This window comes from Ralstonia sp. UBA689 (genome assembly GCF_002298975.1).
Lineage (GTDB): Bacteria > Pseudomonadota > Gammaproteobacteria > Burkholderiales > Burkholderiaceae > Ralstonia.
This window is the reverse complement of sequence record NZ_DBMV01000019.1, coordinates 54,726-103,346: the sequence shown is the minus strand read 5'-3', so window position 1 is coordinate 103,346 and position 48,621 is coordinate 54,726. Positions and strand designations below refer to the sequence as shown.

Here is a 48,621-nt window from a genome sequence, read left to right as displayed (position 1 = left end):
TTAACTGAACGGCATTACCGCGCAAGGCGGGCTCTTCTGCAATTGGAAGTAACGACTTACTTGGCGGCGGCGGCCATGTAGTCGACGGCGGCTTTCACGTCGTCGTCGGAGCCGGCGTAAGTGCCCTTGGGCGGCATCGCAGCCTTGCCGTGCAAGGCATTGTCATACAGCTTGGCCTTGCCCTGGGCAAGGCGCGGTGCCCAGGCCGCCTTGTCGCCAAACTTCGGTGCACCGGCTATGCCGGCGGCGTGACACATCTGGCAGGTCGAGTCGTAGACCTTCTTGCCGACGTCACCCTTGGAGGCTTGCGGCGCAGCGGCAGCAGCCGGGGCAGCAGCGGCCGGGGCGGGGGCCGGGGCTGCGGCGGCAGCAGGCGCAGCCGCCTCAGTCGAAGGAGCGGCAGCCGGCGCGGCGGCGGCACCGGCCGGTGCAGGCGGCTCCTGCAGCTTGCCGCCGCCGGAGTTGGCCATGTAGACGATGGCGCGCTGGATCTCGTAGTCGCTCACGTCGTCCGGCGACGTGCCGCCACGCGCAGGCATACCGCCCTTGCCGGCCAGCGCGACCTTGGTCAGGCCGTCCAGCCCCGGCGCCAAGCGCGGCCCCCAGCTTGCCGCATCGCCAAACTTGGGCGCGCCGGCCACACCGGCTGCGTGACAAGTCGCGCAGACTTCCTTGTAGAGTTGCTCGCCGGTCTTGAAGACGTGCGGGGCGTTCGGGTCTTTCAGTTCGAGCTGCGCAACGGGCCTGATGCGGTCGTTCACCGCCTCTTCCGACATGCCCGAGCTGCCAGCGCCCTCCTTGACGCCAAGGCCGACGTAGTTGGCCAGCAGGATGATGATGAGGATGGGAACGGCAAACGCGGCGATCACCGCGATGATCAGCTGCTTCGGGGTCTTGATCAGAGGCTCGTGTTCGTCGTGTTGCGCGTCGCTCATGCTCAACTCTCAGGATGGTGGAACCGCTCTCGGAGCCTCAGGGCGCCACCGGCATGAATATGAGCATCGCCGACAGTGCATGGGGCCGCGTGGGGTCGCGATGAGGGCAGGAAGGCTTAGCGGCGTTGCCGCATCGGCCCGAACAGAACTGTCCCCGCATCTCTTCTGGCAAATATCGGGCGATTATATCCACAATGCCCGGCCGTTTGACACGCGGGAGAGCCCTAGGCAGCGCTTTTCGACCTGCGTCAAAAACCGCTGGAAACGGCGTTGCATCGCGAGCCGTCACCTGGGCGCGATGGACGCCCGGGCGCAAATACGCTATTCTGCGGGGCTTCTCTTTCGGCATGTTCTGTGCCGACGTGCGCCCGTAGCTCAATGGATAGAGTACTGCCCTCCGAAGGCAGGGGTTGCTGGTTCGATCCCAGCCGGGCGCGCCAAAAATCAAGCATTGGGGCATTTTTTGGGCGTTTTCCTGCCCGAACCTCCCGCCCGCGCCGCATTTTTGCTGCAATGTACGGCTCAGCCGCCAGATGCGGCGCAAGGCAGCACCAAACCCGTCTCCAGCCATTCCTCCCGCGCGCCGCGATCCCGCCGCCCGCAAGTCAGGCAATCTGGGACATTCACCAGTCAGGAGTCGAGCAGTGAGCCGTTACTGGAGCGAAATCGTTCAGCAACTTGTGCCCTATGTGCCGGGCGAGCAGCCGGCGCTGGCGCACCCGGTCAAGCTGAACACCAACGAGAACCCCTACCCGCCGTCACCGCACGTCGTTGAGGCGATCGCCCGCGAGCTGGGCGAAGGCGAAAAAAGGGGTGACACCCTGCGCCGCTATCCGGACCCGCTTTCGCGCCGGCTGCGCGAGGCGGTGGCCGCCCATCACGGCTTGCAGCCCGAGCAGGTCTTTGCCGGCAACGGATCGGACGAAGTGCTCGCACATGTGTTCCAAGCGCTGCTCAAGCATGACAAGCCGCTGCGCTTTCCCGACATCTCGTACAGCTTCTACCCCACCTACGCGCGGCTGTATGGCGTGCGCTGCGAGGTCGTTCCGCTTGCCGATGACTTTTCCATCCGGGCCGACGACTACCTGGGCGATGCCGGCGGCGTGCTGTTCCCGAACCCGAACGCCCCCACCGGCCACGCCCTGCCGCTGACGGAGATTGAACGGATCGTGGCGGCCAACCCGTCGTCCGTGGTCGTGATCGACGAGGCGTATGTGGATTTCGGCGCCGATTCGGCGGTCGCGCTCATTGACCGCTACCCGAACCTGCTTGTCGTCCACACGACGTCCAAGTCCCGCTCGCTCGCCGGCATGCGGGTCGGCTTCGCGTTCGGCCACGCGGCGCTCATCGAAGCGCTCAATCGCGTGAAGGACAGCTTCAACTCATACCCGCTGGACCGCCTCGCGCAGGTGGCCGCCCAGGCGGCTTACGAAGACGACGCGTACTTCCGCACAACCTGCGCGCGCGTAATCGCCAGCCGTGAACGGCTGACGGCGGCCCTGCGATCCTTGGGATTCGACGTTGTGCCGTCGGCGGCGAACTTCGTCTTCGCACGGCATCCGGCATACGACGCCGCCACGCTCGCGGCACGCCTGAAGGAGCAGGAAATCTTCGTGCGCCATTTCAAGCTGCCGCGCATCGACCAGCATCTGCGCATCACCGTCGGCACCGACGACGAATGCGACGCACTCATCGGAGCGCTGCGTGACCTGATGGCGTGATCACGTGCGGCAAATTGTCATCCTTGGCGCACACGCTGCCCTCGAGCGGACAAACAGGATCAGCTGGATGGCCGATGGCGAGTGAATTTGCCGCGCCATCCCTGAGCCACGCGCCGCGCTGCGGCCCGTTCCCGATCGGGCTGCGGGCCACGGAAGTGAGCGATTGCTGCGCCTGGGTATGGGGAACATTGACCACACGCAGATGCCACCGGCCGATTGCTGTGCCAGAATGCACGGGCGGGAAAATGGCGCGCCGACGCCGTCCGCTGTCCCCTAGGGCGAGCCGGTGCTTGGGCACCAGCGATGCATGGGACGCCAAACAACACACTCCCACAAAAGGAATCAGCATGTCCAACCGTCGTCAATTCCTGAAGAGCATCCCCATCGTGGCCGCCGCTGGCGCCGTCGGCATGTCGGGCCTGGCTCGCGCAGCCAACCCGATGGTGTCGGAGAAGGACCCGCAAGCTATCGCCCTGGGCTACGTGAGCGACACCGCCAAGGCCGACAAGGCCAAGTACCCCAAGCACACTCCGGATCAGCACTGCGGCAACTGCGCGCTGTATCAGGGCGGCACGGCGGCACAAGGCGGCTGCCCGCTGTTTGCCGGCAAGGATGTCGCCAACAAGGGCTGGTGCAGCGCCTGGGCAAAGAAGGCGTAAGCAGCATCCACGCCAATATGAACGGACCCTGCGGGGTCCGTTTTTTTATGGCCGGCGCTCTACAATGCGCGTCATGCCGTTCACATTTACGCCCACCGTCCTCGTCATCGACGACGAGCCGCATATCCGCCGCTTCGTCCGCGCCGCGCTGGAGGAGGAAGGCTGCGAAGTCCATGAAGCCGATCGTGTGGAGCGCGGCCTGATCGAGGCCGGCACGCGCCAGCCGGATGCGGTCATCCTCGACCTTGGACTGCCCGACGGCGACGGCATGCAACTGATTCGCGAGCTGCGTACCTGGACGGAGGTGCCTGTGCTGGTGCTCTCGGCCCGAGTGGACGAGCGTGACAAGATCGACGCGCTCGATGCCGGCGCCGACGACTACCTCACCAAACCCTTCGGCGTGGGGGAACTGATCGCCCGTCTGCGTGTGCTGCTGCGCCGCCATGCCAAGCGCGGCGAGGACGGCGGCAGCGTCGTCCGCTTCGGCGAGGTGGAAGTCGACCTCGCGCGTCGCCTGGTCACGCGCAGCGGCGAAGCGGTGCACCTCACGCCCATCGAGTACCGGCTGCTGGCCGTACTGCTCGGCCGGCGCGGCACGGTGATGACGCACCGCGAACTGCTGCGCGAGGTCTGGGGCCCCGCTCATTCGGACAGCAGCCACTATCTGCGCATCTACATGGGCCACCTGCGCCACAAGCTCGAGCGCGATCCGACGCGGCCGGAGCACCTGCTGACCGAGGTCGGCGTCGGCTACCGCTTTACCGCCTGACCCAGCCTGAGTCTCACTGCTCCTTGATGCCGGCGGCGCGCACGATGCGGCCGTTGCTGTCGTATTCCGCGCGAATGGTGGCGGCAAACTGCTCGGCCGTGCCGCCGGCCGGCACTACCGCGGCTTGCATGAGACGCTCGCGCAGGTCGGGGGCCGCCAGCGCCTTGTTGATCTCGGTGTTCAGCCGTGCAATGACCGGCGCGGGTGTCCTGGCCGGTGCAAACACGCCGAAGGTCGATGCCATGTTGGCCTTGGCGTAGCCCAGCTCGACGAAAGTCGGCACGTTCGGCAGGGAATCGAGCCGGTGCGGCGCACCCACCGCCAGCGGGCGCAGCTTGCCGCTAGTGATGTGCTGCATCAGCGTCGGGCCAACGTTGGTCGACATCACCTCCACCTGCCCGCCCAGCGCATCCGTCAATTGCTGGCCGCCGCCCTTGTAGGGAATGAGCGTGATGTCCACACGCGCCTGCGACTTGATCTGCTCCAGCGCCAGATGCCCCACGGTGCCGTTACCCGAGGTCGACCAGCGGATCGAACCCGGCTTGGTACGCGACTGGCTCAGCATGTCGGCAAAGCTCTTGCCCGTGAACGACGGCGTGCCCAGCAAAATCATCGGCGCGTACATGACATTGGCCACGGGCACGATGTCCTTGAGCGGGTCGTACGGCAGCCTGCCGAAATACGGGTTGAGCGTGAGCGGGCTCACCGACGAGAAGCCCAGCGTGTAGCCATCCGGCGCCGCCTTGGCCACCGCGTCCATGCCGATGCTGCCGCCCGCGCCCGCGCGGTTTTCCACCACCGCCGGCTGACCGAGCTGGGCAGACAGCCTCTCGCCCAGCGCGCGCGCCACGTTGTCGGAAATGCCACCGGTCGGGTACGCCACGATGATGCGGATCGGCTTGGCCGGATAATCCTGCGCCAGCGCGGGCATGGCCGCAAACAGCGGCACACCGGCACACAACAGCGCGGCAGAAACAATCAGACGACGACGGGCGGAACGTTCAGCAGGCATGGCACGCGAGAGAGAGGAATCGGAAAGTGCCATTGTAGGCAGATGCCCAGGCAGACTTGCTGGACGATGGGCAAAAGAAAAGGCGCCCGAAGGCGCCTTTTCCGTTCCCAATCGAGCGACTGCGTCGATTAGAAGATGTGGCGGATACCCACGCTAGCGCCAACTTGGTTGGTCTTGGCGCCTGCGCCGGTGCTCGTGCCGCCCGGGACTTCCGGAACTGCAGCGTCCTTCACCTTATCGTACGCAACGGTGCCATACACTTGGGTACGCTTGGACAGCGAGTACTCAGCCAGCAGCACGCCCGTGTAGCGCTTGCCGTCATTGCCCGAGTCCAGCGCAGCATTCTTGATGCTGTCGTAGTAGAACGCGCCCGTCAGAGCCAATGCCGGGGTGACTTGATACGTCACACCACCCAGACCGATACGGTCGCGGCGCTTCGTTGCGCCAGGCACCGTGCCAGGGCCGGAAGCAATGTTATACAGGTTCAGGCCGAACGTGCTGTGGTCGCCCGCGCAACCCGTGGCACCGTTACCCACATTCACGCACCCAGTGTTATCGCTGCTGTCGATATAGCCCAGGAACAGCTTGGCCGGACCAACGGTGTAGTTACCACCGACACCCCAGACTTTCTGCTTGTTGCCAGCGGCGGTGGAGTCTTGCTGTTGCTGGTAGAACGCGCCGATCAAGGCCGGGCCGAATTCATACGACACGGCACCACCCATGTAGCGGTTGTCTGCTGCGCTGCCGGCCTTCTCGCCGAAACCATAGCCCGCGCCAACGTACAGGCCGTTCCACTTGCCTTCGTACTTGAGCATGTTCGACTCACGCAGACCGGTCACGCCGTAGTACACCCAGGAGTTTTCCAGGTAGTTACCCACGCCCAGCGGATCGAAGTTGCCGCCCATCGTGAAGCCGAAGTTGTATTGACGGCCCAGCGTGACGGTGCCCATGCTGCTGTTGGACAGGCCCACGAACGATTGACGATTGAACAGTGCACCGCCGTTGCCACGGCCGGTATCCGGATCAAAGCCGCTTTCCAGCACAAACAGCGCCTTGTTGCCGCCACCCAGGTCTTCCGAGCCCTTCAGGCCCCAACGGCTGTTGGACACCGCGCCGTTGTCCAATTGCAGCAGGCTGTGGCCCGCGGCATCGTTGTTGGTCGTGTAGTGAATGCTAGCGTCGACAATACCGTACAGCGTCACGCTCGATTGGGCGTAAGCAGCACCTGCGAACAGGGTGCCAACTGCAACCAGAATGGCAGACTTTTTCATGTGGGCTCGTAAATAAAAGAGTTGTCTCAAACCGCCCGCCCCCGTGTGCATGAGGTTGGGCTCCTCCGATTTCATTTGTTTCCTTGTCGGAAACGCCGCGCAAATTTAACAAAAGCCCTTAAGCCCGGCAAAGCAATTCACAGAATCGCCCCACGAAGTGTGGTAAGCGCGCATCGCTCTTAATGCGGCGCACCAAAACGGCCTCTGGCAAGGCTTATCAGCTCGTCGCGCCCTGCTGTGGTGCACCAAGACTGGCCGCCCCGTTTCAAACATTCCGCTGATTAGGCAAAAAGGCTGAATCAATGCCCAGACAATCAAGCGGGTTGGCGCGTCTTTCGTCCTCTTTTCACGCTGACTTGCATCATTTCGGCGCCGACAACAAACCGTTCGTCGCACCACCGTGGATAGGGCCTGCCCCCTGACCTAACCTTCAGGCCGTGGCAGGACGTACACAAGACCACGCCTGAAAAACAGCATCGAAAATCAGTTGAAGAAGGAGTTCGCCATGCGACTCAAGCAAATTGGTATGGCCGCGCTGTTGGCGGCCGGTGCCCTGGCGGCAGGTAGCGCTTGGGCGCAGGCCAGCCGTGTTGAAGTGTTTGGCCAAGCTGCCCGGGCGGATCGTTTTGACGTGTATAGCGACGGCGCCCGCAGTGGGCGTTTCGATCCCTATTCAGAAGGCATGCGCAGCGGGCGCGGGCGCTTCGACCCGTACACCGAAGGCACGCGCAGCGATCCGGCCGGCCGCTCGCGCGATGGTGGCGGCACGGTCTACGGCTATCCGGTACCGAATTGATGCCTTGATCGGCAAACTGTCGCTGTTCCGATTAAGGGCCGCTCTCCAAGCATCCTCCACTTCCCGCCTTTGGCCCACTCAAGCCCCGCTGGTGATGCGCCAGCGGGGCTTCTTCATTGCGGCGCGCCCAATAGAAAACGGGGCGGCGCCAATTGGCAACCGCCCCGTGTCCGTAGAGCAACCCGTTACCGCCCCATCCGGACCTATCGCTTTACTTGGTCACGCCCACTCGGTCGCGCGACACGTCCATGACCATGCGCGTCAGCAGATACAGGCGCGGCACGATGGAGTTCAGGTCGACGTACTCGGCGTCGTTCGAATGCGCGCCGAAGCTCGCCAGGCCAAAGCGCTCGATGACCGGCGCTTTCGTCTTGGAGGCGGCAAACGCAGCATCGGTGCCGCCGCCTTCGGCCTTATCGTCGATCTCCAGCGTCTTGCCGAGTTCGCCGTAGATCTTCTGGGCGTGCTCGGCCAGCACGCGCGCGGCCGGCGTGGCTTCCAGCGGCGGGCGGCGGCGCTCGAACCTGGCCGTGACCTGCGCATCCGGGATCAGCTTGTTCTTGATGCGCTCGTTGACGGCTTCTTCCAGCTTGTCGGCGTCGGCCCCGCGCAGCAGGCGCACGTCGGCCTGGGCGCTGGCCACGGCGGGAATCACGTTGCGGTTGGTGCCAGCCTGGGCAACCGTCCAGTTGACCTTCAGGCCTGTCGGCGGGTTGGAGAGGTCGCGCATCTGCAGCACCTGGTGCGACAGTTCATACAGCGCGTTGCGGCCCTGCTCCGGCGCACCACCGGCGTGCGAGGCCTTGCCCTTCACATCGAGCAGGATCGCGCCGATGCCGCTGGTGGCCAGCGACAGCTTGTCGGCGTTCACGCGGGTGCCTTCGCACGAGAACACGGCATCCTGCTCGGCGCCCAGCTTGGCCTGCATGGCGCGCGCGCCGGGTGAGCTGATCTCTTCATCGCCGTTGATCAGCACCGTGAGCGTGCCATATTGCTTGAAGCCCACCGACTGCAGGATCGAGATCGTGTGCAGAATGACCGCCACGCCGTTCTTGTCATCGGCGATGCCCAGGCCGTAGGCGCGGTCGCCGTCGATGCGGAACGGCTGCTGCGTGAGCATGCCCTTCAGGTACACCGTATCCATGTGCGCGATCAGCATGATGTTGCGCTTGCCCTCGCCCTTGAAGCGCGCCAGCACCATCTTGCCGATCTTCTCTGGCGTGTCGGCCATGCGGTAGGCGTGGTCGCTCGGGTCGATCAGCTTGACGTCACCGCCCAGCCCGCGCAGGCGATCGGCAATCACGCCAGCGATCTTGTCCAGGCCCTCGATGTCCTTGCTGCCCGATTCGATCGACACCAGCGTCTTCATGGTGTCGATCAGCGCGGGCTTTTCCTGCTGGGCGCGCTTGTAAACCTCGGCGGGCGGCACAGCGGCGGCTTGGCCTGCTGCCAGCGAGCCGGCAGCCACCAGCAACGACAACATGGCCGGACGCATTCGCTGCGCAACCGATTGAGCTTTCATGGATATCCCTCACCTGCTTCTTAGTTATGGTCTGCAACAAAAGTGCCATCTTCGCACGTCCGCCTGACGGTTGCCCGTGGTGCCATCCCACCTTCGGATAGAGGCCATGACGCCGCTCAATGGAATATCGGCAGAGCTGCGCAAAACGAAAGCGCACCGCTGACACTGTCGCTACAATTGCCGCCATGCAATACATCCATGTCGTCAACGGCGATGTTGCCGGCGCCACGCTCAAGCAGGCGCTCGCACAGGCTGGCCGCCCCGATTCCGTAGTGGTTCTGCGCGACGATCTCGCCGTCGGGCCGCTGGCCGACGTCGACAGCGTGGCGATGGCGCGCTCGGGCTTCTGGCAGCGGGTGGCCCCCAACAGCAACATCGACTTTGCTGCGGAGATGCGCGATGCGTTGGCCTCCCTGGCCGACCTGCGCGAAGACGCCACCGAAGTGGCGCTCTGGCACGGCCAGAGCGCGTCGGATCAGCTCATGCTGCGCCGGGTGGCATTTCACCTGCACCAGTCGCCGCAGCGGATCAACGAGATCGGCATGGACGCGCGCGAACTGGAGACGCCCAACGGCCAAGGGCCGCTGACGGCCATCGGCATGTATTCGGGCGCGCGGCTGGCGCGGCGGTTTTCGACCATCGCGCCGGTGTCGGTGCTGCGCATCGGGCGCCTGGCCTACGAGTGGCAGCAGACCGTGCGCGAGAACGCCGACGTGCGGCTGTGGAAGGGCAACACGCTGGTGCCCGTGTCGTATGGCACGGTCGACGAGGTGATTCTCGAACATGTACCGACCGACTGGGCCAGCGCGCGCGAGGTGGTCGGCAGCATCATGGGCGCCATCGAAGGCCTGCTCGCCAGCGACTGGTTCGTGTTCTGGCGCTGCCGCGAACTGGTCGGCAGCGGCCAGTTGCTGCTGCGTGGCGAGGCCGATTCGCTCTCCACCTGCGAGCTGCGCCGCAATGTGAGCGTGGCGGTTTAGCGCTGCGCACGCCCCCTAAGAAAAGGAGCGCCCGTGAGCGCTCCTTTTTTATGTTCGTCAACCGGCGTCAGCCCTCGCGGCCGATGCCGGCACGCGCCGGGCAGTCAATCGGCATGCCGGCCGCATCGGCGCCAGCCGCCTCGTTGGCGACGTCGGTGTCGGCCGGGGCTTCGGCTTCGCCGCCGTGCGCATCGCCTTCGCCCCAGGGCAGGCCCGATTCGCGCAGGCGCTTGCGCTGCGCGCGGTCGCGCTGGAACATCTCGGCCAGCTCGTCGCGACCCTGTTGCGCGAGCGAAACCAACTGCTTCTGGTCGCGGTAGACCGGGTAGACCTGGTCCATCGAATTGAGCGTGTGGCGACGGAACGTCTGCGCGATGCGGTGGGCCTCATAAGGCTCCTTGCCCAAGCCCTCCAGCACGCGGCGGCCGAGCATGAGCGAGCCCTCGAACATCTCGCGCTCGATCACCTCCACACCGCGGTCGCGCAACTGGTACACGTGCGACACGTTGCGCGCCCTCACATACAGCGTCAGGTGCGGGAAGCGCTCGCGCACGCGGTCGACCACCTCCAGGCTCGTCTCCATGTCGTCGATGGCGACGACCATCATGCGGGCCTTGTCGGCGCCGGCGGTTTCGAGCAGGTCCATGCGCGTGGCGTCACCATAGAAAACCTTGAAGCCGAAGCGGCGCAGCATGTCGATCTGGTCTGGGTCGTGGTCGAGCACGGTGGCGCTGTAGCCCTGGCTGTAGAGCAGGCGGCCGACGATCTGCCCAAAGCGCCCGAAGCCGGCGATGATGACCTGGTTGTCCTGCGGCTCGATGGCGTCGGGCGCGCGCTTCTTGCCATCCATCAGGCGCGGCACCAGGATCCTGTCGTGGAAAAGCAGCAGCAGCGGCGTGGCGGCCATCGACAGGGCCACCACCAGATTCAGTGTGGCGGCTGTCTCGGCGCCAAGCACCTCGCCCGCCACGCTGGGGCCGAACACCACAAAAGCGAATTCACCGCCCTGCGAGAGCAGCAAGGCAAACAGCCACGTCTGCCCGCGCGCGATGCCGAAGCGCGTTGCCAGCACACGCAGCGCGCCGATCTTCACCACCAGAAACACCACCACCAGCAGAACGACCGCCAGCGGCTGTCGCATCAGCACGCCAAAGTCGATCGACATGCCGACGGCCAGGAAAAACAGCCCGAGCAGCAGCCCCTTGAACGGCTCGATGTCGGTTTCCAGCGCGTGGCGATATTCGGAATCGGCAAGCAGCACGCCGGCAATGAAGGCGCCCAGCGCCATCGACAGGCCAACGCTGTGCATCAGCAACGCAATACCCACCACCAGCAGCAGCGAGAACGAGGTAAACATCTCGCGCATGTTGGTACGGGCAATCGCACGCAGCACCGGGCGCAGCAGCGTGCGCCCGCCAAAGATGACCGCCGCCACCACGCCCACCGCCTTGGCCGCCGCCAGCCAGTGATGGCCGCCCGAGGCGTCGCTGGGCTCAGGCGCCAGAAGCGGCAGCAGCGCAATCATCGGGATGGCCGCGATGTCCTGGAACAGCAGGATGCCGAAGCTGGCCGAGCCCGCCGGCGTGCGCATCAGGTTGCGCTCGGTGAGCGTGGCCAACGCAATCGCCGTGGATGACAGCGCCAGCCCCAGCCCGGCCACCACCGCCGCGCGCCACGGGTGGCCGACCGCCATCACCGCCAGGCCGACGGCCAGCGCACATACCGCAAGCTGCAACCCGCCATAACCGAAGATGCTGCGCCGGAGCGACCACAGCCGCGCCGGCTCCAGTTCCAGCCCAATCACGAACATCATCAGCACGACGCCGAACTCCGAGAAATCCAGGATCGACTGCACGCTGGTGATCAGCCGCAGGCCCCACGGGCCGACGATCACGCCAGCCAGCAGATAGCCAAGCACGGAGCCCAGGCCCAGCCGGCGCGCCAGCGGCACCGCTGCCACGGCCGCAGCCAGGTAGATGACGAAATTGACAAGCAGGTCGTGCGATTGCATGGGCGAGGAAGGAGCGGAGAATCGCGAACGTCAGGCCGGCACTGGTGCCAGCCAAGGCTGCAACGCAGCGCGCACCTGGGCGATATGGGCGTCGATCACCTCGGGTGACGCATCGTCTGCATCGTGCAACACGTGCGGCGGCTGCCACTGCATGCCGCACAGCGCAGCGGTCTGCTGCAGCGGCAGCAGGAACATATCGAAGGTGTGCCCGTGGATGCCGGCTTCGCTGTAAGCATGGGCGCGGCCGCCGGTGGTGGCCAGCACCATCAGGTGCTTGCCGCGCAGCGCGGTCCCGCCGGGCCCGTACGCCCAGCCCATTTCAAGCACCACATCCAGCCATTCCTTGAGCAGCGACGGCGTGGCGTACCACTGCACCGGAAACTGCAAAACAATCAGCTCTGCCGCCTCCATCGCCTCCTGCTCGGCACGCACGTCGATATCGAAATCGGGGTAATGCCAATACAGGTCGTGCATGGCCACGCCGGGCAGGCTGGCCAACGTACGCGCAAGCGGCTTGTTGGCGCGTGAACGGCGCGGCGCAAGATGCGCGTAGATCACAAGAATGCGCGAGGGCGTCATGGAAAATCAGGAGGCGGGGCGTCTTGAACGCGCATCTTCGCACGGCTATCGTGGAGCGGCGTCACGAAGAGGCCGCGGGATTTTCGAGTGAACAAATCGGCACACCCGCTTTGCAAAGCGCCCCATCTCTCGCTTTTTGCGCAACGCAGCATCACACGTTGTTGACGTACCACAACCCTGGAAGCCGCACTCGACTGCGATAAATCAATGGTTTGTCGGGAAATCCTGGCAGAAGACTGACACCAGCCTTACGGGAAATCCCTGATTGCACTACAATAATATGGTGCATTGCACAACACACGATTGCATCCGATTGCGTGTGCCGGAGAGGCCACCCGCCTCTTCGATTCATCACCTCGCCGCCCCCACGAAAGGGGCGCCCACAGAATAGGAAACGTTGCCGTGAACCCGCTCGAACTGAGCAAGGCCATCGGCGTCGTCACTCAGGACGACATCGACAAGACGGAAGCGGCGCAAGGCGCGCCGCGCTCCACCGTGCTGGTGCGCGAGCTTGCTGTGCACCATCGGTCGCGCCTGCTCAAACACCTGCTCGCTCTGGGCCAGGAAGACCGCCTGCTGCGTTTCGGCCAGGTGGTGGGCGATCACGTCATCGAAGCGTACGTCGACAGCATCGACTTTGACCACGACAAGGTCTTCGGCGTGTATGACGAGCGCCTGACGCTGATCGGCGTTGGTCACCTCGCCTACCTGCGCGACAACCCGCAGGGCCGCGTGGCGGAGTTCGGCGTGTCGGTGTCGGAATCGGCGCGCGGCAAGGGCGTGGGCAGTGCGCTGTTCCAGCGTGCCGCCATCCACGGCCGCAACACCAAGGTGCGCACGCTGTACATGCACTGCCTGTCGCGCAACGCGGCCATGATGCACATCGCCAAGAAGGCCGGCATGCGCGTGCAATATGCATATGGTGAAGCCGATGCCTACCTGGAGCTGCCACCCGCCGATACGGTGAGCCTGCTGACGGAAGCCATCGACGAACAGGTGGCCGACCTCGACTACCTGCTCAAGCGCAACCTGCGCGATGTGCGTCGCTTCGGCCAGCGCTTCTGGCGCTCGCTGGTGCCGCTCAAACGCACGGTCTGATTGCGCAGCACCCCAGATAAAAAACGCCCGGCTTTGACCGGGCGTTTTTGTTTGCGCAAAACGCTTATGTTTCGCGCAATTCAATACAAGTCATTTCACAAGATTCATATCTGCTGAAAATAAAATATTTATCCAGCGCGCCATTTTGTGATCTCCATTCGACGCGCGGATATTGATATTCGGGAATTCGATTTAGACCACTCAAGCTCCCGCCGGACCGTTCGTTACAGCAATCGTTATGGACCGCGACGGGGATGATCATGCGTTTTTCGCGAATGAAAGTGGCCGCCCAACTGACGTTGGGATTCGGCCTGACGATGGGCCTGCTTGTGCTTCTCACGATATTCAGCTTGCACCGCTTGTCCGATTTTCGACGGCTGTTAGAGGGAACCACGGAAATCAACGCCGTGGAAGCCAAGCTGGCGGCCAAAATGCACAACAGCGTGACCGAACGCGCCCTGGCCTTTCGCAATATCGTGCTGCTGGAGCAGCGCGATGAAATACAGATCGAACTGAACCGCATCGAGAATCAGGAACGCCTATACGCAGAGACTGAAAGCCGGCTCGGCCGCATGTTCGAGACGCTGCCGGATACCACGGCGGACGAAAAAACGCTCTTCACGCAAATCAAGCACCAAGCCGAACTGGCCGCCCCATTTATCGCACGCACCAAGGCGCTGATCGCGGCCGGACACAAGGATGATGCCTACAGGTTGCTGCGCTTCGAGTTCCGCCCGGTGCAACGCGACTGGTGGGATCTGCTGGCCAAGCTGCAGGCTTTTGAAGACAGGCTCAACGATGAGAACACCGTCAAAGCCAAGGCCAGCTATATCGAAAGCCGCAACTGGCTGCTGGTGCTCAGTGGCCTGGCGCTGCTGGCCAGCCTGGTGGCCAGCGCGCTCATCACCCGCGGGCTGATCCGCAAGCTCGGTGGCGAGCCCAGCACCGTGGCCGAGATTGCCGGGCAAATTGCCGGTGGCAACCTGGCTGTCGCCATCCATACGCGCAACGACAACCAGGCGAGCCTGATGCACGCCATGAAGCGCATGCGCGACAGCCTGGCCGCGATTGCCGAGCAGGTGCACACCAGCACCGACACGCTGGCCACCGCGTCCGAGCAGATCGCCAGCGGCAACTTCGATCTGTCCACGCGCACGCAGGAACAGGCTTCCGCGCTGGAAGAGTGCGCCGCCTCGATGGAAGAACTCAACGCCACCGTCAAGCAGAACGCCGAACACGCGCGGCACGCCAACCAGCTCGCCACCACGGCGGCCGATGTGGCCACGCAGGGCGGCGCGGTGGTGGCACGGGTGGTCGACACCATGGGCGCGATCAGCGCATCGGCACGCAAGGTGAGCGAGATCATCAGCGTGATCGACAGCATTGCCTTCCAGACCAACATCCTTGCGCTCAACGCGGCAGTGGAAGCCGCGCGCGCCGGCGAACAGGGCGCCGGCTTTGCCGTGGTGGCCAGCGAGGTGCGTGGGCTGGCGCAGCGCTCGGCGTCGGCGGCCAAGGAGATCAAGCAGTTGATCGGCGACTCGGTCAGCCAGGTGAATTCGGGCAACCTGCTGGTCGAGCAGGCCGGCGCCACCATGCACGACGTCGTGACCAGCATCCAGCGCGTGACGGCCATCATGACGGAGATCATGGGCGCCACCGATGAGCAGGCCGGCGGTATCGACCAGATCCACCGCGCCATCACGCAGATGGACGAAGTCACGCAGCAGAACGCCGCGCTGGTCGAAGAGGCCGCAGCCGCAGCCGAGTCGATGCGCGAGCAGACCGGCCGGCTCGTGCGCGTGGTGAGCGTGTTCAAGGTGGCCGACCAGCCGCAGATCGCCGCGTCGGAACCGCGCATCGGCTATCGCCGGCCCGCCCAGCTGCCGGCCTGACACGGAGGCCGCCATGAAACCCGCCGCCGCAGTTTCCAGCGCCGCCCGCAATGTCTACTGGCATGCCGGCACCTTGGCCGACGACGCACGCGCCCACCAGTTCGGCCACGCACCGCTCACGTTGTGGCTGACCGGCCTGAGCGGCGCGGGCAAATCCACCCTCGCCTACGCGCTGGAGAAGCGTCTGTACGAAGCGCGCCAGCCCTGCGCCGTGCTCGATGGCGACAATCTGCGCCACCACCTGAACCACGACCTCGGCTTTACCGAGGCCGACCGCACCGAGAACCTGCGCCGCGCCGCCGAGGTGGCGCGCCTGATGAACGACGTAGGGCTGATCGTGATCACCGCGTTCATCTCGCCACTGCGCGCAGACCGGGCGATGGCGCGCGCGATCATCGGCGCAGACCGTTTTATGGAAGTCCACGTCTGCACCGCGCTCAGCGTGTGCGAGGCGCGTGACCCGAAAGGGCTGTATGCCCGTGCACGCGGCGGGTTGATTCCGCAGTTCACCGGCGTTTCTTCGCCGTACGAGATGCCGATGGCGCCATCGCTGCAGATCGACACCGGCGCCCTGCCGCTGGCGGCCGGCACCGCCGCGCTGCATGCCCACCTGAGCCAATGGCTGAACGCTAGCCAACCGGAGCCCACACGATGACCGCCCGCCCACTCCCCGTCCTGATGATCCCGCTGCGCCGCTGCGGCAGCCACGCGCTGCGCCTGCGCCTGAACTTCAACCCGGCGTTCTACGCGCCCTATCCGCTGCACATTGTCGACTTCATGCCGCTGGTGCCGCTGTACGGCAATCTGCAGGACGACCGCGCCTATTTCCGCCTCGTCACCGACGTGATCGGTCTACAGGCGGCCAGCATGGTCAAGTGGCCGGGCGTGGTGTTCGACCCGGTGGAGATTTTCGAAGCCCTGCGCGACGAGCCGCACAGCGTGCACCGCGTGGTGTGGGAACTGCTGCTGCGCGCCGGCACGCAACACGGTGCGCGCGTGGTGATGGACAAATCGCTCGACAGCGTGCATTACGCCGATGAGCTGATGGCGCTGCTCCCAGACATGCGTTTCCTGAACGTGGTGCGCGACCCGCGTGCGCAAGTGGCATCGATGAACCGCGCCATCATCCACGACTTCGACACGCTGCTGAACACGCAAACCTGGGTGGCCGCGCACCGCGCTGCCAACGCGCTCATCGCCAAGCACCCCGAGCGCACGCTCACCCTCCGCTATGAAGATTTCCTGACCGACCAGGAAACCACGCTGCGCCGCGTATGCGCCTTTCTCGGGATCGACTTCCTGCCGCAGATGCTCGATGTCTCGCGCTCGCCCGAGGCGCGGCAGATTTCGCAGCTCTCCGCGCTGTGGACGTCCAACTGCTTTGCGCCCATCGCCGCCAACATCGACAAGTTCCGTCAGCAGCTTTCGATGGAGGAAATTGTGCTCATCGAAACGCTGACGAAAGACGAGATGGCGCGCTACGGTTACGAGCGGATGACTGACGCCAGCGCACTGCCCGATACCATCGCGCTGGAGGCGGCGCGCGCACGCTCGGATGCGGCGCGTCAGGAAGCCTGGCGGGCACTCGAGCAGAGCAACTTTCGCGATTACGTCCTGCGCAAGCACCGCGCCAACTATCTGGCGGACCTGCGCGCGCAGTTGACGGCCCGTGCCGCCCAGGCACCCGGCCACCCGAGTGGCATCCCCTACAAGCTGGACGCGCTGAAAGCGGCGTTCGACACGATGGACTGAGCGGCCAGCCGCTGCGCTAGGCCACGTCCGACCGCAGCACGTGCTTCATCAGCTTGCCGGTAGGTGTGCGCGGCAGCGCGTCGCGCATCACGAAGTCGCGCGGCACCTTGTAGCGCGCCAAGCGCTCAGCGACGAAGACCTTGATGGCTTCCGGGTCCGGTTGCGTGCCGGGCTTGGCCACCAGCACGGCCACCACGGTCTCTCCCCATTGATCGTGCGGGCGTCCGATCACGGCGGCGTCCTGGATGTCGGGGTGCGCTGCCAGCACGTCCTCCACCTCCTTGGAATAGACGTTCTCGCCACCGGTAACGATCATGTCCTTGGTGCGATCGACCACGAACAGAAAGCCGTCGGCGTCGCGTCGGGCCAGATCGCCGCTGCGGTACCAACCATCGCGCAGGACTTCGCGCGTGGCCGCGTCGTTGTCCAGATAGCCCTGCATGGTGGAATCGGCCTTGAGCCAGATCTCGCCGATCTCGCCGGGGCCGGCATCGGCACCGTCCGCGCAGACCACACGCATATCCACGCCGGGCGTGGCCACGCGACCGATCGATCCGGCCTTGGCGATCTGCTCTTCCGGATACAGCACGGTGCCGGAGGGGCCGGTTTCGGTCATGCCGAAAACTTGGTAGAAGCGGTCGCTGCGGTAGAGCGCGGCGAGCTGCCGTGCGGTACCGGCGCCGATGGGGCCGCCGCCGTAGATCCACGCACGGACCGAGCTCAGGTCGAACGCCGCCACGTCGATCTTCATCTGCAGCGGCAGCAGATACGACACCGGCGCACCGAAGTACAGCGTAGCGCGTTCGTCCTGCGCGGCCTGCAGGAAATGCAGCGGGTGGTATTCGCGCAGCAGAATGACCGTGCCGCCCACATACAGCGTGCCGAGCATCCAGTTGTTGAGCGGCGACGAATGCCACAGAGGCATCGCCATCAGGGTGCGCTCGTCACGGTGCATGGACAGCGCCAGTGCCGAGGTCATGGCGGCAACGCACACACTGCGGTGGCTCAGCAGGCAACCCTTGGGGCGGCCGGTGGTGCCGGAGGTGTAGAGAATCTCGGCCAGTGCGTCGTCGGCCGGAGGCGGTGCGTCATGCGGCGCGGCCGATGCCAGCAGCGCATCAAACGAGGCAAACCCGTCCGGTGCAGTCTCCGTGCTCAGCAATGCGACAGGCGTTTGGAGGCGCGAGACAACCGGCGCCAATGCGCCATCGAACAGACACAGCTTTACACCGGCATGCGCGAGGATGTAGTCCACCTCCGGTGCCTGCATCTTGTGGTTGATAGGCACCACGACTGCGCCCAGGCGCCAAGCACCCAGCATCGCCGCCACGAAACCCGGCGTATTGAAACACATGGCCGCGACCCGGTCGCCCGCCTGCACGCCGTGCAAGGCGAACACCGTGGCGGCGCGACGCGACTGCGCGTCCATATCGGCATAGGTGATTGACTGGCCGGCGTAGCGGAGGAACGGTTTGTCCGGATTTTTGCGAACGTTGCTGTCCAGCAGCGCAACGATGTTCATGGCGGGGCGTCTCCAGCAAATCAACCAGTCTTGTTGTCACGCGCGGCGGCGGGGGGGCACTGGGGCCGCCGCGCGGTGTGGCTCACATCGGCCAGGCGCGTTCCAGGATGGCAGCATGGTCGATGCCGTCCGGCAGCAGGCCGAACACGCGGCCCCATTGGCCGTCGAAGCGGCTGGCGATGAAGGCGTCGGCCATCGCTGCGGGCGCGTGCTCGCGCAGCAGGCGCGCCTGCACCAGCAAGACCAGTTGCTGCGCGTGGCGGCGTGCCAGCCATTCCGACGCGTCACCCTGCGTGCGCAGCCCTGCCGTCAGCGCGGCAGCCGGCTCGCGCAGGCGCGCGTCGCTCTGGCAGAACGGCGCCAGGTCGTCCAGCAATGCCTGCATGGCCTGGGGCTCGCGGCTGATGGCGCGCATCATGTCGAGCGCCATAACGTTGCCCGAGCCCTCCCAGATCGAGATGACCGGCGCCTCACGGTACAGACGGCCCATCGGGCCTTCGTCCATGTAGCCGTTGCCGCCGAACACCTCCATCGCCTCGCCGGACAGCTCGATGCTGCGCTTGGCCAGCCAGAACTTGGCGGCCGGCGTGACGATGCGCTTGTAGGCGCGCTGCAGCGGGTCTTCATCGGCGCGTGCGAACGCCTCGGTCAGGCACATCATCATTTGGGTCGCAGCTTCAGACTCCAGCGCCATATCAGCCAGCACGTTGCGCATCAGCGGCTGTTCAATCAGGCGCTTGCCGAAGGCGTGGCGCTTGCTGGTGTGGTGCATCGCCTGCACCAGGCACTGGCGGATCAGCCCCGTGCTGCCCATCACGCAGTTCAGCCGGGTGAAGGTCGCCATTTCGATGATGGTCGGAATACCGCGCCCTTCTTCGCCGATCATGCGGCCCCACGCGCCCTGGAACTCGACTTCGCTGCTGGAGTTGGAGCGGTTGCCGACCTTGTCTTTCAGGCGCTGGATGTACACCGCATTCTTCGTGCCGTCGGGCCGGTAGCGCGGCACGAAGAAGCACGCCGGACCGCTCTCAGTGCGCGCCACCACCAGGTGCGCGTCGCACATCGGCGCGGAAAAGAACCACTTGTGGCCGGTGATCTCGTATTCGCCGCCGCGACCTTCGCCGCGCACAGGTTCGGCGCGCGTGGTGTTGGCGCGTACGTCGGAGCCGCCCTGCTTCTCGGTCATGCCCATGCCGACCAGGATGGAATCCTTCTGCTCCAGCGGAATATCGCGCGCATCGTAGGTGCGCGAGTACAGCTTGGGCGCAAGTGCAGCAAACAATTCGGGTTCGCGCTGCAACACCGGAATGCAGGCGAAGGTCATGGAGTTCGGGCACTGCGATCCGGCCTCGATCTGGCCGTGCATGGAGAACCCCGCCGCATACGCCGCCCAGGCGCCGGGGCGCGGATCGGAAAACGGCTGCGTCACCAGGTTCTGCTCACGCGCCATCCGCATCACGCCGTGCCAGCTCGGGTGAAACTCGACGCGATCGATGCGGCGGCCCTGACGGTCGAAGGTGTGCAGCTCGGGCTTGAAGTGGTTGGCCTCTTCGGCCATGCGGATGGTCTCTGCGCTGCCCAGGCGCGCGCCATAGCTGGCCAGCTCGGCCTCGTGCGCCGCGCCGCCTCCCCGCCGCACCGCCTCCTGCAGCGCGTGGTCGGTGGTGTAGAGGTTATAGTCTTGCAACTCCGTCACCACGTTTGTGACGTCGTGCGTGCTCCAGTTCATGGACAGGTCTCCTTGATTAAGGCGACGGCTCTGCACGTGGTGCGACGTTCGTGTGCGGCGACAGGCAAAGCCGGTTTTTGCTGGTCGCAATGAGTATAAAAATGAGCCCGCCCGCAGGTGTTCGGGTTTTGGAGACATGAAGGACACCCCCGCTTCCGCCCTCAAAACAACGAAGACGCAACGCCGCCGGCCGGCACAATCCCGCGCGCGCGCCACGGCCGACGCCATCCGCGAAGCGTTCGTCCAGTTGCTGGTTGAACGAGGCTACGAGAAGGTCTCGATCCGTCAGGTGATCGGATTGGCGGGCGTGGGCATCGGCAGTTTCTACGAATACTTTTCAAGCAAGGAAGCGCTGGCGGCGGTGTGCATCCACCTGCGCGTCAAGGCCATTGCTGCAGACATGCGCACAAGCATCGACGCCCACCGTGCCGAACCCCTGCCGGCGCGCGTCGACGCCTTGCTCGACGCGCAATCCGCCCCGGCGCTGGCCGAACCCGAACAGTGGGCGGCGCTGTTCCTGCTCGAACGCAAGGTGTCGGGCATCGATGCGTTCCGGCGCATGTACGGCGAATTCGTGGCGTTGTGGGCGGAAGCGCTTTCCGCCGGTGCCGACTGGCCTGCCGACGCCGATGCCGAACGGGCCGCCTTCGCCGCCCACGCCATGGCCTACAGCCTGGTGTCGCAAGCCCTCATGACCGCGCCCGACCACATTGATGCTGCGGCGCTTCGACGCCTTGCCGGCAATGCCGTGCATGGTTACCTGTCGATCCTCGCGCCGCGCGCATATCGTCTGCACCGCTTCACAACCGACTGAGCGGCGCCTGCGCCAGCCGCGCCCGACGCAAACCCGCACCCCGCCTAGAGCGATTGCCTCCTTGTCAGCCTGGCTTGCGTCTCACTACGCTGATTCCCAAGGCACGCTCGCCGTCAACGTGGTGGCCATCGCGGCCGCCCGCGAGCCGATGCCGAGGCAAGAAGGAGACGAAGATGAACAGGCAACTTGCGCAACTGCCACTGCTGGTGGCGATCGTGCTGCTGTGCCTAGGCGCGCTGCCCGCCAGCGCCCAGGACACCGCCGCGGGCGAAATGATGATGATGAATCCCGCTGGCCTGAAGTGGGTCGACGGCCCCCCGAGCATGCCCAAGGGCCTCAAGCTGGCCGTGCTCTAAGGCGACCCTGGCAAGGAGGGTCCGTACGTGATCCGCATGAAGGTTCCGGGTGGTTACAAGGTGCCCCCGCACTGGCACACCCAGACCGAAAACCTCACGGTGATCTCCGGCACGCTCTACCTGGGCGGTGGCGACAGCATGGACGTGGGCGCCGCGCACACGCTCAAGGCCGGCGGCTTTCACAACCTGCCGGGCGGCATGCACCACTACGCCTTTACCAAGACGGTGACGGTGGTGCAGATCCACGGCATGGGGCCGCTGGATATCAACTACGTCAATCCGAAGGACGATCCGTCGCCCAAGCAATAAGCCACGTCGGCTGGCGCATGGGAGGGCTTGCGGCAGCGCAACCGCCATCCATCGCCGTCGCAAGCGGTAAAGTGGCGCCTGTCGCCACCACCGCTCTCGCGCCCACACCGCCATGACCGACGACGAACGCGCCATCCGCGCCGTAGTAGACACGTGGCTCGCCGCCAGCAAGGCCGGCGACCTGCCCACCGTGCTCAGCCTGATGACCGACGATTGCCTGTTCCTCACGCCCGGCCAGCCGCCGTTCGGCAAGGAGGTCTTCGCGAAGATGTCCGAGGGCATGAAGGATGTGCACTTTGAAGGCACGAGCGATATCCAGGAGGTGCAGGTGTTTGGGGATGTGGCTTACCTGCGCAACTCGCTACGCATCGTCATCACGATGCGGGATGGGAAGACGGTACAACGGTCGGGGCAGACGTTGACGATTCTGCGCAAAGCGGCCGATGGGAAGTGGCGGCTGTCGCGGGATGCGAATTTGGTGATGTCGGATTCGGACGCCAAGTAGGCGAGTCGTTCCGCCAACGCACGATTGATTCTTTCAGGCATCCCCACCCGTCTCGGGGAAGCCTTCCTGCTGTTTGAGTTTTCTTCCCGCTCAAGCGCACTCATGCGAGACGGCGGAATAGCTCAACAGCGCCCCCAAAAAAACAGCGGCTTCACGAAACTCCCCTCAAACCACCACCGGCAACGCCGTCGTATCCTTGATCCGCTCCAACGCAAAACTGCTCTTCACATCAATCACCGCCGGGTGGGCGAGCAGTTGATCGCGAATGAATCGCGCGAAGTGCTCCATGTCTTCCACGAAGACCTTGAGCAGGTAATCCATCTCGCCGGTCATCGCGTAGCACGTGACCACCTCGGGCCAGGTCGCAACGGCCGCGCGAAAGACGTCTGACGGGCCCTTGCCCTTGGGTGCGCCCCCCTGCTTTTCCAGCCGCACGTTGATATAGGCCGACAGGCCCAGGCCGATCTTGCTCGGGTCGAGCAGCGCGGCGTATTGGCGGATGACGCCGGACTCCTCCAAGCGGCGGATGCGTCGCAAGCACGGGCTGGGTGAGAGGTTCACCCGCTCGGCGACTTCCAGGTTGGTGAGGCGGCCGTTGTTCTGGAGGACTTCCAGGATCTTGCGGTCGATCTTGTCGAGTTCCACCTTGCTCATTTTGTTGCTCCGCACCAATTTATTCGGCAATTTTCTTGCGCAAATTTAGCAAGACGGGCACAACTTCGCAATTTTTGCTTTGTTCGACACTTCTACACTGCGAGGATCGTCAAAAACCTGAGCGCTCCAACAGCGCCCGCCCCGCAGGAGACCACAATGCAATTCACGCCTTGGGAAAACCCGATGGGCACCGCCGGCTTCGAGTTCATCGAATACGCCGCGCCGGACCCGGTTGCCATGGGCAAGCTGTTTGAGAAGATGGGCTTTACCGCCATTGCCAAGCACCGCCACAAGAACGTGACGCTGTATCGCCAGGGCGAGATCAACTTCATCATCAACGCCGAGCCGGATTCGTTCGCGCAGCGCTTTGCGCGCCTGCACGGCCCGTCGATCTGCGCCATCGCGTTCCGCGTGCAAGATGCCGCCTTCGCCTACAAGCGCGCACTTGAATTGGGCGCCTGGGGCTTCGACACCCACAGCGGCCCGATGGAGCTGAACATCCCGGCCATCAAGGGCATCGGCGATTCGCTGATCTACCTGGTGGACCGCTGGGCCGGCAAGAACGGCGCCAAGCCGGGCGACATCGGCAACATCAGCATCTACGACGTCGATTTCGTGCCCATCGCGGGCGCCAACCCGAACCCCACCGGGCACGGCCTGACCTACATCGACCACCTGACGCACAACGTCTACCGTGGCCGCATGAAGGAATGGGCCGAGTTTTACGAACGCTTCTTCAACTTCCGTGAAGTGCGCTACTTCGACATCGAAGGCCAGGTCACGGGCGTGAAGAGCAAGGCGATGACGAGCCCGTGCGGCAACATCCGCATCCCCATCAACGAGGAAGGGACGGAGAAGGCCGGCCAGATCCAGGAGTACCTGGACATGTATCACGGCGAGGGCATCCAGCACATCGCGCTGGGCTCGACCGACCTGTTCAACACGGTGGACGCACTGCGCGGCCAGGGCATCAAGCTGCTGGACACCATCGACACGTACTACGAACTGGTCGACAAGCGCATCCCCGGCCATGGCGAAAACGTGGCGGAACTGAAGAAGCGCAAGATCCTGATCGATGGCGCGCCGGGCGACCTGCTGCTGCAGATCTTCTCCGAGAACCAACTCGGCCCGATCTTCTTCGAGTTCATCCAGCGCAAGGGCAACCAAGGTTTTGGCGAGGGCAACTTCAAGGCGCTGTTCGAGTCGATCGAACTCGACCAGATGCGCCGCGGCGTGCTCAAGGCTGATCAGCCGGCCTGAACACCCTCACGTCAGACCTGCATCCTCCGCACCTCGATGGTTCGCCATCGAGGTGTTTTTTTTCGCCCATGAAAAACGGCACCCGAAGGCGCCGTTGGCTGCATTGCCCGGGGTCGGGCGAGCGATGCGTTATTGCGTTTGCGTGGTCGACGGAGCCGCCGTTGCCGAGGCGGCCTTCTGCGCCTTGCGGGCATCGTGGCGCGCCTTCATGTATGCGCGAATCTCGTCTTCCGTGACCTTGCCGTCGTGGTTGGCGTCGATCTGGTCGAATTGCTTGGCGAGCTTGGGCATGCCAGCCTGCATTTCGTCCTTGGTCAGGACGCCGTCGCTGTTCTTGTCGGCGGCCTTGAACTTGACATCAAAGCGTTCGGCCATCTTGGCGCGTGCTTCACCGCGCATTTCGCCCTTGTGTGCCTTGCGCCAGGCGGCCAGTTCTTCCTTGCTGAGCTGACCGTCGTGGTTGGTGTCGATCTGGTCAAAATTCTTTTCCAGCCAGGCGTGGCCCTTGGCCTCGTCGCGCGAGATCTGGCCGTCGCCGTTGGTGTCGATGGCCTTGAAACCGCCGTGGCGGCCCGGCTTGGCAGCACGGGGAGTCGTTTGCGGCGCCTGGGTGGTCGCGGGCGCCTGAGCGGCCGGGGCGCTGGCCTCCTGCGCGCGGGCGTTCATACCCGCCATGGCCAGGAACAAGGCCGAGGTGGCGAGGAAGGCTTGGACAGCACGCTTGTTGGTCATGATGGTCAGCTCCTTTTCACATGGACTGTGTAGCGGATTAGAACCTGACCCGACGACCGCGTTGCCGGGTTTTACACGCTGTTACCCCAATGACACGCGCTGTAATATGCGCGCCCGCCCACGCCGGGGCAGGTCTGAAACGCCTTACTGCTGGGCCGGCTGGCCGCTGGGTTGGCCGCTATCGCCCTTGCTTCGCGCGGCCGCTGCAGCGCGGTGGCGCGGGCCGGTGATGCCGCCGCCCAGGTTGGGAGCCTCCTCACCCATGTTGGTCGGCGAGGGAGCAAGAGGCAGCATGGCGCCCGGCATGGCTGTATTGGCGGGGTTGTTGGGCACTGCCGGCACCGGCGGCGCGGCAGGCGTCGCCAGCGGAGCGGCCGCGCCCGAGGGCGGCAGCGGCAGCGACGGCGCATTGCGATTGGCGGGCGACACGCCGGCCACCGCGCTGGCCGGAAGCGGAATCTCCTGGCGTGCGCCGTTGCGCTCGATCACCACCGAGCGCGCCTTGATCTCCACCAGCTTCAGGTTGGACGACAGCGCCTTGCCGGCACGCACGGCCTGCGGCGGGCCGCCGTCCACCGACACGATGGCCGCGCCGGTGCCGTCCGCCAGATCAGCCACCACGCCGGCCACCTGCACATCGCGCGGGCCACTATGCGGGCCACCGCCGAAGAGCGTGACGGCCGCGCCGGTGTCCAACGCTTCGGTCTGCGCGATACGTGCCTCGCGCGGCACGCCCAGCGAGCGCAGCGACGACAGCGTCAGCACCCAATGCGTCAACAGCGCGCACAAGGCAGCAAACAGTACAAGACTGAGCAGGCGAGACGACTGTTGAGCGTTCATGAAAATGAAGAAAAGGGGCGACGCACCGTAGGAATATCGCGATTCTATCCGCCCTTTATGCCGGTTCGGTGAACGGCCTGGAAGGCACCTTCTAAACACAGGCGCGGCAAGACCCCGATCTGCGTTCTAACGTCATATGTCACAGCTATACTGTGTTCCCACTCCTATTGCCAACTCTCTCGCCATGATGCAAGGCCAACTCCGTTCCCCCTTCCGCCAGCATGCACGCCGGGCCCATCGCGCTGACGGCGGCTTCACCCTGATCGAGATCATGGTGGTGGTGGTAATCCTCGGCATCCTTGCCGCGCTGGTGGTGCCGAAGATCATGAGCCGTCCGGACGAGGCGCGCATCATCGCGGCCAAGCAGGACATCGCCTCCATTTCGCAGGCGCTCAAGCTCTATCGCCTGGACAACGGCCGCTACCCGACCACCGAGCAGGGCATTGCCGCACTCGTTACCAAGCCGACCGCCGAGCCGGTCCCCAACAACTGGAAGGCCGGTGGCTATCTGGAGCGTCTGCCCAAAGACCCGTGGGGCCATCCGTACCAGTACCTGAACCCGGGTGTGCGCGGCGAAGTCGACATCTTCAGCTTCGGCGCCGACGGCCAGCCCGGCGGCACGGCCAACGACGCCGACATCGGCAACTGGGACAACTAAGACCCAGCCCCAAACCCAGCGCGCCGCCCCTTGCCATGACCGCCCATTCACGGCCCCGCAGGCACGCTCGCGGCTTCACGCTGCTGGAGCTGCTGGTGGTGGTGGTCATCATCGGCATCGTGCTCGGCGTGGTGGCCGTGAACGCCACGCCCAACCCGCGCTCGCAACTGTCCGACGATGCGCAGAAGATGGCCCGCCTGATCGAACTCGCGCAGGAAGAAGCCCAACTGACCTCGCGCCCGGTGGCGTGGGAAGGCGACGCACAGGGCTGGCGCTTCTATGAATCGACGCCCAACGGCTGGCGTCTGCTCACGCGTGACGTGCTGGCCCCGGGACACTGGCGGCAGGCGATGGACAACGTGCGGATCGTCGCCGGTGCGGCCGCGGCACCGGGGGCGCCGCAGCGGCTGGTGTTCGGCCGAGAGGCGATCGGCCTGCCGTGGCGCGTGGCGCTGTCTTCCCAGGGCGCGCGCGCGGACGTAGTGTCGGACGGCGGCCCGCGCGTGCTGACCGAAACCCAATGACCCGCGCCCGCCGCACCGGCTCCGCGCGCGCGCGTGGCTTCACCCTGCTGGAAGTGCTGGTGGCGCTGACCATCGTGGCCGTGGCGCTGACCGCCACCATGCGCGCCATGGGCAGCATGACCAACGCCAGCGAATCATTGCAGACGCGCATGATCGCCACCTGGAGCGCCGAGAACCACCTCGTCAATCTGCGCCTCGCGCGCGCCTTCCCCGACCCTGGCGCGCGCGGCTTCTCGTGCCCGCAGGGCGATACGGAGCTGTGGTGCGAAGAAGTCATCGCCACCACGCCCAACCCGGTATTCCGCCGCGTCGAGGTCTCGGTGTATGCGGACGCGTCCAAGTCCGTGCGCCTGGCCTGGCTCGTCACCCTGCTGCCCAACGATGCGCGCAATGTCTTCTGAGCGCCGCCCGGCCCCGGCCCATCGTGGCGCGCGCGGCTTCACGCTGCTCGAACTGCTGGTGGCCATCACGCTGTTGGCCATCCTGGCCGTGCTCGCCTGGCGCGGCCTGGACAGCATGACCCGCACGCACGAGGCGCTGGCCCAGCGCGACGAGCGCATCGAAGCGCTCAAGACCGCCTACGCCCAGTTCGATGCCGACTGCACGCAACTGGCCGATCCGAACACGCTGTCGCGCACGCCCATCGAAGTCGACGCCAACCGCGTGCTGCTGGTGCGCGACCGCCGCGACGATGGCCAGCCGCCTGCGTGGCAGATCGTGCTCTACCGCATCGTCGACGGCCGGCTCGAACGCCTGCAGAGCCCGCCCATCACCAACCGCGGCGACCTGCGCGGCGCGCTCGACAGCCTGCGCCAAGGCGGCGCCAATGCGGCACGCTACCAGTTGGCCGACAACATCGACGGTATCAGCGCGCGCGCCTGGATCGAACCCGGCGGCTGGATGGACAACACCGGCGCGCTGTCGGCGGCGCTGTTCCCGGCCGGCAGCAACACGACCACGCTGAACGGCCTGCCCAGCGCATCCACGCCCAGCGCATCCACGCTCAGCGCATCGGCACCGGCCGCCAACACCCCCGGCATAGTGGTGCCGGCCGCCTCGGTACGCGCGGTGGAACTCGCCCTGCTGGTGCGCATGACGCCGCAGGGCGCGCCGCAGCGCTTTACGCGCATCTGCATGACGGGGCTGTGATGGCACGACGCTCACACCTCTCTTGTCGACAGGCTGCGCACCAGCGCGGCGCGGCCATCGTCACCGCGCTGCTGGTGGTCACGCTGGCGGTGGTGATCGTCTCGGGCATGCTGTGGCGGCAGCAGGTGGAGATTCGCGCGGTGGAGAACCAGCGCCTGAAGGCGCAGGCCGCGTGGATCGCGCGCGCGGGCATCGACTGGGCCCGCCTGATCCTGCGCGACGACCAGCGCCGCACCGGCGCCGTCGACCACCTGGGCGAAATCTGGGCCGTGCCCATCCAGGAGACCAAGCTGTCGGATTTCCTCGGCAGCTCGCTGCGCACGGATACGGCGGGCGAAGAGTCGTACCTGTCGGGCCGCATCTTCGATGCCCAGGCGCGCTTCAACCTGATGAACCTGCTGAAGATGCAGACGCTGGGCACGCGCACTGTCGTCACGGGCCTCGACCAGGCCGGCGTCAAGGCCTATGGCGTGCTGCTGCAGACGCTGGGCCAGGACCCGAGCCTGGCCAAGATCACGGCCACGTACCTGGCGCAGATGCTGGGTGGCGTCCAATCGCTCGAAGGCAACTCGGGCGGCGGCGATGACAGCGGCGGCGGTGGCAGTGGCGGCAACGGCCCGCGCCCGCTGGACGACGTCGACGGCCTGCTGTCCATCCCCGGCTATACCGCCGACGCGATCCGCGCGCTGCGGCCTTATGTGATCGTGCTGCCCACACGCACGCTGGTCAACGCCAACACCGCCAGCGCCGAAGTGCTGGCGGCCGTCATCCCCAACCTGAGCCTGGACCGCGCCCGCGCGCTCGTGCAAGCGCGCGACCGCGCCTACTTCCGCAATGTCGGCGACGTCACCAACCAGTTGCGCGGCATCGCTGCCGGGGCAGACGCCGGCAGCGTCAGCAACCTGCTGGACGTGCAGACGCACTACTTCCTCGTCTACGGCATGGCCCGCCACGAGCGCGCACAGATCGGCCAAGTGGCGCTTGTTTCACGTGGCGATCCGGTCAACAATAACGCGACCCGCATCGTCTGGGTCCGCCGCATCGACGGAATTCCGTCATGACGGCGCCGCAACACCCCTCTACGTGCGTACGTTTGGCAAGTAGACAGACCCCAGCCTTCGCCGTATTGTCATCCGCATCGTTCAGCATCGTGGGTTTTGCGCAATCCGGCGGCTCCGTTGGTGGCTCGCGTCAATAAATACTCTCATTAGCTCAATCGAGGAGCGGTTTGACGACCTCCCTGTACGTGCGCCTGCCGCACCGGCCCATTCAATCGCCCGAGCGCTGGTCGACGGGCGCGCTGGCTTCCGTGCCCTTTGCGCTGGTGCGCGAGGAAGGCGCACAGGGCCCGCAGCGCATCGTGCGCGAAGGCTCGTCGCGCACCGACGAGCTGCCCGCCGCTGACCGCCTGATCCTCCTGCTGCCCGCCGCCGACGTGCTGCTGGTGCCGGCCAATGTGCCGCCGCTGGCCTTGCCCAAGCTGCGCCTGGCCCTGCCCAATCTGGTGGAAGACCGCCTCGTGCAGGACGCACAGCAATGCCATATCGCGCTGGGCCCGCGCCTGGGCGCTGCCCCGGCACGCGGCTGGCGTGCCCCGCGGGAGCCGCAATCGCGCGCGCTGATGATTGCCGACCGCGCGTGGGTCCGTTTCATCCTCGATAGCTTCGGTACGCACAAGCACCGCACCTGCCATCTGTTGCCTGCGCAGCTTTGCCTGCCGTTTGAAACGCCGGCTGCCGCTGCACTCACCCCGGCACCGGCCCCCGAAGCGGACCAAGACGCGGAACGCACCGAGCCTTCCCTCCAAACACCTGACGAACCGGTGGCCCCTGAAGCTACCGCGGCCGCTTCCGCGATCAACCCGACCCCGGCCACCATCGCGCTCGATGCCGCGCCGCCGTCAGATCCTGACGCGCCCGTTGCCGTCGATATCACCGTGCGCACCGGCCCCGCCGATGGCTACGGCCTGCGCCTGCTGCCGGCCAACGTGGCCAACTGGCTCGCCATTGCGCCCACGCCGGCCAGGCTGATGGTCTCGCCCGCGCTGCGCGAGCTGGCGCCCAGCCTGTCGACTGATCCAGCGGCGGCCACGCTCGACTGGGCTGCCTGGGCCGCCGGCGCGCGCAACGCACTGGCCTCGGGCGATGCCGATCTCTGCCAGTTCGATTTCGCCAACGGCGGCATGGCCGGCGTGGACTGGAACATATGGCGCCTGCCGATCGCGCTGGCCGTGCTGATCGTGGTCGCCCAGTTGATCGGCATGAACGCACGCTGGCTCACGCTGCGCGCAGAGCAGAAGCGGCTCGATACCGCCATGCGCTCGCAACTGCAGACGGCGTTCCCGAACACGCCGGTGATCCTCGACCCGCCCGCGCAGATGCGCCGCCAGGTCGAGCAGTTGCGCCTGGCCGCCGGCAAATCCGCGCCGGAAGACTTCCTGCCGCTGGCCGACCGCTTCGCGCAGGCGGCCACGGGCCTGGCGCCCGACGCGCTGCTCGCGCTGGATTACCACGGCCGCGCGCTGACGGTCACGCTCAAGGACGGCACCGACACCACCGCCCTGCGCACCGCCGCCCGCAATGTCGGCCTGAACATGGCCACGGCCGAAGCCCCGCGCGGTGCCGAAAGCACCGTGCCCGGCTCGCGCTGGACGGTCTCCATCGCCCAATAACGATTCCTCCATGGCGACTTCCTCTCCTTCCTCCGCGTCCGGCGCCTCCAAGTCCCGCCTGCCCCGCATCGGCGCGCCGGATGCGCTGCGTGACGCGGCCACCACGTTCTGGATGCAGCGCGAGCCGCGCGAGCGGCGCATCCTGGCCAGTGGCGGCGTGATCCTGCTGCTCGTGATCATCTATCTGGTGCTGTGGGAGCCCGCCTTCGAAGGCCAGCGCCGCATCGAAAAGGCCCTGCCGCAGATGCGCACCCAGTTGGCCGAGATGGAAACGCTCGGTCAGGAGGCGCGCGGGCTGTCCGCCATCGCCGCCGCGCCCGTGCCGCGTGGCGCGGAGCTGCAGCAAGCGCTCACCACCAGCCTCACCAACCACGGCCTGAAGGCCACGCGCACCGCAATGTCGGGCGAGAGCGTGCAGGTACAACTGGACAAGGTGCCCTTTGGCGCCGTCGCCGAGTGGTTGCAGGAGGTACGCCAGGCGCAGCGCATGAAGGTGATCGACGCGAACATCAAGTACGTGGGCGCCACCGCCCTGGTCAACGTGACGGCGACGCTGCAAGGCCCCGCCGCCGCCAGCCACTGACGGGCTGGGGCGAATCGCACCATGCCGATCGGAATCGAATCGCTGCCGCCGCTGCGTCTGCGCCGCCGCACCGACACCGAGCGCCCGAGCCTCGGCCGGCGCCTGCTGTGGTACGCGCTTTGGGGTGGAGCCGCGCTGCTGGCGGTGGGGGTGACGGTGGTGTCGCAATACCCGGCCGCGTGGGCCGCCGAGCGCGTGGCCCAGGCTACCGGGCGGCGCGTGCTGCTGGCCGACAGCCAAGGCAGTCTCTGGCATGGCAGCGCCACGCTGGCACTCACCGCCGGCAATGGCGGCGCCGACGCGACCGTGCTGCCCGGGCGGCTGTCGTGGTCGATCGACATGCTGCCGCTGCTGACCGGCACGCTGCGTGCGCACGTGACGCACGACCGCGCGCTGGAGCAGCCGGTGACGCTCACGGTTTCGCCTGGCAGCTGGCAGGTCGAGGCAGGCGCGGTCACGCTGCCGGCCTCGCTGCTGCAGGGCATCGGTGCGCCGTTCAACACACTCAAGCTGGACGGCCGGCTGCGTGCGCAATGGACGCCGCTGTCGGGCCAGTTCGGGCGTGCTTCCGGACCCGGCAAGGGCCAGCCGGACACTGTCCAGGGCGCGCTGACTGTCACGCTTGAGCAGGTATCATCCAGCCTCAGCCGGGTACGGCCGCTGGGCAGCTACCAGGCGGTGGTGTCGTTTAGCGGCGTGAGCGCTGCGCCCGCTCAACTGACGCTCTCGACGCTAGCCGGCCCCTTATCCCTGCAAGGCCAGGGCACCCTCGGCCAGGGCGCGCATTTTGACGGGGTGGCGAGCGCCACGCCGGAGTCGGAACCGCAACTGATCGGCCTGTTGAGCCTGCTGGGCCCGCGCGACGGGTCGCACTATCGACTACGCTTTTGATTCCTAAGCCGGCGCGCGAGCCAGCGTGCCGACAACCATGAACGAGACCATGCACAACGCCTCTTCCCGACTCACCGTTCGCGCCATCGTCCTGGCATGCTGCGCAACGATGGTGGCCGGCTCGATGCCCGTCTACGCTGCTCCGCCGAGCGCGGCATCCGCCCAGAGCGGCAACCCCGGCAATCCGGGCAATGAGGTCTCGCTCAATTTCGTCAACGCCGACCTCGACTCCGTGGTCAAGGCCGTGGGCCAGGCCACAGGCAAGAACTTCATCGTCGACCCGCGCGTGAAGGGCACTGTCAACCTCGTCACCGAGAAGCCGGTGACGCGCGCACAGGCGCTGGAATCGCTCGGCTCGATCCTGCGCATGCAGGGTTACGCCATCGTCGAGGGCAACGGCTTTACCAAGGTCGTGCCCGAGGCCGACGCCAAGCTGCAGGGCTCGCCCACCTCGGTGGGCAATGCCGGCGCGCGCGGCGGCGAGCAGGTCGTCACGCAGGTCTTCCGCCTGCAGCATGAATCGGCCAACAACCTGGTGCCGGTGCTGCGGCCGATGATCGCGCCCAACAACACGATCACCGCATACCCGGCCAACAACACGCTGGTCATTACCGATTACGCCGACAACCTGCGCCGCATCGGCCGCATCATCGCCTCGATCGATACCCCGGCCGCCGGCGAGACCGAGCTGATTCCGCTCAAGAATGCCGTGGCCATCGACGTGGCCGCCACGCTGCAGAAACTGCTCGACCCGTCGGGCGCAGGCGGTGCGGCCGGCGCGGGTGCAGCGCTGTCGGACCCGAGCCTGCGCACGTCGGTGGTGGCCGAGCCGCGCTCGAACAGCGTGATGATCCGTGCGTCGAGCGCGGCACGCCTGGCGCAGGCCAAGCAACTGGTCGCCAAGCTGGACGTGCCCGCCGCGCGCCCCGGCAACATCTGGGTGGTGCCGCTCAAGAACGCCAACGCGGTGCAACTGGCAACCACGCTGCGCGCCATCGTGGCGGCGGACGCTACGCTGTCGGCGTCGCAATCCACCGGCCCAGGCGGCCAGAGCGCTGCGCAAGGCGCGACCGCCCAACCGACCGGCGGCACCGGCACGCAGTACAACCAGAGCACGCAGAGCAACACTGGCGGCAGCTCGGGCAGCGGTAGCGGCATGGGCAGTGGCAATTCGTCGTTCCGCGCCTCGTTCGGGCAGAGCAACCTGCCGACCACCGGCGGCATCATCCAGGCCGACCCGGCCACCAACGCGCTGATCATCACCGCCAGCGAGCCGGTCTATCGCAACCTGCGCGCCGTGATCGACGACCTGGATGCGCGCCGCGCTCAGGTCTACATCGAGTCGATGATCGTCGAAGTCACGTCGGACAAGGCCTCCCAGCTTGGCATCCAGTGGATGGTGGGCGCGGGCGGGCCGAACACCTTTGGCGGTGGCGGCACCAACTTCGGCTCCGGCGCGGGCAACCTGCTCTCGCTGGCTGGCACGATCGCCACCATCACTTCGGGCGGCATCGGCAGTTCGGCCGCACAGACAGCAATCAGCTCGCTTGGAGGCAACGTCGGCCAGCTCAACGGCGGCAACTTTGGCGTGTTCAACAAGGCCACGGGCCTGGGTGCGATTCTTTCGGCACTGGGCTCGGACGGCTCGGTCAACGTGCTGTCTACACCTAACCTGATCACGCTCGACAACGAAGAGGCCAAGATCCTGATCGGCCAGAACGTGCCGATCACCACCGGCTCATATGCACAGACGGGCACCGCAGCATCGGTCACACCGTTCCAGACGTTCGATCGCAAGGACGTCGGCATCACGCTGCGGGTCAAGCCGCAGATCACCGACGGCGGGCTGGTGAAGATGCAGATCTTCCAAGAATCGTCCGCCGTGGTGAACGGCACGCAGAACGCCACGCAGGGCCCAACCACCAACGTGCGCTCGATCGAGACCAATGTGCTGGCCAACGACGGCCAGATCGTCGTGCTCGGCGGCCTGCTGGAAGACAACTATCAGGACGGCGAGCAGAAGGTGCCGGGCCTGGGCGACATCCCCATCCTGGGTGCGCTGTTCCGCTCCGAGACCAAAACGCGCAAGAAGACCAACCTGCTGGTATTCCTGCGCCCGATCATCCTGCGCACGGCTGAAGCAACGAGCATGCTGTCGGACAACCGCTACAACTACATGCGTGAGACGCAGCAGGGTTTTGTCTCGCCCAACATGCTGCCGACCACCTCCGACAAAGACACGCCGGTGCTGCCCGCGCCAGAGAGCGTGCGCCCGGCGCAGAACTACGGTGATGTGTCGGTCGTGCCGCAAGGCGCACCGGGCGTGCAAGTGCCTCCGGGCGCGCCGATGCCGATGCCGCAAGGCACCACGCGCAGCCAGCCGCGCCTGCAGAACTTCGCGCCGCCCACCTCGGGCGGCTACGACGGTAACGCGCCGCGCAATGGTGGCTGAAGCAGCTCAGGCAGCGAAGGATAGAACCATGGCAACGCAAGCCCCCACCACCGACGCGCGCACGCTTGAGCCGCCCTCGCAATCGGCTGTGCGGCTGGTGCCGTACGCGTTCGCGCGTGACGCCAAGCTGCTCGTCGCCCGGCAGGACGTCGACACGCTGGAAGTGTGGGTGTGCCCCGAGACCTCGCGCACGGCGCTGGCCGAACTCGCCCGCGTGTTCGGCGCGTTGCATCTGGTAACGCTGGACGCCGCGGCGCTCTCCACCGCCACGCAAACGGCTTACAACGCGCAAGACGGCAGCGCCGCCCAAGTGGTGGGCGAAGTCGAAGGCGAAGTCGATCTTTCGCGCCTGATGCAGGACATTCCCGCCGTGGAAGACCTGCTCGAATCCGAAGACGACGCACCGATCATCCGCATGATCAACGCGCTGCTCACGCAGGCCGCGCGCGAGGGCGCATCGGACATCCACATTGAGCCTTTCGAGAATGCGTCCGTCGTGCGCTTTCGCGTGGACGGCACGCTGCGCGACGTGGTGCGCCCGAAGAAGGCGCTGCACGGCGCCCTCATCTCGCGCATCAAGATCATGGCGCAGCTCGACATCGCCGAGAAACGCCTGCCGCAAGATGGCCGCATCACGCTGCGTGTGGGCGGGCGCCCGGTGGACGTGCGCGTCTCCACGTTGCCCACCGGCCACGGCGAGCGCGCGGTGCTGCGTCTGCTTGACAAGGAAGCCGGCCGACTGGACCTCAGCAAGCTTGGCATGGGTGCCGGCACGCTGGCACGCTTCGACCATCTGATCAACCAGCCGCACGGCATTGTGCTCGTCACGGGTCCGACTGGCTCCGGTAAGACGACCACGCTGTATGCGGCGCTGTCCCGGCTCGATTCAGCTTCCACCAACATCATGACGGTGGAAGACCCGATCGAATACGACCTCGACGGCATCGGCCAGACGCAGGTCAACCCGAAGATCGACATGACCTTCGCCAAGGCCCTGCGCGCCATCCTGCGCCAGGACCCGGACGTGGTGATGATCGGGGAAATCCGTGACCTGGAAACAGCGCAGATTGCCGTGCAGGCCTCGCTCACCGGTCACTTGGTGCTGGCGACGCTGCACACCAACGATTCGGCCTCGGCCGTCACGCGCCTGATCGACATGGGGATCGAGCCGTTCCTGCTGTCGTCGTCGCTGCTGGGCGTGCTGGCGCAGCGGCTGGTGCGTCGCCTGTGCGTGCATTGCCGCCGCGAGGAAGTCCTGGAACTCACGCCGACCGAGATCGAAGCCGTGGCAGGCACGCCGGTCGACAACGGCAATCCGCATGCCGTTCCGGCGCAGCGCTCGGTGTGGCACCACGTCGGCTGCGAGCGCTGCGGCAATTCGGGCTACCAGGGCCGGACCGGCGTGTACGAACTGCTGACCGTCACGCCCGAGATCCAGACCATGATCCACCGCCAGGCCGCCGAGTCCGAGATCAAGGCCTTCGCCATCGGCCAGGGCATGCAGACCATGCGGATGGATGCGCAGCGATGGATCGACACAGGCGCCACGTCGCTGGAAGAAGTGCTGCGCGTGACGCGCGATTGAACGGATAGCGGACAACCATGCCAGCCTTCCGCTACGAAGCCGCCGACGCCGCCGGCAAGACCGACAAAGGCGTCATCGAAGCCGACAGCGCGCGCCAGGCGCGCACCGTGCTGCGCGCCCGCGGGCTCACGCCGCTGGTGGTCGATGCGCTGGGCGCGCAAGCCACCAAGCGCGGCGGGTCAAGCTTCGGCAAGCGGCTCTCCGCCCAGGAAAATGCGCTGGTCACGCGCCAGCTCGCCAGCCTGCTGGTGGCTGGTCTGCCGCTGGACGAAGCGCTGGCCGCGCTAGCCGATCAGGCCGAGCGCGCTTACGTAGGCGAGCTGCTTGCGTCCATTCGCGCCGAGGTGGTGGGCGGCAGTTCGCTGTCGGTGGCGCTCGCGCAGCATCCGAAGGATTTTCCGGACATCTACCGCGCGCTCGTTTCCGCCGGCGAGCATTCGGGCAACCTGGGCCTCGTGCTCTCGCGCCTGGCCGACTACATCGAGAGCCGCAACGCCCTTACCTCCAAGATCAAGCTGGCCTTCACGTACCCCGCCATCGTCACAGTGGTGGCGTTTGCCATCGTGATCTTCCTGCTGTCGTACGTGGTACCGCAGGTGGTGAGCGTGTTTGCCAACACCAAGCAGAAGCTGCCGACGCTCACCATCGTGATGCTGTGGCTGTCGGACTTCGTGCGCAACTGGGGGTGGCTGGCGGCGATCGTGCTCGTCGCACTCGGCTTGTTGATCCGCAACCTGCTCAAGCAGCCAGCGCTGCGGTTGTCGTGGCACAGGTGGCTGCTGACCGCACCGCTGTTCGGCAAGCTCGTCCGCGGTTACAACACCGCGCGGTTTGCGAGCACGCTGGCGATTCTGACCAGTGCCGGTGTGCCGATTCTGCGTGGGCTGCAGGCGGCGGGCGAGACGCTGAACAACGTCGCGCTCAAGACCAATGTTGAGGATGCTTCCACGCGCGTGCGGGAAGGGACATCGCTGGCCCGGGCATTGGCGGCGCAGAATCAGTTTCCCCCTGTGCTGGTGCACTTGATCCGCTCGGGTGAGGCGACGGGCAATCTGCCTGCGATGTTGGAGCGGGCTGCGCAGGGCGAGGCGCAGGAGTTGGAGCGCCGGACGTTGTTCCTCACTGGCTTGCTGGAGCCGGCGCTGATTCTGACGATGGGGGTGGTGGTGTTGTTGATCGTGTTGGCGGTGTTGATGCCGATTATTGAGATCAATCAGTTGGTGCACTGAGTTTTTTGCTGGTGGTCCATCAGTGTTTCGTACCCTCCCGGGCACGACCTACTTTTCTTTGTCTTGCCAAAGAAAAGTAAGCAAAAGAAAGGCGCGCCCGAGATGGCGAAAGATTCCTTGAATTTGCGTAACCGGGCGGAGGCGGGGAAAACTCGCTGCGCTCAGACAGTTCCCCACCTCTTTTCCGCCTGCTTACGAAAATTCAAGGCGCCATCAAAGGCTTCAACGTCAAAAGAGAAAGGCCAACCCATCGCGCGGTTGGCCTTTGTCGTTTGGGCTTGGGCCCAGATGGTGCGGCTTTTGTCTTTTGACTTTCCCTGCCCTAGATGGCGCCTTGAATTTCTGTTGCAGGGAGGAAAAAGGAAGGGAAACTGTCTGAGCGCAGCGAGTTTTTCCCTTCCCCTCCCTGCGACATAAATTCAAGGAGTGGGTCGCCATCTCGGGCGCGCATTTCTTTGCTTACTTTCTTTGGGCAAGACCAAAAAAAGTGAGTCAGCCCCGGCAGGGGATGAAACAAGGGATGCACCACAAACAAAAAAACAAAACCAACTAGCTCCCCGCGGCCCTCACGACATTACCGCGCCCACCACCGGCGCACGCGCAGTGTCCTTCCACTCCCGCACGTAGTCAGGCGTACCTGCAGGCGCGGCGTCTACCACGGGCGGCAGCGGCAGCAGCGCCATCGGCAGCACGCCGGCCCACACCGGCAAGGCGAGGTCTTCAGCATCATCCTTCGGACCACCCGTGCGCACTTTGCACGCAGCCTCATCCAGCGGAATGCGCAGCACGGTCGTGGCGGCAAGCTCCTTGGCGTTGCCGGGGCGGGCCTCTTGTGAACGGCCCGGCGCGAGGACTTCCATGAAGGTATCGAGCCCGGCAGGCTTCTGCGCATCGGACACGACTTCGAACGCGCCGTAGATGACCGCCGAGCGATAGTTCATCGAATGATTGAACGCCGAGCGTGCCAGCACGAGACCGTCGATATGCGTGACGGTCACGCAGACTTGCGCCCCACTGCCCGCCAGCTTCAGCATGCGACTGCCGTTGGAACCATGAATGTAGAGGTGATTGCCCTTGCGCCAGCACGCGGTCGGGATGCAATGCACGCCGTGCTCGTCGGCAAAGGCGATGTGGCAGACGTAAGCCTCGTCGAGGATGGCTTGCAGCGTGTCGCGTTCGTAGCTGCCGCGGCGGGCAACGCGGCGCACGCGCGTGCGGTCGGAGGGCGGGATGGTTTCAGTTGTGGTCATGGCAAGGCTCCGGATGGGAATCGATGTGCCGACGATAGAAAAATCGTGGCACCATGCATAGACCCACTGAAATGCAGAGTCTTGGAGCCAGGATGGACTACGGCGTCTTGCTGTCGAACTACGAACGCACCGCGGCGCGCGGCACAGGCGAGAGCGGCACACGCACCTCGCAGCAGCATCGGCTGTATGCCTGCCTGCGCGCGGCCATCCTGAGCGGCCAGATCGAGGAAGGCACGCGACTGGCGCCGTCGCGCACGCTGGCCGAAGAACTGGGCATCGCGCGCAACTCGGTGCTGTATGCGTACGAGCAATTGGCGGCGGAGGGCTTTGTGCTCAGCCGGCGGCAAGGCACTGTGGTGGCGCATGTTGGTCTCCAACAAGGGCGGCAGCAGGCTCCGGCACAGCCGCCGCAAACACCACCCGCACCGCCCGCGCTGTCGCGCCGTGTGGCCGGGCTCGAGCGCCCAAGGGGAGAGATGGCCGACCTGCTGCCGTTTCTGCCGGGCACACCCGCGCTGGACGAGTTTCCGCTCGCGCAGTGGCGGCGCTGCGTGGAACGCGCATGGCGCCGCGTCGGCCCCGGCCAGCTCGGCTACAGCCCGGTGGAAGGCAACGTGGCGCTGCGCCAGGCCGTGGCGGAATACCTGCGCGTCTCGCGCGGTGCACGCTGTGAGGCGGCGCAGGTGTTCATCACCGACGGCACCCAGAACAGCCTCGACTTGTGCGCCCGAGCGCTGGCCGACGCGGGCGACACCGCCTGGATCGAGAACCCCGGCTACTACGGCGCACGCGCCGCCCTGCTGGCCGCCGACCTGCGGCTGGTGCCGATCGGCATCGACGCAGATGGCCTCGCCCCACGTCCGGAAGACTGGCGCGACACTCCGCCGAAGCTGATCTACATCACGCCGTCGCACCAATACCCGCTGGGTGCGGTGATGAGCCTGGAGCGGCGGCTCGCGCTGATCCAGCAAGCACGTGCGGCCGGCACGTGGATCATCGAAGACGACTACGACAGCGAGTTCCGCCACAGCGGCGCGCCACTGTCTGCCGTGCAAGGCCTCGCCGCCGACGCACCGGTGATCTACCTGGGCACCTTCAGCAAGATGCTGTTTCCGGCGCTGCGCCTGGGCTACATGGTGGTGCCGCCAGCGCTGGCGCCCGTGCTGCGCCTGAGCGCCGGCGCACTGATGCTGCGCGGACGCGTACCTGAACAGCTCGCGCTGACGGAGTTCATTGAGGCGGGGCATTTCACGCGGCACCTGCGGCGCATGCGGCGCCTGTACGGCGAGCGCCGCGACGCGCTGCAGGCGGCGCTCGAAACGCACCTGAGCGGTGTGGTGACCGTTTCGGGCGGCGCGGGGGGCATGCACCTGTCGGCGCGGCTCGACGCGCCGGTGCGGGACGTGGACGTCACCGTTGCTGCCCGCGCGCAGGGGATGGTGCTGCGGCCGCTGTCTCGCTTCTGCCTGCCGGGCACGCAGAGCGCGCAATACAACGGCTTCGTCCTCGGCTACGGCAACGTGCCGGCCGAGGCGATGGACGGGTTGGTCATGCAGATGCGGCGGGTGATCGAACAGGTTGCCGCGTAGGATCGGTCAGACGGCCATCTTCGTGGCCGCAGCCAAGGCCTCCACGCTCCAGCCCACGCCCAGCAGCACGCGCCGCGTATGCAGGGCGTCGAGCACGTCAGCGTCAACGCGGTCGCCCAAGTAGCGCAGGCGCTTGTCCCGCACCTCCACGTACCCTGAGGCATAGCGCGCCGCGAGCGATTGCCACAGCGCATGCGCGCCGGTGGATTGCCGCGCCCCGCTCATCAGGCACATGCCGTCGTCAAGCGCGCGCCGGTACACCGCCGAAGCCAGCCCGCGCCGCTGATACGCCGCCGCGTACTTGGAGTGCGGCGCGCGCAGAACGCGGTCGGCGCGCTTGTCCAGCTCGATCAGGCGGTTGAACACCGTATAGCCCGCCAGCCGTCGCGCAGCCACGTCTTCGACATAGACGTAGATCTCGCCATCGGCCTCGCGCGTGTGCAGCCGGAAACCGGGCAGCGTGCGATCGTCGATCGTCATGCCGTGCAATGCAAAACCTGGCGTCTGCATGCGTTCATACAGCGAGTCGATTTCGCGCTCGATATCGTCACTGCCGTGCTCAACGTCGATGCGCAGCGCGAGTGGCTGCAGCCATTGGCGCAAGGCCTGCGTGATCGACGCCAACGTTGGCAGAGCACGGAGCGCAGGCAATGGGAGAGTGCCGGTCATGCGGCCTCCCAGTGTCCGCTGACGAGGCGCGCCGGACGCTCGGCCGCAAGAATGCGGGCGCTGGCAGGCCAATCATCCATGCGCACGGCCAGGCCGGCGTGAATGCCGTAGCCCGGCCCGGCAACAATCGCGCCGCCAGCCTCGACGCCCTCGCCTGCGCGGATGGCGCCGCCGGTTTCGATGTCACCGCCAGCCTTGATGCCCCAGCCGGCTTCGAGATGCGTGCCCGCGCGCAGGTCGGCGCCGGCAAGCATGCCTTGCAAAGTGGTGATCGCTGCCTCGCTGATCACTTCGCCCCCAGCGCGCAGCCCCTTGCCGCAACGCACGTTGCCGCATGCGGCCAACGCTTCGCCGATCAGCAGATCGGCCCCCACGGCGATGTTGGCGTCGCAATGCAGGTCGCGATGCACTCGCGCGACGCCGCCACAATGCAGCGCGCCGGTGACGGTCAGGCTCCAGCCAACGCGGATGTCGCCGCTCACCTCCACGGTGCCGCCGCAATACACGCCGCCCTTGGCGTCCAGATCACCGCCGGTAATGATGGACTCGCCCGCACGCACACCACCACCCACGCGGATGGCCTGGCCCGCACGCAGCACGGTGTCGACGTGAATGCCGCCGCGCACGATGATCGTGCCGGCAAAGACCAGCGCATCGGCCTCGATGTCGTCGGCTTCGAGCACGGTGTCGGTCGGGCCGAACTGGTCGAGCAGCCAGCAGGCATCGGAGACGCGGCCGTCGCGCACGAGGCCGTCCAGCAGATGTTGGTAATCGGTGCCGTTGCGGCGGTTGCGGATGTACCAGCGATAGCCATCCGCGCAAGGCTGCTTGGCCTTGACGAAATTCTGGGTGAGTTCCATGGCGGTTCCTGCGCCCGGCCACCCGGTGGTCAATCGGAAGTGGCGGACGTGCCGGTGCTGGCGCGCATGGCGCCAGCACCGGAGTTGAAGACGAGGCAGAAGCGGGAGTGGCCGTACGGGGCTGTTGTGCCCGAATGGGCGACGCCCCGCACGGCTTACGAAAGCCGGGCGAGCAGGAAGTGCCGGAGGGCAGCGTGCGTGGGTGGCAGCAGATCATGCGCGGCACCGCAACGCACGCGCGTGCAAGCAACCGGCAAGGCTTGCCGGCGACGCGCGCGAATGTGTTGGGTGTGAAGCATGGCCTGGGAAGGGGAAAAAGGGTTCTCTGAACGGAACCGCGCAGGATGGCGGCGCTGCCAAGGAAAGTCCAGAGGCAAGGTGACGCAGGCTTTGCTTTTTGACGCAAGTTTGCGGATTCATGGCGCGCCCGTCGCATTCGCCTTCTCGCATTTGCCTGCACCGCAGCATCCGCGTTGTCGGTCCGGCCGATGCGCCACATCTGTGCCGAAAGCGCCGCAACCTCGGGAAAACCCACCCCCATTCTTGCTGCGTTGCACGGTGTTGGGAATGTCACGCAATGCTACGATGCCCGCACCCATGGCTGTCTGTCAGCTTCCACAAGAAGCGGCGCAGGCGGCACCAAAAGAGACCTGCTGTCGGCGATCCCGGCACACCCACACGGAGCACGCATGAATGCCCCTCTGAACGACGCGCTACGCCGCGCGCTCGAAACCGTTTCCCTGGACGACAAGTACACGCTCGAGCGTGGCCGCATCTACATCAGCGGCACGCAGGCACTGGTGCGTCTGCCGATGCTGCAGCAGGAGCGCGACCGCGCCGCCGGGCTGAACACGGCGGGCTTCATCTCCGGCTACCGCGGCTCGCCGCTGGGGGCGCTGGACCAGGCCCTGTGGAAGGCCAAGAAGCATCTGTCCGGGCACAACATCGTCTTCCAGGCGGGGCTCAATGAAGACCTGGCCGCCACGTCGGTCTGGGGCTCGCAGCAGGTCAACCTGTATCCGTCGGCCAAGTTCGATGGCGTGTTCGGCATGTGGTACGGCAAGGGGCCGGGTGTCGACCGCACCATCGACGTGTTCAAGCACGCCAACTCGGCGGGCTCGTCTGCGCACGGCGGGGTGCTGGTGCTGGCGGGTGATGACCACGCGTGCAAGTCGTCCACGCTGGCGCACCAGTCAGAGCACGTCTTCAAGGCGGCCGGCATTCCGGTGCTATATCCGTCAAACGTGCAGGAATACCTCGACTACGGCCTGCACGGCTGGGCGATGAGCCGCTACTCCGGCCTGTGGGTGTCGATGAAGTGCGTGACGGACGTGGTGGAGTCCTCTGCCTCGGTGGACGTCGATCCGCACCGCGCCGAGATCATCCTGCCCGAAGATTTCGTCATGCCGCAGGGCGGCCTGAACATCCGCTGGCCCGATCCGCCGCTGGTGCAGGAAGCCCGCCTGCTCGACTACAAGTGGTACGCGGGTCTGTCTTACGTGCGTGCCAACAAGCTCGACCGCGTGGTGCTCGATTCGCCGCAGGCACGCTTCGGCATCATGACCGCCGGCAAGGCATACCTCGACGTGCGTCAGGCGCTGGTCGATCTCGGCCTTGATGAGGAAACCTGCCGCCGCATCGGCATCCGCCTGTACAAGGTCGGCTGCGTGTGGCCGCTCGAAGCCCACGGCGCGCGCGCCTTTGCCGAGGGGCTGCAAGAGATCCTGGTGGTGGAAGAGAAGCGCCAGATCCTGGAATACCAACTGAAGGAAGAGCTGTACAACTACCGCGACGACGTGCGTCCGCGCGTGTACGGCAAGTTCGACGAGCGCGACAACGCCGGCGGCGAATGGTCGGTGCCGATGGCCAACTGGCTGCTGCCGGCGCATTACGAGCTGTCGCCCGCGCTGATCGCCCGCGCCATCGCCACGCGCCTGGAGAAGTTCGAGCTGCCTTCCGACGTGCGCGCCCGCATTGAAGCGCGCCTGGCCATCATCACCGCGAAGGAAAAGGCGCTGGCCAAGCCGCGCATCACCGCCGAGCGCAAGCCGTGGTTTTGCTCGGGCTGCCCGCACAACACGTCGACCAACGTGCCCGAAGGCTCGCGCGCGCTGGCCGGCATCGGCTGCCATTACATGACCGTGTGGATGGACCGCCGCACCGACACCTTCAGCCAGATGGGCGGCGAAGGCGTGGCGTGGATCGGCCAGATGCCGTTCTCGGGCGACAAGCACGTGTTCGCCAACCTGGGCGACGGCACGTACTACCACTCGGGCCTGCTGGCGATTCGCGCCTCCATCGCGGCCAAGGTGAACATCACCTACAAGCTGCTCTATAACGACGCTGTCGCCATGACGGGCGGCCAGCCGGTCGACGGCCCGCTGTCGGTGCCGCAGATTGCCGCGCAGGTGCATGCCGAAGGCACGTCGCGCATCGTCATCGTCACGGACGAGCCGGAGAAGTACAACGCGGCCATCAAGCTGCCCGAAGGCGTGACCGTGCACCACCGCGACCGCCTCGATGCCATCCAGCGCGAACTGCGCGAGGTACAGGGCACCAGCGTGCTGATCTACGACCAGACCTGCGCCACCGAGAAACGTCGCCGCCGCAAGCGCGGCACGATGGCCGATCCGGCACGCCGCGCGTTCATCAACGACGCGGTGTGCGAAGGCTGCGGCGATTGCTCGGTCAAGTCGAACTGCCTGTCGGTCGAGCCGCTGGACACGGAGCTGGGCACCAAGCGCAAGATCAACCAGTCGTCGTGCAACAAGGATTTCTCGTGCGTGAACGGCTTCTGCCCGAGCTTTGTGACGGCTGAAGGCGCGCAGGTGCGCAAGCCCGAGTCGCGCGGCGTGTCGACCGACAGCCTGCCGCTGCTGCCGCACCCCGAACTGCCCGCCATCCAGCGCGCATACGGCGTGCTGGTGACGGGCGTGGGCGGCACGGGCGTGGTGACCATCGGCGGCCTGCTGGGCATGGCGGCGCACATCGAGGGCAAGGGCGTGACCGTGCTCGACATGGCGGGCCTGGCGCAGAAGGGCGGCGCAGTGCTCTCGCACGTGCAGATCGGCGAACGTCCGGACAGCATTCACGCGACGCGCATTGCCATGGGCGAGGCGGACCTGGTAATCGGCTGCGACGAGATCGTCTCCGCCTCCGACGAGGTGCTCTCCAAGGTGCAGCACGGCCAGACGCGCGCCATCGTCAACAGCGCCGCTACGCCGACGGCCGACTTCATCAAGAACCCGAACTGGCGCTTCCCGGGCAGCTCGGCTGAAGCGGACATTCGCGCCGCCGTGGGCGACGCCTGCGCGTTTGAAGACGCCAGCGCGCTGGCCGTGCGCCTGCTTGGCGACGCGATCTACACCAACCCGCTGGTGCTGGGCTTTGCCTGGCAAAAGGGCTGGATTCCGCTCACGCACGACGCGCTCATCCGCGCCATCGAACTGAACGGCGTGGCGGTCGACAAGAACAAGGCCGCATTTGAATGGGGCCGTCACCTTGCGCACGACCGCGATGCCGTGATGATGCTGGCCGACGGCGCGCCGCGTGCCAAGGCGGATGTGATCGCCCTGCCCTCGCTGGACACGCTGATCGCCCGTCGCGTCGATCTGCTGACTGCGTACCAGAACGCGGCGTACGCTGCAGAGTTCCGCTCGGTGGTCGAGCGCGTGCGCACGGCTGAAACCGCAGTCGTCGGAGCCAACCAGCCGCTGGCGCTCACCGAAGCCGTGGCGCGCAACCTGTCGAAGCTGATGGCGTACAAGGACGAATACGAAGTCGCGCGCCTGTACACCGACCCAGCCTTCCTCGACAAGCTGCGCGCGCAGTTTGAAGGCGAGCCAGGCCGCGACTACCAGCTCAACTTCTGGCTCGCGCCGCCGATGACGGCCAAGCGCGACGAGAAGGGGCATCTGATCAAGCAACGCTTCGGCCCGAACACGATGCGCATCTTCAAGCTGCTCGCCAAGCTCAAGGGCCTGCGCGGCACGGCGCTCGACATCTTCGGCAAGACTGAAGAGCGCCGCACCGAGCGCGCGCTGATCGGCGAATACCGGGCGCTGGTGGAAGAACTCGTGAAGGGGCTGACCGCGCAGAAGCTGGCCCAAGCGGTGGAACTGGCACGCCTGCCGGAAGACATCCGCGGCTTCGGCCATGTGAAGGAAGCCAACTTGGCGGCTGCTCGCATCCGCTGGAACAAGCTGCTGGCACAGTGGCGTGATCCGGCGGCGGCGCAGCGGGCTGCCTGATGCATTGATGGTCGGGGAAGTGAAGTTGGGGGAACCGGAGGCATTGGCCTCCGGTTTTTTTTGTCGGAAGCAGATTGCGCTAGCGATCACGCTCTCTGAACCACGCCACCCGTCGGGCGTTCTGACCCGCCCGGTATTCCAGATCAAACACCCGGCACACATTCAAGACGTGCCGCCAAGATTTGCAGCCGTACTTGCGCGGCGTTTGCCCGGGATGCTTGCGCTGAATAAGAGCAACCGCATGGTCGAGCCTTGTCCAGGCGCATTCGCCTGCATTCAGTTCCGCAATCGCGTCGCGCAGCGTGGCAACAATGCCCGCCGTCGCCCACGGCGTCGTGCCGTCAGGCACGGTGTCATCTTGAAAGACTTCGGGAAATCCAGGCGCCGGCATGAACGCCTCAGCCATGGCTCGGGCCGCATCCACGCCCCGGACCCACACGCATAGCCGCCGGTACTGCGCATCGATGCGGGAGTAGCAATCGTCGAGATACGCGCTAGCTGCGCCACAACCATCGCGCGTCTGGAAATCAAACCGACCGCCGAAGTCGTGCACGAGATCGTTGCGGGAATCGACCAGACGCTTCAGTTCGGCTTTCGTCCTGGCGTAGTCCTCGGCAGACATCTGTATCGTGCTTCGATAGCCGAACGCGGGCGACTCGATGGAGCGTGCAGCATCGTCAATGCTTGCGTGCGGCGCTGGCTCGGTGGTGAAGAACGAGTTGAGGAGAACGTCGATCTGGTAGCCCAGCGGCTTGGTCGCGTAGTTCTTGATACGCTGCGCGCGGATTCGCTCCAGGGCGGATGGCGGCCCCGCAAGGCGATGGGTCGCAACGAGGTGCTTGATGAGGGTTTCGTATTGCTGCAAGCGAAGGAGGCAGCGGCCAAACAGGCGTTGGACTTCGTGCTGCAGGTCTGCCACATCGTCGGGCGGTATCGATGCGGAGCGAGACCCGTGGGTGATAAGCGCAACCTGGGGCGGTGGAACCATTGTCCTGTCCTCTGGTGAATTGAGGAGCCACCCACCGCGAGGGGTGGGCGGGCGCGCGACAAGGTGTGCAATACCGACTAGAGAAATCAAAGAATCGGCAGGGCCGAAGCCCTCCCTGCCGGGCCCGCCCGTAAGGCGAACGCTGGCACGCGAGAGCTATAACGGCACTCACGGATTTCTCTAAATTCGGGATTGCACTCCCGGCTCACGCTTTTTTTGCGCGAGCCCGGGGAGTCTAGCGGTTGCGGATGCGGCGCGGCAAGTTTCGAGTTGTTGCGGGAGATGGCGCGTTGTTTGGGCGGCTCCCGTCGGTGGCTTGGGCTTGGTGGTTCATCCCCTGTTTCGTGCCCTGCCGGGCCCGACTCACTTTTCTTTGTCTTGCCAAAGAAAAGTAAGCAAAAGAAAGGCGCCATCAAGGGCAAGGGCAAAGCACACCCGCTTTTGCCTGTGCACCACTCCGTCTTGCATTCCAAACCCTTCGCAGTGCGCTCAACCGGCCTTGGCGCTCCCTTCTGCTCTTCGTCGGTTTGGCCTTTCCTGCCCTTGATGGCGCCTTGGATTTTTGTTGCGGGGAGGAGAAAGAAGGGAGGCTTGTCTGAGCGCAGCGAGTTTGCCTCCCTTCCCTCCCCGCGACACAAATCCAAGGGGAAGTCGCCATCTTGGGCACGCCTTTCTTTTGCTTACTTTTCTTTGGCAAGACAAAGAAAAGTGAGTCAGCCCCGGCAGGGGATGAAACAAGGGATGCACCCCAAGCAACCAACAACAAACCAGCTCCAGCGCGACAACCTACTCCGGCGCCACCATTTCAGCGTAGTCATGCAGCACCGCAAGGATGCGCTCTGCACGCGCGTCGCCGCGCTCGGCGGCCTCAGCACCCAACTGGTCGATGCGCTCCATATACGCATCCAGCGTCAGATAACCATCGCGCCCCTCGAACAGCCGCTCCGCACGCAACTGCTCCCACTGTTCGTGTTCGTCTTCGCTCAACGTATCGGGAAAGTTGCGCGCGCGGTAGTGGAACAGCAATTCCGGCAGACGCGCATCCGCAAACTCCGGATGCAAGCGCGCGAGCTGTTCGCCGCTGAGCGTGCGCAGTTCGTTGAGCGTGCGGCGGTCGTCATTGCCGACGAAGCCGCCGTAGAGGTTCTGGTCCACGTCTTCGATCGGCGCCAGCTCGCGCGCGTAGACCTGGCGCCACGTCTCGCGCATATCCGGCGCGCCCTGGGCGATGCCGGCGTGGCGTTCAACAATCGCAAAGTCGATGCCCCAGCGCTCGGCCTGTGCAGCCTGCAGCGTCTTCAGGTTACTGATGACGATGGGCGACTTGTTGATATGGATCGACTTGATCGGCAGGCGCGTCGTGCCCTCGGCCAGATCAACGCTGCGCGTGAACATGCGCTCGCGGATGGCGGCGACGTCCATGTTGAACAGCTCGGACGGGTCGAACGCCAAGTCCCACACGATGAGTTCGTTCTTGTTGGTCGGGTGCCAGCCCAGCGGCCACACCACGGCCATGCAGCCGCGGTCTACGCCGTACATGCCGGAGATGTGC

The 48,621-nt window shown here is 65.7% G+C and carries 41 protein-coding genes, 1 tRNA gene and 1 pseudogene (1 of these 43 cut by a window edge); 27 read left to right on the top strand and 16 right to left on the bottom strand.

Going from position 1 to position 48,621, the window contains the following annotated elements; translation table 11 throughout:
- Positions 1-56 precede the first annotated feature (56 nt).
- Entirely contained in the window at positions 57-935 is an 879-nt protein-coding gene (locus tag B4F51_RS08635; protein WP_296224751.1) for a c-type cytochrome, read from the bottom strand.
- Between the two features lie 364 nt (positions 936-1,299).
- On the opposite strand from B4F51_RS08635, the gene B4F51_RS08630 reads away from it, so the two are divergent.
- From B4F51_RS08630 to kdpE, 4 genes are all read left to right on the top strand, one after another.
- Positions 1,300-1,375, top strand: a tRNA-Arg gene (locus tag B4F51_RS08630).
- 204 nt (positions 1,376-1,579) lie between these two features.
- Positions 1,580-2,656, top strand: coding sequence for a histidinol-phosphate transaminase (hisC, locus tag B4F51_RS08625; RefSeq protein ID WP_296224750.1), 1,077 nt, complete (start codon positions 1,580-1,582; stop codon positions 2,654-2,656).
- Positions 2,657-3,003: 347 nt separating this feature from the next.
- Positions 3,004-3,315, top strand: coding sequence for a high-potential iron-sulfur protein (locus tag B4F51_RS08620; RefSeq protein ID WP_296224749.1), 312 nt, complete (start codon positions 3,004-3,006; stop codon positions 3,313-3,315).
- Positions 3,316-3,379: 64 nt separating this feature from the next.
- A complete protein-coding gene (gene kdpE, locus B4F51_RS08615) occupies positions 3,380-4,084 on the top strand; it encodes a two-component system response regulator KdpE (RefSeq protein ID WP_296224747.1) in 705 nt (234 codons plus the stop codon).
- Positions 4,085-4,097: 13 nt separating this feature from the next.
- On the opposite strand, the gene B4F51_RS08610 is transcribed toward kdpE, so the two are convergent.
- Entirely contained in the window at positions 4,098-5,096 is a 999-nt protein-coding gene (locus tag B4F51_RS08610) for a Bug family tripartite tricarboxylate transporter substrate binding protein (RefSeq protein WP_296224746.1), read from the bottom strand.
- A 128-nt stretch (positions 5,097-5,224) separates the two neighbouring features.
- On the bottom strand, positions 5,225-6,367 hold the full coding sequence (locus tag B4F51_RS08605) for a porin (protein WP_296224745.1): 1,143 nt from the start codon (positions 6,365-6,367) through the stop codon (positions 5,225-5,227).
- Between the two features lie 505 nt (positions 6,368-6,872).
- Here B4F51_RS08605 and B4F51_RS08600 point away from each other — a divergent pair.
- Positions 6,873-7,163 (top strand): hypothetical protein, encoded by a 291-nt coding sequence (locus B4F51_RS08600; RefSeq protein ID WP_296224744.1) that lies wholly within the window; start codon positions 6,873-6,875, stop codon positions 7,161-7,163.
- Positions 7,164-7,374: 211 nt separating this feature from the next.
- Here B4F51_RS08600 and B4F51_RS08595 read toward each other — a convergent pair whose 3' ends face one another.
- Positions 7,375-8,685, bottom strand: coding sequence for a M20/M25/M40 family metallo-hydrolase (locus B4F51_RS08595; RefSeq protein WP_296224743.1), 1,311 nt, complete (start codon positions 8,683-8,685; stop codon positions 7,375-7,377).
- A 185-nt stretch (positions 8,686-8,870) separates the two neighbouring features.
- On the opposite strand from B4F51_RS08595, the gene B4F51_RS08590 reads away from it, so the two are divergent.
- Positions 8,871-9,665 (top strand): DUF1835 domain-containing protein, encoded by a 795-nt coding sequence (locus tag B4F51_RS08590; RefSeq protein WP_296224741.1) that lies wholly within the window; start codon positions 8,871-8,873, stop codon positions 9,663-9,665.
- A gap of 67 nt (positions 9,666-9,732) precedes the next feature.
- Here B4F51_RS08590 and kefC read toward each other — a convergent pair whose 3' ends face one another.
- Entirely contained in the window at positions 9,733-11,676 is a 1,944-nt protein-coding gene (gene kefC / locus B4F51_RS08585) for a glutathione-regulated potassium-efflux system protein KefC (protein ID WP_296224740.1), read from the bottom strand.
- Between the two features lie 30 nt (positions 11,677-11,706).
- Positions 11,707-12,255: an NAD(P)H-dependent oxidoreductase gene (locus B4F51_RS08580; protein ID WP_296224739.1), complete on the bottom strand. Its 549-nt coding sequence runs from the start codon at positions 12,253-12,255 to the stop codon at positions 11,707-11,709.
- 402 nt (positions 12,256-12,657) lie between these two features.
- On the opposite strand from B4F51_RS08580, the gene B4F51_RS08575 reads away from it, so the two are divergent.
- The 4 genes from B4F51_RS08575 to B4F51_RS08560 all read left to right on the top strand — a co-directional run bounded on the left by B4F51_RS08575 (position 12,658) and on the right by B4F51_RS08560 (position 17,000).
- Positions 12,658-13,353: a GNAT family N-acetyltransferase gene (locus B4F51_RS08575; RefSeq protein ID WP_296224738.1), complete on the top strand. Its 696-nt coding sequence runs from the start codon at positions 12,658-12,660 to the stop codon at positions 13,351-13,353.
- Between the two features lie 275 nt (positions 13,354-13,628).
- A complete protein-coding gene (locus tag B4F51_RS08570) occupies positions 13,629-15,248 on the top strand; it encodes a methyl-accepting chemotaxis protein (RefSeq protein WP_414706718.1) in 1,620 nt (539 codons plus the stop codon).
- Between the two features lie 13 nt (positions 15,249-15,261).
- On the top strand, positions 15,262-15,903 hold the full coding sequence (gene cysC, locus B4F51_RS08565) for an adenylyl-sulfate kinase (RefSeq protein ID WP_296224736.1): 642 nt from the start codon (positions 15,262-15,264) through the stop codon (positions 15,901-15,903).
- Positions 15,900-17,000: a sulfotransferase family protein gene (locus B4F51_RS08560; protein ID WP_296224735.1), complete on the top strand. Its 1,101-nt coding sequence runs from the start codon at positions 15,900-15,902 to the stop codon at positions 16,998-17,000. Before cysC ends, B4F51_RS08560 begins: the two co-directional genes overlap by 4 nt.
- Positions 17,001-17,016: 16 nt before the next feature.
- Here the strand turns inward: B4F51_RS08560 and B4F51_RS08555 are convergent, their stop codons facing one another.
- Entirely contained in the window at positions 17,017-18,522 is a 1,506-nt protein-coding gene (locus tag B4F51_RS08555) for a class I adenylate-forming enzyme family protein (protein WP_296224734.1), read from the bottom strand.
- Positions 18,523-18,604: 82 nt separating this feature from the next.
- A complete protein-coding gene (locus B4F51_RS08550) occupies positions 18,605-20,251 on the bottom strand; it encodes an acyl-CoA dehydrogenase family protein (RefSeq protein ID WP_296224733.1) in 1,647 nt (548 codons plus the stop codon).
- A gap of 136 nt (positions 20,252-20,387) precedes the next feature.
- Between B4F51_RS08550 and B4F51_RS08545 the strand changes: the two genes are divergently transcribed.
- The 3 genes and pseudogenes from B4F51_RS08545 (at position 20,388) to B4F51_RS08530 (ending at position 22,235) form a co-directional block, all read left to right on the top strand.
- The gene (locus B4F51_RS08545; RefSeq protein WP_296224732.1) at positions 20,388-21,065 is read left to right on the top strand and encodes a TetR/AcrR family transcriptional regulator; all 678 of its coding nucleotides are present in this window, start codon (positions 20,388-20,390) and stop codon (positions 21,063-21,065) included.
- A 173-nt stretch (positions 21,066-21,238) separates the two neighbouring features.
- Positions 21,239-21,730, top strand: a pseudogene (locus B4F51_RS24565) (cupin domain-containing protein).
- Between the two features lie 112 nt (positions 21,731-21,842).
- Positions 21,843-22,235: an SgcJ/EcaC family oxidoreductase gene (locus B4F51_RS08530; protein WP_296224730.1), complete on the top strand. Its 393-nt coding sequence runs from the start codon at positions 21,843-21,845 to the stop codon at positions 22,233-22,235.
- Positions 22,236-22,400: 165 nt separating this feature from the next.
- On the opposite strand, the gene B4F51_RS08525 is transcribed toward B4F51_RS08530, so the two are convergent.
- Positions 22,401-22,889: an Lrp/AsnC family transcriptional regulator gene (locus tag B4F51_RS08525; protein ID WP_296224729.1), complete on the bottom strand. Its 489-nt coding sequence runs from the start codon at positions 22,887-22,889 to the stop codon at positions 22,401-22,403.
- Positions 22,890-23,045: 156 nt separating this feature from the next.
- Between B4F51_RS08525 and hppD the strand changes: the two genes are divergently transcribed.
- Positions 23,046-24,149, top strand: coding sequence for a 4-hydroxyphenylpyruvate dioxygenase (hppD, locus tag B4F51_RS08520; RefSeq protein ID WP_296224728.1), 1,104 nt, complete (start codon positions 23,046-23,048; stop codon positions 24,147-24,149).
- Between the two features lie 129 nt (positions 24,150-24,278).
- Here hppD and B4F51_RS08515 read toward each other — a convergent pair whose 3' ends face one another.
- Positions 24,279-24,881, bottom strand: a complete 603-nt coding sequence (locus tag B4F51_RS08515) for an EF-hand domain-containing protein (RefSeq protein ID WP_296224727.1) — start codon at positions 24,879-24,881, stop codon at positions 24,279-24,281.
- Between the two features lie 144 nt (positions 24,882-25,025).
- Positions 25,026-25,721, bottom strand: coding sequence for a type II secretion system protein N (locus B4F51_RS08510; RefSeq protein WP_296224726.1), 696 nt, complete (start codon positions 25,719-25,721; stop codon positions 25,026-25,028).
- A gap of 184 nt (positions 25,722-25,905) precedes the next feature.
- On the opposite strand from B4F51_RS08510, the gene gspG reads away from it, so the two are divergent.
- The 11 genes from gspG to gspF all read left to right on the top strand — a co-directional run bounded on the left by gspG (position 25,906) and on the right by gspF (position 37,463).
- On the top strand, positions 25,906-26,379 hold the full coding sequence (gspG, locus tag B4F51_RS08505; RefSeq protein ID WP_296224724.1) for a type II secretion system major pseudopilin GspG: 474 nt from the start codon (positions 25,906-25,908) through the stop codon (positions 26,377-26,379).
- A gap of 35 nt (positions 26,380-26,414) precedes the next feature.
- Positions 26,415-26,903 (top strand): GspH/FimT family pseudopilin, encoded by a 489-nt coding sequence (locus tag B4F51_RS08500; protein WP_296224723.1) that lies wholly within the window; start codon positions 26,415-26,417, stop codon positions 26,901-26,903.
- Positions 26,900-27,304 carry a type II secretion system minor pseudopilin GspI gene (gene gspI, locus B4F51_RS08495; protein WP_296224721.1) on the top strand — a complete coding sequence of 135 codons (405 nt, stop codon included), beginning with the start codon at positions 26,900-26,902 and terminating at the stop codon, positions 27,302-27,304. The genes B4F51_RS08500 and gspI overlap by 4 nt, the downstream gene beginning before the upstream one ends.
- On the top strand, positions 27,285-28,052 hold the full coding sequence (locus tag B4F51_RS08490) for a PulJ/GspJ family protein (RefSeq protein ID WP_296224720.1): 768 nt from the start codon (positions 27,285-27,287) through the stop codon (positions 28,050-28,052). The genes gspI and B4F51_RS08490 overlap by 20 nt, the downstream gene beginning before the upstream one ends.
- Positions 28,052-29,113, top strand: coding sequence for a type II secretion system minor pseudopilin GspK (gspK, locus tag B4F51_RS08485; protein WP_296224719.1), 1,062 nt, complete (start codon positions 28,052-28,054; stop codon positions 29,111-29,113). The genes B4F51_RS08490 and gspK overlap by 1 nt, the downstream gene beginning before the upstream one ends.
- Before the next feature lie 167 nt (positions 29,114-29,280).
- Entirely contained in the window at positions 29,281-30,723 is a 1,443-nt protein-coding gene (gspL, locus tag B4F51_RS08480) for a type II secretion system protein GspL (protein ID WP_296224717.1), read from the top strand.
- A gap of 10 nt (positions 30,724-30,733) precedes the next feature.
- Complete coding sequence (gene gspM / locus B4F51_RS08475) at positions 30,734-31,306, top strand: type II secretion system protein GspM (protein ID WP_296224715.1); 573 nt, start codon at positions 30,734-30,736, stop codon at positions 31,304-31,306.
- 21 nt (positions 31,307-31,327) lie between these two features.
- Positions 31,328-32,197 carry a type II secretion system protein N gene (locus tag B4F51_RS08470; RefSeq protein ID WP_296224713.1) on the top strand — a complete coding sequence of 290 codons (870 nt, stop codon included), beginning with the start codon at positions 31,328-31,330 and terminating at the stop codon, positions 32,195-32,197.
- Positions 32,198-32,234: 37 nt separating this feature from the next.
- Positions 32,235-34,649, top strand: a complete 2,415-nt coding sequence (gene gspD, locus B4F51_RS08465; RefSeq protein WP_296224711.1) for a type II secretion system secretin GspD — start codon at positions 32,235-32,237, stop codon at positions 34,647-34,649.
- A 28-nt stretch (positions 34,650-34,677) separates the two neighbouring features.
- A complete protein-coding gene (gene gspE, locus B4F51_RS08460) occupies positions 34,678-36,234 on the top strand; it encodes a type II secretion system ATPase GspE (protein WP_296224709.1) in 1,557 nt (518 codons plus the stop codon).
- 17 nt (positions 36,235-36,251) lie between these two features.
- Positions 36,252-37,463 (top strand): type II secretion system inner membrane protein GspF, encoded by a 1,212-nt coding sequence (gene gspF / locus B4F51_RS08455; protein ID WP_296224707.1) that lies wholly within the window; start codon positions 36,252-36,254, stop codon positions 37,461-37,463.
- Between the two features lie 566 nt (positions 37,464-38,029).
- On the opposite strand, the gene B4F51_RS08450 is transcribed toward gspF, so the two are convergent.
- On the bottom strand, positions 38,030-38,713 hold the full coding sequence (locus B4F51_RS08450; protein WP_296224706.1) for a pyridoxamine 5'-phosphate oxidase family protein: 684 nt from the start codon (positions 38,711-38,713) through the stop codon (positions 38,030-38,032).
- 92 nt (positions 38,714-38,805) lie between these two features.
- Between B4F51_RS08450 and B4F51_RS08445 the strand changes: the two genes are divergently transcribed.
- The gene (locus tag B4F51_RS08445) at positions 38,806-40,302 is read left to right on the top strand and encodes a PLP-dependent aminotransferase family protein (RefSeq protein WP_296224704.1); all 1,497 of its coding nucleotides are present in this window, start codon (positions 38,806-38,808) and stop codon (positions 40,300-40,302) included.
- 6 nt (positions 40,303-40,308) lie between these two features.
- Here B4F51_RS08445 and B4F51_RS08440 read toward each other — a convergent pair whose 3' ends face one another.
- Both B4F51_RS08440 and B4F51_RS08435 read right to left on the bottom strand, forming a co-directional pair.
- Positions 40,309-40,971 carry an N-acetyltransferase gene (locus tag B4F51_RS08440; protein ID WP_296224702.1) on the bottom strand — a complete coding sequence of 221 codons (663 nt, stop codon included), beginning with the start codon at positions 40,969-40,971 and terminating at the stop codon, positions 40,309-40,311.
- Entirely contained in the window at positions 40,968-41,831 is an 864-nt protein-coding gene (locus B4F51_RS08435) for a hypothetical protein (protein WP_296224700.1), read from the bottom strand. Before B4F51_RS08435 ends, B4F51_RS08440 begins: the two co-directional genes overlap by 4 nt.
- A 689-nt stretch (positions 41,832-42,520) precedes the next feature.
- On the opposite strand from B4F51_RS08435, the gene B4F51_RS08430 reads away from it, so the two are divergent.
- A complete protein-coding gene (locus tag B4F51_RS08430) occupies positions 42,521-46,081 on the top strand; it encodes an indolepyruvate ferredoxin oxidoreductase family protein (RefSeq protein WP_296224699.1) in 3,561 nt (1,186 codons plus the stop codon).
- Positions 46,082-46,160: 79 nt separating this feature from the next.
- On the opposite strand, the gene B4F51_RS08425 is transcribed toward B4F51_RS08430, so the two are convergent.
- The gene (locus B4F51_RS08425) at positions 46,161-47,069 is read right to left on the bottom strand and encodes an OST-HTH/LOTUS domain-containing protein (protein ID WP_296224698.1); all 909 of its coding nucleotides are present in this window, start codon (positions 47,067-47,069) and stop codon (positions 46,161-46,163) included.
- Between the two features lie 786 nt (positions 47,070-47,855).
- Positions 47,856-48,621: the 3' portion of an exodeoxyribonuclease I gene (sbcB, locus tag B4F51_RS08420; protein ID WP_296224697.1), read on the bottom strand. Its footprint extends 674 nt past the window's final position; the window shows 766 of its 1,440 coding nt (coding positions 675-1,440); its start codon lies off the right edge, out of view; the stop codon is at positions 47,856-47,858.

Coding starts and splice junctions, on each gene's coding strand:
- B4F51_RS08635 (WP_296224751.1), bottom strand. CDS start 935: ATGAGCGACGCGCAACACGACGAACACGAGCCTCTGATCAAGACCCCG.
- B4F51_RS08620 (WP_296224749.1), top strand. CDS start 3,004: ATGTCCAACCGTCGTCAATTCCTGAAGAGCATCCCCATCGTGGCCGCC.
- kdpE (WP_296224747.1), top strand. CDS start 3,380: ATGCGCGTCATGCCGTTCACATTTACGCCCACCGTCCTCGTCATCGAC.
- B4F51_RS08610 (WP_296224746.1), bottom strand. CDS start 5,096: ATGCCTGCTGAACGTTCCGCCCGTCGTCGTCTGATTGTTTCTGCCGCG.
- B4F51_RS08605 (WP_296224745.1), bottom strand. CDS start 6,367: ATGAAAAAGTCTGCCATTCTGGTTGCAGTTGGCACCCTGTTCGCAGGT.
- B4F51_RS08600 (WP_296224744.1), top strand. CDS start 6,873: ATGCGACTCAAGCAAATTGGTATGGCCGCGCTGTTGGCGGCCGGTGCC.
- B4F51_RS08595 (WP_296224743.1), bottom strand. CDS start 8,685: ATGAAAGCTCAATCGGTTGCGCAGCGAATGCGTCCGGCCATGTTGTCG.
- B4F51_RS08590 (WP_296224741.1), top strand. CDS start 8,871: ATGCAATACATCCATGTCGTCAACGGCGATGTTGCCGGCGCCACGCTC.
- kefC (WP_296224740.1), bottom strand. CDS start 11,676: ATGCAATCGCACGACCTGCTTGTCAATTTCGTCATCTACCTGGCTGCG.
- B4F51_RS08580 (WP_296224739.1), bottom strand. CDS start 12,255: ATGACGCCCTCGCGCATTCTTGTGATCTACGCGCATCTTGCGCCGCGC.
- B4F51_RS08570 (WP_414706718.1), top strand. CDS start 13,629: ATGAAAGTGGCCGCCCAACTGACGTTGGGATTCGGCCTGACGATGGGC.
- cysC (WP_296224736.1), top strand. CDS start 15,262: ATGAAACCCGCCGCCGCAGTTTCCAGCGCCGCCCGCAATGTCTACTGG.
- B4F51_RS08560 (WP_296224735.1), top strand. CDS start 15,900: ATGACCGCCCGCCCACTCCCCGTCCTGATGATCCCGCTGCGCCGCTGC.
- B4F51_RS08555 (WP_296224734.1), bottom strand. CDS start 18,522: ATGAACATCGTTGCGCTGCTGGACAGCAACGTTCGCAAAAATCCGGAC.
- B4F51_RS08550 (WP_296224733.1), bottom strand. CDS start 20,251: ATGAACTGGAGCACGCACGACGTCACAAACGTGGTGACGGAGTTGCAA.
- B4F51_RS08545 (WP_296224732.1), top strand. CDS start 20,388: ATGAAGGACACCCCCGCTTCCGCCCTCAAAACAACGAAGACGCAACGC.
- B4F51_RS08530 (WP_296224730.1), top strand. CDS start 21,843: ATGACCGACGACGAACGCGCCATCCGCGCCGTAGTAGACACGTGGCTC.
- B4F51_RS08525 (WP_296224729.1), bottom strand. CDS start 22,889: ATGAGCAAGGTGGAACTCGACAAGATCGACCGCAAGATCCTGGAAGTC.
- hppD (WP_296224728.1), top strand. CDS start 23,046: ATGCAATTCACGCCTTGGGAAAACCCGATGGGCACCGCCGGCTTCGAG.
- B4F51_RS08515 (WP_296224727.1), bottom strand. CDS start 24,881: ATGACCAACAAGCGTGCTGTCCAAGCCTTCCTCGCCACCTCGGCCTTG.
- B4F51_RS08510 (WP_296224726.1), bottom strand. CDS start 25,721: ATGAACGCTCAACAGTCGTCTCGCCTGCTCAGTCTTGTACTGTTTGCT.
- gspG (WP_296224724.1), top strand. CDS start 25,906: ATGATGCAAGGCCAACTCCGTTCCCCCTTCCGCCAGCATGCACGCCGG.
- B4F51_RS08500 (WP_296224723.1), top strand. CDS start 26,415: ATGACCGCCCATTCACGGCCCCGCAGGCACGCTCGCGGCTTCACGCTG.
- gspI (WP_296224721.1), top strand. CDS start 26,900: ATGACCCGCGCCCGCCGCACCGGCTCCGCGCGCGCGCGTGGCTTCACC.
- B4F51_RS08490 (WP_296224720.1), top strand. CDS start 27,285: ATGCGCGCAATGTCTTCTGAGCGCCGCCCGGCCCCGGCCCATCGTGGC.
- gspK (WP_296224719.1), top strand. CDS start 28,052: ATGGCACGACGCTCACACCTCTCTTGTCGACAGGCTGCGCACCAGCGC.
- gspM (WP_296224715.1), top strand. CDS start 30,734: ATGGCGACTTCCTCTCCTTCCTCCGCGTCCGGCGCCTCCAAGTCCCGC.
- B4F51_RS08470 (WP_296224713.1), top strand. CDS start 31,328: ATGCCGATCGGAATCGAATCGCTGCCGCCGCTGCGTCTGCGCCGCCGC.
- gspD (WP_296224711.1), top strand. CDS start 32,235: ATGAACGAGACCATGCACAACGCCTCTTCCCGACTCACCGTTCGCGCC.
- gspE (WP_296224709.1), top strand. CDS start 34,678: ATGGCAACGCAAGCCCCCACCACCGACGCGCGCACGCTTGAGCCGCCC.
- gspF (WP_296224707.1), top strand. CDS start 36,252: ATGCCAGCCTTCCGCTACGAAGCCGCCGACGCCGCCGGCAAGACCGAC.
- B4F51_RS08450 (WP_296224706.1), bottom strand. CDS start 38,713: ATGACCACAACTGAAACCATCCCGCCCTCCGACCGCACGCGCGTGCGC.
- B4F51_RS08445 (WP_296224704.1), top strand. CDS start 38,806: ATGGACTACGGCGTCTTGCTGTCGAACTACGAACGCACCGCGGCGCGC.
- B4F51_RS08440 (WP_296224702.1), bottom strand. CDS start 40,971: ATGACCGGCACTCTCCCATTGCCTGCGCTCCGTGCTCTGCCAACGTTG.
- B4F51_RS08435 (WP_296224700.1), bottom strand. CDS start 41,831: ATGGAACTCACCCAGAATTTCGTCAAGGCCAAGCAGCCTTGCGCGGAT.
- B4F51_RS08430 (WP_296224699.1), top strand. CDS start 42,521: ATGAATGCCCCTCTGAACGACGCGCTACGCCGCGCGCTCGAAACCGTT.
- B4F51_RS08425 (WP_296224698.1), bottom strand. CDS start 47,069: ATGGTTCCACCGCCCCAGGTTGCGCTTATCACCCACGGGTCTCGCTCC.